44 protein-coding genes and 1 pseudogene (1 of these 45 running past the window's edge) are annotated in these 57671 nt (G+C 42.0%); 21 read left to right on the top strand and 24 right to left on the bottom strand.

Annotated elements, in window-relative coordinates; all coding sequences use genetic code 11:
• Positions 1-2294 carry the 5' portion of a translocation and assembly module lipoprotein TamL gene (tamL, locus tag MUN53_RS10695; RefSeq protein ID WP_243325410.1) on the bottom strand. 25 nt of this gene lie to the left of the window's left edge, so only the first 2294 of its 2319 coding nucleotides appear in the window; it begins with the start codon at positions 2292-2294; its stop codon lies beyond the left edge, outside the window.
• On the bottom strand, positions 2284-6930 hold the full coding sequence (locus tag MUN53_RS10690; RefSeq protein WP_243325409.1) for a translocation/assembly module TamB domain-containing protein: 4647 nt from the start codon (positions 6928-6930) through the stop codon (positions 2284-2286). Before MUN53_RS10690 ends, tamL begins: the two co-directional genes overlap by 11 nt.
• Before the next feature lie 96 nt (positions 6931-7026).
• Between MUN53_RS10690 and nudC the strand changes: the two genes are divergently transcribed.
• A complete protein-coding gene (gene nudC / locus MUN53_RS10685; RefSeq protein WP_243325408.1) occupies positions 7027-7821 on the top strand; it encodes an NAD(+) diphosphatase in 795 nt (264 codons plus the stop codon).
• Here nudC and MUN53_RS10680 read toward each other — a convergent pair.
• On the bottom strand, positions 7818-8465 hold the full coding sequence (locus MUN53_RS10680; RefSeq protein WP_243325407.1) for a hypothetical protein: 648 nt from the start codon (positions 8463-8465) through the stop codon (positions 7818-7820). The two genes, nudC and MUN53_RS10680, sit on opposite strands and share 4 nt — an antisense overlap.
• Before the next feature lie 233 nt (positions 8466-8698).
• Between MUN53_RS10680 and MUN53_RS10675 the strand changes: the two genes are divergently transcribed.
• The 5 genes from MUN53_RS10675 (at position 8699) to MUN53_RS10655 (ending at position 12785) form a co-directional block, all read left to right on the top strand.
• The gene (locus MUN53_RS10675; protein WP_243325406.1) at positions 8699-8875 is read left to right on the top strand and encodes a hypothetical protein; all 177 of its coding nucleotides are present in this window, start codon (positions 8699-8701) and stop codon (positions 8873-8875) included.
• A gap of 5 nt (positions 8876-8880) precedes the next feature.
• Positions 8881-9396 (top strand): GNAT family N-acetyltransferase, encoded by a 516-nt coding sequence (locus MUN53_RS10670; protein WP_243325405.1) that lies wholly within the window; start codon positions 8881-8883, stop codon positions 9394-9396.
• A gap of 79 nt (positions 9397-9475) precedes the next feature.
• Positions 9476-10138: a tRNA (5-methylaminomethyl-2-thiouridine)(34)-methyltransferase MnmD gene (mnmD, locus tag MUN53_RS10665; RefSeq protein WP_243325416.1), complete on the top strand. Its 663-nt coding sequence runs from the start codon at positions 9476-9478 to the stop codon at positions 10136-10138.
• 265 nt (positions 10139-10403) lie between these two features.
• Positions 10404-10571, top strand: a complete 168-nt coding sequence (locus MUN53_RS10660; RefSeq protein WP_243325404.1) for a hypothetical protein — start codon at positions 10404-10406, stop codon at positions 10569-10571.
• A 156-nt stretch (positions 10572-10727) separates the two neighbouring features.
• Positions 10728-12785 carry a hypothetical protein gene (locus MUN53_RS10655; RefSeq protein WP_243325403.1) on the top strand — a complete coding sequence of 686 codons (2058 nt, stop codon included), beginning with the start codon at positions 10728-10730 and terminating at the stop codon, positions 12783-12785.
• A 95-nt stretch (positions 12786-12880) separates the two neighbouring features.
• Here the strand turns inward: MUN53_RS10655 and trxA are convergent, their stop codons facing one another.
• From trxA to MUN53_RS10640, 3 genes are all read right to left on the bottom strand, one after another.
• Positions 12881-13195 carry a thioredoxin gene (gene trxA, locus MUN53_RS10650; protein WP_022456728.1) on the bottom strand — a complete coding sequence of 105 codons (315 nt, stop codon included), beginning with the start codon at positions 13193-13195 and terminating at the stop codon, positions 12881-12883.
• A 78-nt stretch (positions 13196-13273) separates the two neighbouring features.
• A complete protein-coding gene (gene dnaE / locus MUN53_RS10645) occupies positions 13274-17074 on the bottom strand; it encodes a DNA polymerase III subunit alpha (protein ID WP_243325402.1) in 3801 nt (1266 codons plus the stop codon).
• A 197-nt stretch (positions 17075-17271) separates the two neighbouring features.
• Positions 17272-18060, bottom strand: coding sequence for a DUF6261 family protein (locus MUN53_RS10640; protein ID WP_243325401.1), 789 nt, complete (start codon positions 18058-18060; stop codon positions 17272-17274).
• Between the two features lie 576 nt (positions 18061-18636).
• Here MUN53_RS10640 and MUN53_RS10635 point away from each other — a divergent pair.
• Positions 18637-19053: a hypothetical protein gene (locus tag MUN53_RS10635; RefSeq protein WP_243325400.1), complete on the top strand. Its 417-nt coding sequence runs from the start codon at positions 18637-18639 to the stop codon at positions 19051-19053.
• Positions 19054-19254: 201 nt separating this feature from the next.
• Complete coding sequence (locus MUN53_RS10630) at positions 19255-20439, top strand: MFS transporter (protein ID WP_243325399.1); 1185 nt, start codon at positions 19255-19257, stop codon at positions 20437-20439.
• Positions 20440-20522: 83 nt separating this feature from the next.
• Here the strand turns inward: MUN53_RS10630 and MUN53_RS10625 are convergent, their stop codons facing one another.
• From MUN53_RS10625 to secDF, 9 genes are all read right to left on the bottom strand, one after another.
• Complete coding sequence (locus MUN53_RS10625; protein ID WP_243325398.1) at positions 20523-21260, bottom strand: hypothetical protein; 738 nt, start codon at positions 21258-21260, stop codon at positions 20523-20525.
• Positions 21261-21421: 161 nt separating this feature from the next.
• Positions 21422-22015, bottom strand: coding sequence for a GTP cyclohydrolase I FolE (gene folE, locus MUN53_RS10620; protein WP_243325397.1), 594 nt, complete (start codon positions 22013-22015; stop codon positions 21422-21424).
• A gap of 2 nt (positions 22016-22017) precedes the next feature.
• The gene (locus MUN53_RS10615; RefSeq protein WP_243325396.1) at positions 22018-22518 is read right to left on the bottom strand and encodes an SPOR domain-containing protein; all 501 of its coding nucleotides are present in this window, start codon (positions 22516-22518) and stop codon (positions 22018-22020) included.
• 126 nt (positions 22519-22644) lie between these two features.
• A complete protein-coding gene (gene tpiA, locus MUN53_RS10610) occupies positions 22645-23406 on the bottom strand; it encodes a triose-phosphate isomerase (RefSeq protein WP_243325395.1) in 762 nt (253 codons plus the stop codon).
• A gap of 35 nt (positions 23407-23441) precedes the next feature.
• Positions 23442-24725: a BT_3928 family protein gene (locus MUN53_RS10605; protein WP_243325394.1), complete on the bottom strand. Its 1284-nt coding sequence runs from the start codon at positions 24723-24725 to the stop codon at positions 23442-23444.
• Positions 24726-24740: 15 nt separating this feature from the next.
• Complete coding sequence (locus tag MUN53_RS10600) at positions 24741-25283, bottom strand: DUF1599 domain-containing protein (RefSeq protein ID WP_243325393.1); 543 nt, start codon at positions 25281-25283, stop codon at positions 24741-24743.
• Positions 25284-25498: 215 nt separating this feature from the next.
• Positions 25499-26722 carry a LysM peptidoglycan-binding domain-containing protein gene (locus tag MUN53_RS10595; protein WP_243325392.1) on the bottom strand — a complete coding sequence of 408 codons (1224 nt, stop codon included), beginning with the start codon at positions 26720-26722 and terminating at the stop codon, positions 25499-25501.
• 206 nt (positions 26723-26928) lie between these two features.
• Positions 26929-29028 carry an ATP-dependent DNA helicase RecG gene (recG, locus tag MUN53_RS10590; protein ID WP_243325415.1) on the bottom strand — a complete coding sequence of 700 codons (2100 nt, stop codon included), beginning with the start codon at positions 29026-29028 and terminating at the stop codon, positions 26929-26931.
• Between the two features lie 114 nt (positions 29029-29142).
• The gene (gene secDF, locus MUN53_RS10585) at positions 29143-32157 is read right to left on the bottom strand and encodes a protein translocase subunit SecDF (RefSeq protein WP_243325391.1); all 3015 of its coding nucleotides are present in this window, start codon (positions 32155-32157) and stop codon (positions 29143-29145) included.
• A gap of 167 nt (positions 32158-32324) precedes the next feature.
• Between secDF and MUN53_RS10580 the strand changes: the two genes are divergently transcribed.
• Together MUN53_RS10580 and MUN53_RS10575 are read left to right on the top strand one after the other, a co-directional pair.
• On the top strand, positions 32325-33332 hold the full coding sequence (locus tag MUN53_RS10580; RefSeq protein ID WP_243325390.1) for a DUF4468 domain-containing protein: 1008 nt from the start codon (positions 32325-32327) through the stop codon (positions 33330-33332).
• Positions 33333-33343: 11 nt separating this feature from the next.
• Entirely contained in the window at positions 33344-33895 is a 552-nt protein-coding gene (locus MUN53_RS10575) for a DUF4468 domain-containing protein (protein ID WP_243325389.1), read from the top strand.
• 16 nt (positions 33896-33911) lie between these two features.
• On the opposite strand, the gene MUN53_RS10570 is transcribed toward MUN53_RS10575, so the two are convergent.
• The 3 genes from MUN53_RS10570 to MUN53_RS10560 are packed head-to-tail and all read right to left on the bottom strand — an operon-like array spanning position 33912 to position 36600.
• Positions 33912-35012: an endonuclease/exonuclease/phosphatase family protein gene (locus tag MUN53_RS10570; RefSeq protein WP_243325388.1), complete on the bottom strand. Its 1101-nt coding sequence runs from the start codon at positions 35010-35012 to the stop codon at positions 33912-33914.
• Positions 35013-35018: 6 nt separating this feature from the next.
• A complete protein-coding gene (locus MUN53_RS10565; RefSeq protein WP_022456500.1) occupies positions 35019-35897 on the bottom strand; it encodes a rhomboid family intramembrane serine protease in 879 nt (292 codons plus the stop codon).
• Positions 35878-36600 (bottom strand): rhomboid family intramembrane serine protease, encoded by a 723-nt coding sequence (locus tag MUN53_RS10560; protein WP_243325387.1) that lies wholly within the window; start codon positions 36598-36600, stop codon positions 35878-35880. The genes MUN53_RS10565 and MUN53_RS10560 overlap by 20 nt, the downstream gene beginning before the upstream one ends.
• Positions 36601-36812: 212 nt before the next feature.
• Here MUN53_RS10560 and MUN53_RS10555 point away from each other — a divergent pair, with 212 nt between their 5' ends.
• The 9 genes and pseudogenes from MUN53_RS10555 to MUN53_RS10515 all read left to right on the top strand — a co-directional run bounded on the left by MUN53_RS10555 (position 36813) and on the right by MUN53_RS10515 (position 47256).
• Positions 36813-37085: an HU family DNA-binding protein gene (locus MUN53_RS10555; RefSeq protein WP_022456498.1), complete on the top strand. Its 273-nt coding sequence runs from the start codon at positions 36813-36815 to the stop codon at positions 37083-37085.
• A gap of 216 nt (positions 37086-37301) precedes the next feature.
• Positions 37302-37676: a hypothetical protein gene (locus MUN53_RS10550; RefSeq protein ID WP_243325386.1), complete on the top strand. Its 375-nt coding sequence runs from the start codon at positions 37302-37304 to the stop codon at positions 37674-37676.
• A 140-nt stretch (positions 37677-37816) separates the two neighbouring features.
• Positions 37817-39610: an arginine--tRNA ligase gene (argS, locus tag MUN53_RS10545; RefSeq protein WP_243325385.1), complete on the top strand. Its 1794-nt coding sequence runs from the start codon at positions 37817-37819 to the stop codon at positions 39608-39610.
• 498 nt (positions 39611-40108) lie between these two features.
• Positions 40109-40792 carry an ABC transporter ATP-binding protein gene (locus MUN53_RS10540; protein ID WP_022456496.1) on the top strand — a complete coding sequence of 228 codons (684 nt, stop codon included), beginning with the start codon at positions 40109-40111 and terminating at the stop codon, positions 40790-40792.
• The gene (locus MUN53_RS10535; RefSeq protein ID WP_243325384.1) at positions 40785-42047 is read left to right on the top strand and encodes an ABC transporter permease; all 1263 of its coding nucleotides are present in this window, start codon (positions 40785-40787) and stop codon (positions 42045-42047) included. The genes MUN53_RS10540 and MUN53_RS10535 overlap by 8 nt, the downstream gene beginning before the upstream one ends.
• 14 nt (positions 42048-42061) lie before the next feature.
• Positions 42062-43324, top strand: coding sequence for an ABC transporter permease (locus MUN53_RS10530; RefSeq protein ID WP_243325383.1), 1263 nt, complete (start codon positions 42062-42064; stop codon positions 43322-43324).
• Between the two features lie 20 nt (positions 43325-43344).
• A complete protein-coding gene (locus MUN53_RS10525; RefSeq protein ID WP_243325382.1) occupies positions 43345-44463 on the top strand; it encodes an efflux RND transporter periplasmic adaptor subunit in 1119 nt (372 codons plus the stop codon).
• A 19-nt stretch (positions 44464-44482) separates the two neighbouring features.
• Positions 44483-45832, top strand: coding sequence for a TolC family protein (locus MUN53_RS10520; RefSeq protein ID WP_243325381.1), 1350 nt, complete (start codon positions 44483-44485; stop codon positions 45830-45832).
• A gap of 82 nt (positions 45833-45914) precedes the next feature.
• Positions 45915-47256, top strand: a pseudogene (locus MUN53_RS10515) (MATE family efflux transporter).
• 26 nt (positions 47257-47282) lie between these two features.
• Here the strand turns inward: MUN53_RS10515 and MUN53_RS10510 are convergent.
• From MUN53_RS10510 to MUN53_RS10485, 6 genes are all read right to left on the bottom strand, one after another.
• Positions 47283-47879, bottom strand: a complete 597-nt coding sequence (locus tag MUN53_RS10510) for an HU family DNA-binding protein (protein WP_243325380.1) — start codon at positions 47877-47879, stop codon at positions 47283-47285.
• Between the two features lie 455 nt (positions 47880-48334).
• Positions 48335-49519 carry a porin gene (locus tag MUN53_RS10505; protein ID WP_243325379.1) on the bottom strand — a complete coding sequence of 395 codons (1185 nt, stop codon included), beginning with the start codon at positions 49517-49519 and terminating at the stop codon, positions 48335-48337.
• 143 nt (positions 49520-49662) lie between these two features.
• Complete coding sequence (gene nagB / locus MUN53_RS10500; protein ID WP_022456486.1) at positions 49663-50475, bottom strand: glucosamine-6-phosphate deaminase; 813 nt, start codon at positions 50473-50475, stop codon at positions 49663-49665.
• An 82-nt stretch (positions 50476-50557) separates the two neighbouring features.
• The gene (locus MUN53_RS10495) at positions 50558-51742 is read right to left on the bottom strand and encodes an FprA family A-type flavoprotein (protein ID WP_243325378.1); all 1185 of its coding nucleotides are present in this window, start codon (positions 51740-51742) and stop codon (positions 50558-50560) included.
• An 18-nt stretch (positions 51743-51760) separates the two neighbouring features.
• Positions 51761-52591, bottom strand: coding sequence for a prolipoprotein diacylglyceryl transferase (gene lgt / locus MUN53_RS10490; protein WP_243325377.1), 831 nt, complete (start codon positions 52589-52591; stop codon positions 51761-51763).
• Between the two features lie 91 nt (positions 52592-52682).
• Positions 52683-53579 (bottom strand): diaminopimelate dehydrogenase, encoded by an 897-nt coding sequence (locus MUN53_RS10485; protein WP_022456483.1) that lies wholly within the window; start codon positions 53577-53579, stop codon positions 52683-52685.
• A gap of 760 nt (positions 53580-54339) precedes the next feature.
• On the opposite strand from MUN53_RS10485, the gene MUN53_RS10480 reads away from it, so the two are divergent.
• Positions 54340-56664 (top strand): outer membrane beta-barrel protein, encoded by a 2325-nt coding sequence (locus MUN53_RS10480; protein ID WP_243325376.1) that lies wholly within the window; start codon positions 54340-54342, stop codon positions 56662-56664.
• A 22-nt stretch (positions 56665-56686) separates the two neighbouring features.
• The gene (locus MUN53_RS10475) at positions 56687-57403 is read left to right on the top strand and encodes an MBL fold metallo-hydrolase (protein ID WP_243325375.1); all 717 of its coding nucleotides are present in this window, start codon (positions 56687-56689) and stop codon (positions 57401-57403) included.
• Positions 57404-57671: the final 268 nt, after the last annotated feature.

Below are 57671 nucleotides of genomic sequence, written 5' to 3'. Positions count from 1 at the left end.
TGTAAACCGAGTCCGTCTTTAAACTTAGGAATGTTGTAATAACCTTTCTTTCCAGTATCGTAAGGGACATGCAAACCAATACCACAATCAACGCGGACGACAATAAAATCAAGATCATAACGAACACCTACTCCAGTTCCCAAGGCCAGATCTTTGATGAAGCTTCCCCATTTCAATTGTGCGCCAGGACGGTTAGGATCTTCATGGATCAACCAAATATTACCGGCATCCAAGAAAGCAGCTCCGTGTAAATCACCAAAGATCGGGAAACGGTATTCCAAATTTGCCTCTAACTTAAGATCTCCTGTCTGGTCGATATATCCATATTTATTGTCGGGATTCGGAACAAAACGTCCCGGACCAATACTACGAATCGTAAATGCACGAATACTGTTTGCTCCACCAATATAAAATTGTTCACTATATGGCGTTGAGTGATTCTCGGCATTACCATAACCATAAATGGCACCAACCAACAAACGACCAACCAGATGATGATTCTTTTTCAGCAGATAGTCATAACGAATTTCCGAACTGACTTTTACAAACTGAGAAAAGACATTACCCAAGAAATTCTTGTTTTCCTCTTTAAAGCTTTTCCCTGCCAAAGCATAAAAGCCACTCAATATATTTCCGGACTGGGTAACTGACGATTGCCACCACAAATGATGCTTCTTCTCTTGAAGCGGAGAGTCATCATATGTATATGTATAACTCATCGCCGGAATAAACTGATCCTTTAAACTCAGATAAAGAGCCTTGTTGGCATTCGTAATCGAATCGAAAGTTGCAGTTGTATGTTGCAATTTATTATATGTCAACTTAAATGGCGTTACTGAATGATGACTGGTAGCCGAGCTTTGAAAGTCAAGTGTAGCACTTCCTCCAAAAGAAAGCATCTTGAAGAACTTGGCCCGATTCATTTGATCCGTATAGATACGGAATGTAGTACTTGACGGATACTTCAAATTACGTTCCAAATAACCCGGGAAAAGCAGATGAGGCAAAGTCAAAGTACTGCTCAATCCCATTTCATAACTATTCATCAGAGAAGAGGCGCCATCTACTCGATTACCGGTCTGCCATTCGTACGAACCCTTCAATTGAACACCCCAAGATTCACCTCCACCAAATACATTCCGTTTGGTCATACTAAAGATAGCTCCCGGACCCGTCTGATCATTACTTTTGGTCGTAACATTAAATTCCAACTCTCCATCCAATGGCAAATCATACGCTGTATTAATTCGCAGATCGAGGGTTTTACAACGACGAGTTGTGTCTTGTGGCATATATTGCATCTCCGCATACTTAAAAATACCCAAGCGAGAAAGAGCCGTTTGAGTTTCCATCTGCTTGGTATTAGAATAACGTTCACCGGGTTTAAACGTCAGTTTCCGGTAAAGCACAGCCGGACGAACCCGTAACTTTTCCTCATACAGAATCGTCAAATCTTTATAAAGCAGCGTATCCGTTGGCAGCTCGTTATTATAACCATTCAGTGCCACGGTTATGTTACCAATGTTCCAAGGGCGTAAAGCTTCCCTCGGTACGTTATTAGAAGAAACGACCTTCAAGGATACTTTTCCAGGAGTTCGTACCGTATCGGCTTGATAAGTGATATATTCCGGACGGAAATAATAATATCCGTTATCACGCAATAAAGTACTGATACGCTGACGCTCGGCTTCCAATACTGTAACACTAAAGTTATCTCCTTTCTTCAACAGCGAACGGGTTGCATTTGCCATAACAATTGTATCCGTCCGATGACGACGTTGTGCATATTGGATACTATCATACGTATAAGGATCTTTCATACTTATCTGATAATCGATCTTCGCCTGCTTCGGATCCTTCGGATTTGGAACAAGTGTATAAGAAGTCTTTCCATTGAAATATCCATATTCTTTCAATAAGTTGTCCGCCACCTTGATTCGTACATCCGGATTGACATTCGTAATATAAACAGGCTTGGCTGCCAGTTTACGGAAAAGCCATTGCCCAACTTTCCCTTTCTTATTAACCAATGCATTATACATCCACAAACCAAAAGGGAAAGGAATACGGACAGACGAACTTCCCAGCAACGCATTGTTGGGAGGATAACTCAAAGCAGCCTCGACTTCCTCAAGTGTAACGTCACCTTCAGGAGTCGAATCCCGATCCATGATCTCGATCTTTCGAATACCCGTATAGAGAACTTCATCTTCCGGCAGATGCTTCGTAACCGAGCATGAAACCAAAGATAGAAAGATCAGGCCGATATATATTATCCACAAGTTAGTTTTCATCTTCTTTTGTTTTCTCCTTGTTGTTTTCCTCTTTCTGAGGTTTTGTCTTGTTTCTCTTGAAAATAAACAGTTCCCGCATATATTGCATCTTCTTATGCAAAACAATACCGGCACCCGTCTCCGTTAATTCGCCTTCCAACAAACTCTCATAGTCTTTATTATGGAAAAGTTTGACATAACGTGTTCCACTCGGATCAAGGCGGTATTCGATAGATACATTATCGATAAACGGCTGAGCCTGTCCCTGATTAATGTCCTCTCCGGTAGAAATTCGTCCACCCAACACAATCCGAATCCGGTCGTTATAGAAACGTTTGGCAAAGCGGAAAGAATAATCAGTCCGTTTGGTTCCATCACCATTGGTATCATAACTTTCCATACCGAAGTTAATATCTAATGACTTGGCAGCACTTCCGACAATATTATTGATTTCACTCTGCAAGAAACTATTCAATGCTGCACCCATATTCAGATTTGCTTTCCCTGTAGTTGAACTACCCGCCAAATACATACCTGTTACCAACATACTAACAGCCTGTTTAGCCTTCTCTTCTTCACCCATCCGTGCTAACTGTTCCTGTATGGCCGCATCTTCAGGAGCATCCAAGATAAACTTTAATCCTAGATTCTCTAATCGTTGTGTCAATTGGATTCCTACATCAAAGTTTACCATCCGAGAACTACCATCATCCAAGGCTGCTGAAGTCCGAATCCTCTCCGTTGCCGTTATATTCATACTAGGATCCATAGGATCACCACTCCATTGAATATAACTTCCGTTCTGCACATTAAACTCTTTCAACGGAATGACAGGAAGCGAGTACTTGATCGTTCCACTACTTAATGTATAACGCCCATTCAGAATCATATCACCCATCGGTGTATACTGAAAAGAAAGATCGCCTCCTCCTTCCAGATTCACATGACTGGATTGATCGGGAGTTAAATCAGCATTAATCTGTACTGCCTGATCAATATGGATTGTCATCAACATATCCATTCCACCCAATGGCAATGCCGAAACCCGCGGTCTCTTTCCTAAAATAGTATCTTCTTCAAACGAAGTGAATGTTACCAAACCCGATAACCGGTCTTGTACCGTCAATGGAGAATCTTTCAATACATACGTCACATTTGTTCCACCCAACAAATGCAAATCACCTCGCATGATCAAAGAGTTCAGCGGTCCTTTTATCGTTGAATTCAAGTTGACATACATTTTACCGTACACCAGACTTTCTTTATTCCGCTTTGTATTGAGCAACTGCATATTTTGGGCAGTCATTGTCATATCGGCAATCATATTCGAAGGATCGGAGAAATTAACAGTTCCATCTATGACAAACGGATTCTGTCCGGTCGCCAGAATCTGATACTTATTAAAATGGATACGATTATCACCCACAACGATCTGACGCGGATCAAACTTCAATGTCGTATTGGCTGCCGTAACAAACATACTTGCCGAATCCAATTGCATAAATCCCCGAATATCGGGAGCCTGACTTGTTCCGGATATATTCATTTCACCCAACAACTTACCTTTCAAAGAAGCCATATCATCCGGAATAAAAGGATTCAGCATGACTAACGGCAAATCTGTAATCTGCATTGTTCCTTCAATACTATCATTAATGCCGCTTTGATAGTAAACGAAGGAATTCATAAACTCTTCTGTATCTCGGAAGGCATGAATATCAACTTGATGTTCTTTATCCGAAACAGGCAGATACACGGCACTCAACAATAAATCACCTACCCGCTTCTTTTCATAATGAAGAGAATCAATACTTATACCTCCAGTCATCGTATAAGAACTGTCAGACGGCATATATTGGAAATCCGCATTCAGCAAACCTTCCAACTCCGGCATATATGCAGAAAATCCCTTCGATATTTCATGCAGGTCCACTTGTCCTAAAGCTGCATGTATTTCATTCAGTCCACTATCCACCGGATGTGTATCAATTTGCAAGAATGCATTTTGCCGGCCTTTCAGCAAGAAGTCTGCTGAAATATCCTTCTCATTGCGAATCAGAATATAATTATCCTCATTTAAAGTAAATGGATTGAAGGCTAAAATAGGTTCATAAGGGAAGAAATGTAATCTTACTCCACCTTCGTCTTCTTTCTGGACACTACCACCCAACAAAATTCCTGTTTTTCCTTTTTCGTTAGTAAACTTCAACAAGGCATCTGCATATCCTGTCAATAATTTACCACTCAACATCGCAGAGAACGGAGCCTGTTTCTTGAACTTGTTCTTTACCACACCGGCTTCATAGAAAATACCCACGGTATCTTGCCATAAACGCATCTTGATTGTATCCAACAAGAAAGTATCCCGCAGCAGTTTATACACACCTCCATCTACTTGTATTCCCTTTTCCGGCGAAGTATTCATATTTAATTCCAACTGTTGGAAATTGAGGGAATACATATTCATAAAGTTATAAATCGGATTATCTTTCTGAGCTGTTACTTTCAGCTGCAGTTCAGGTAACATCGGGCGCAACAATGCCAAACGAACTATTGAGTCCTGTGCCATCTGCCTGTCTATTTCTTTAGAGATCACTCCAAAGTTTTCACTCAACCCATTTAATCCTTTATTTCCCTGCAAACGGATCGCTAAATCGCCGGCATGGAAGGAAACAAATGTAGAATCGGTTTCCGTACGGGCTTTCAAGATGAGAGTTTTCGGCTTAACTTTTGTCGTTTCGGTAACGATTTCCCAGTTTCCCAACGTTAAATCAGCCTGATGATGATCTTTCATATCCGTCTCAGCCTCAGCAAACAGTTGAAATGATGTTGAGAAAGGTTTATCCATCAGATGAAAACCATACAAATCCAAATGTTGCATATCTGCAATCAACATGGCCTGAATCCAATTCTTCTTCAAGGTCGCATTCAAAGTCACATCCATTTCAGCTAACGGATAACGACTATTCAGATCCAAGATGGCAAAGTTGTCTTTCAAGGATCCTTTTATCGTAATATCAGAAATGGAAGAACTTCCATAACGAAGGTCTCCGATCTTTCCATCCAGATTCACCCATGTCAATGAATCAAATGCATTGGTTCCTTGTCCTTCTGCTTGAATAGAAGCAGTCATCCAATAAAGTGAATCATTGGGCATAAAGTGATTCGGCTCCAGACTGTCTATCTCAAAGGAAGCCTTAAAACGATTCTCGTGGGCATCAAATAAGGATTTCAGTTGGATCTTTCCTTGTCCTTCCCGCAATAGCAGACTCCCGGCATACTTTTGTCCTGCAAGCCGTACGTTACCACTCAGCATCATCCGTTTAGGAATACGATAGTTACTCCGGCTTTCTTCAGGCAGGAAATCCAACAGAAAATCCAAGTTGTCGGTAAAAAGTTTCAATTCCACCTCACCATCTCTTTGCTTCTCGTTTTGCAGAGACGAGCCTTTCCCTTGTGTCCGGATAGAAAATGCTCCCGGAAGCTGAGCATCCAACTTATTTAATTCCAAAGCGGCTAAATTTCCCTTTGCCTCTGCCTGGATTCGCAGACTTGTATCCGGATAAGCCCGTATGACTTCTTCGGGCAACTCACCAGCCAACGTCACGATATCCTGTTTTCCCAAATCTGCCCAGAATGTTACATCCATCCGGTCTTTAGGCTTTTTTGCGAAGGCTGCATACGGTATATTTCCTTTCAGCTCGGCTTCCGAATGTAATGTTTCCAGAACCAGTTTCGGAATTTCCAAGGATGCTTGATTTCCTTTTATTTGTCCTTCAAAACGTTTGATCTCTAATCCGGAACGTTCTTTGGCAACCAACTTGTTAATATCCGCCCGAACAGTCTGACCAGCATAGAGCAGTGAACTTAAATCTATTTCTATATCTGATAAAGCAATGTGCGAAGGATCTAATCCTTTTAACGGAGCAGCTTCGCCAGTATCATAATTCAAAGCCGAACCGACGTATGTAAATTTATCGGCCAAGTAACTGGCATTCTTTAGATCTATTTCTCCGCCTCTTAAACGGGCTTCCGTGATAAAGCCAGACATACGCAGTGAATCTCCGGGCATTTGTAAAGCCAAGGCTACACGGGTGAGATCTATTTTCTCTAATTTCAAAAGCCAATTGACCGGAGCAGACGCTGTTGTATCAGGAGGAGTTGTCGGTTCTGTCATAAAGACGGTAACCGTTGCATCCGATAAAGCCAAGTTATTCAATGTTCCTTTCTCCGTAGCCAGACTGATCCGATCCGCCCGTGCCAGGAAATCTCCGATAAAGCCTTTTACTTCAATTCCATCTATCAAGTTTCCGGTATTGACCCGAAGGTTCTTTAATCCGACAGATTCCACCAGTAGTTCTTTACTGAGTAAGGGTATCGGACGAATACTGATATTCAAGTCTTCCAACATGAATAACGTATCAGCCGGAACAGAATCTTGGATAACTTCTATTCCGTGAATATTCAGTTGGATCGGGAATGAAAGACGAATACGTTCAATGCCTATATGCATTCCGGTACTTTTGCTGGCGTAATAAGTGGCCTGTCTCACTGCAAAGTTTTGAAATGCCGGAATGTATAATAATATCGAAAGTATGATGGCCAATATAATTGGTATCAAACAGAAGATACAGATTCTTTTTACCCAAACATTCATCTATTAAGGATTACTTTTATGCAAATATATAAATAAACAAGTCGAGAGACGAATAAGTTTTCTTTAATTTGCAACTTCATTTTAGGATAGAAAGATATGGAAAAGCAAAATAAGGCTTGTTACTGGTTCTTGTTCTTCCAAGACAAGCTATTACTGAAAAAGAACAATGGCAGTTATCAGATTCCTTATCAGGAAAATGCTCCTTTCGGTACAGACAACTCCTTTGAAGTTGTGCTGGATTCTTCGTTATCGGCACGGGCCGCATCACTCTCGCATGAGATAACTGAAGATGAACAATGGATCATGATCGGCTTGCGTGCCAGCTGGAATTATTTACCGCTCGATTGGTACAAACGAGCAGGAAAGGCGCATCAGCTGGTACATTGGGATCGCAACAGTCGTTTTTGTCCGGCTTGCGGAAAACCTTTGGCATGGCATACGGTCATCTCTAAATACTGCGATTCCTGCCATCAGGAATTTTATCCGGTTATTTCTCCGGCCATGATCGTATTGATCCGTCGGGGTGAGGAAGTTTTGTTGGTACATGCCCGCAATTTCCGAGGAAGTTTTCACGGACTGGTGGCCGGTTTTCTGGAAGTGGGAGAAACACTGGAGCAATGTGTCCGACGGGAAGTAATGGAAGAAACCGGACTCACGATCAAGAATATCACCTATTTTGGCAGTCAGCCTTGGCCTTATCCAAGCGGTATTATGATTGGGTTCTTCGCCGATTATGAAAGTGGAACCATCAAGCTTCAAGATGATGAATTAAGCGCCGGTTCTTTTTTCAGTAAAGAGAATCTACCCGAACTTCCGGCCAAACTAAGTATTGCCCGCCGTATGATTGACTGGTGGCTTGCCGGCGAACCAGCGGAAAAGCCAGCTTTCTAATGTAATCCGGGCACCGGACCTATCAAAGCCTTCTTCTTGGGCTTTGTAACTTGGCTGTCGGGTTTTAGGATCAGCTCAGGATGTTCTTCCCGAAACTTCTTTTGCTTTTGATAAATCTGCAAAGCCGGGATATCGTTATAAATCTTATACGTATTCCGGCTGGCATTCTTCTTAAACTGCCGGTATTTCGGACTTAACAAATAGGAAAGAAAATCATTGAAATCATGCCCGGTAGGTTTAACGGCCGTCTGTTTGACTTGTCCGGGAATCGTATATACCAACGGATTGACTTTCAAATCAGGTTCTTTGACTTCTATCGGCTCACGCATGGCCGCCTGTGGTGGCATGTCTTTCCAACTCTTCTTTCCTTCTACCAGCACACTTTTATCCAATTTGATATATTCGGAGAAATCCTTCGTAAAAGGAACTTTCGACGAAGCACTTTTCATCTTCCCTACCGGATTGAGATTAATGAACGTCCCATTCTGAATAGAACGTTGAAACTCCGGATTCAGTCTCAATGTATCCTTACCCGACAAGATATTAGCCAGGCGAATAGAATCTTCCTTACTCCAAGTCTGCGCATAAACGGTATGAACATATTGAGCACATACCACCATTCCTATCAACCAACACCTCCTCATAATCTGCTATCAACAATGCGCAAAAGTAGAGATATAACCTTTTCTGCCTCATCTTTTTCTATTAAATAGTTTTACCGGATTGTGAAATTAACAAAATCAATTACCCAAAATACCACAATAAAAATTGAATCTACCTCAAAGAGGACAAACATTCTTTGAAAGAATCTATTGGAAGTAAAATACTAAAACCCTATCTTTGTATCCATTCATAAACCTTGTAAACAACAATAACTATGAAAGCAAAGTATCCATTTAAAGAGACACCTATCTTATACGGCAAATCCGCAGAACGTTTTGACCGTTTAATGGAGGAAGTTGATAACATGAGTCAAGAAGAGCGTCGGAAAAATTGGGAAGAACTGGAGAAAGAGTACAAAGAGATTTGTAAAGAAATAGAAATTTGTATTTGATGTCTATGAAAGTAGTTCAACTCACCTCCGACTATGAAATGAAGCCATTCGATTGCGGAGATACCGAATTGAATGGTTTTTTATTAAATGAAGCAAAAGCCTTTTCTAAAAACCGTTTAGCCAATACATTCCTCATATGTGATGGGGATGTTATTATTGGTTATTTTAGCCTATTCAATGACAAGATTTCTAAACAAGAGGTATCGAAAGCTGTTTGGAGAAAAATCAAGAAACTTTTTCCTCATTCAAAACATTTTGGAAGTTACCCAGCGGTAAAGATTGGACGTTTTGCTATTGCATTACAATACAGAAACTGTGGTATGGGACGTAAAATGATGGTGGTTCTTCAATATCGCTTAAAAAAAGAAATTAGTAGTTCTACTTTCCGATTCCTGACAGTCGATGCCTATCTCGAAGCTATTCCGTTTTATGAACGTAATGGTTTCAAACGGTTGGACCCGGAAGAAATAGCAGGGAACACTCGCACTATGTTTTTCGACATGATGCAACTCGACTTTTAAAGGAATTGTATTTCCTTGTCTATGAATATTCCGTTACCTTTGCCCAATAATAGATTGCAGGAAGATGGAACAGAAAAATATGGAAAGAGTCTTGCAGGTAACGGCCGACGGCAGTCATACCTTGTTTATTCCGGAGATGAACGAGCATTATCATTCGGTCAACGGAGCCTGGCAGGAATCCAAATATATCTTTATCGAAGCGGGACTTCATGCGGTGGATAAATCGGTTATTCATTTACTGGAGATAGGCTTCGGTACAGGTTTGAATGCCTTGCTGACATGGAAGGAACTGGAAGAAGTTCTGACCGACAAGCAGGTAATTTATCATAGCATTGAATTGTATCCGTTGTCGGAAAACTTGGTCTCTTCTCTGAACTATGGAGAGCTTGTCTGGCCCGAACAGAAAGACCGCTTTCAAGAACTTCACCAAGCACCTTGGAACCAGGAAGTAGCATTGTCGGACCGATTCACCTTGCATAAAATAGAAGGCGACAGCAATCAATGTGCCTTCCCTAGCGACATCGACTTGATTTATATGGATGCTTTTGCACCGGAAAAGCAACCGGAAATGTGGAGCCAACCTTTCTACGACAAACTCTATGCTCATGCTGCCAACGGGGCCGTGTTAGTTACCTACTGTGCCAAAGGCGATGTCCGCCGCGGCATGCAGGCTGCCGGATTTCAGATGGAACGTTTACCGGGTCCTCCGGGGAAACGTCATATCTTACGCGGTCGGAAATAAAACGGATATCATTTTGTCAGTTTTGTCAAAATGTCAAAAGAAGTCATCTATTTTTGCGTTCTACGGATACAAGTACAGGAATGATTCCGTACAGGCGATTCTCAGCGAGTTAAGGATTGACGTTTTGGCTTGTTAAAAACCTTATTTACTTGCAGGATGAATTTCAAGAAAGAAATTGATGCTTGCCTTTGGGGGATGTGTTTATTTTTTCGTCTATTTTAATAGAGATTTGTCAACGAAAAACAGCACTGATTTGAGATCATTTTTGGGAAGAATAGAGGATGAAAAAGGCACGCTAAAGGCAATTTTCAGAATTTATGCCGGGAAAAAACAAAAACACGCCGGCTTTTTAGGAAAAGATAGTAGGAAACGTTTCCGTTTCTGCCTACCTTTTTCTTCAAAAACAACGACTTTCAAGTCTATTTTCCCGTAAAAAATCGCCTTTTCTTCGTATTTTTAGGCAGGAAATGGCTCCTCTAACGGGAAAAACAGTTCTTTTTCTTAAAAAGACGTGTTACGGAAAATCCTGTTTTTCTGACAAAAAGTTTCAAACCAAGTATATAAACAACCTAAATAACAGATAGCTATTATGTGGAAAAAAGTAATGACGTGGGTCCTTGGCCTCTGCACCAGCTGGACCGTAAACGGACAAAAAGCCGGACAAGCCGACTTGAAAGTCACTCAAACAGCCAACCAGACGTATGCCGTTGCCTTTACGCTTAGTGGAGAAAACGTACTGCAATCTCCCGCCGAAGGCTTATGGTCGGTTGCTACGGATTGGCAAAACGACTGGATGAGTGCCTGGGTTCACGGCTCGCCTACGCAAAAAGAAAACGTAAACGGTTGGACAATCCTAACCGGGAAATTGCCAATCGGGCAAGGAGAAATGCTTGTCCGGGATGCTTACCGATTAGAAGAAAACGGACTGATCCATGGAATTCGCCGATATCAGTGGGCAGGAAAAGACACACTTCGCAAAGCTTCCTTATCCGTTCGTTTCCAATGGCGAGATGGAGGATTAAAGCCCTTCATGCCAGGTATCTTATACTATGGCAATCCGGCCGGAGCCAAGGTAAACGACAAGATTATACCGGTTTATACCAGTCAACCGGGGGAATTTGCCATTTTCGAGGACCATCGTTACCCGATGCCGTTTTGTATGCTCGAACAAGCCGGGAAGTTAAAAGCAGCCGCTCTGCATACTGTTCCCAGTCCGGTACGAGGAGCCCGTTTGGCCGACCAATGGTGGTCGATGGGAGTTGAAACCTATGCCGACCGAACCGAGTTTGTTCTTTATTCCGGTCCTATTGGATACAACCGGCAGCATAGCGTGGCCAAAGCGTTACAACACCAGCCTATGAAATATACGGATACGTATCTGGACATGGAACCCGGACGTATTGTAGAGAAGGAATTTTATATCCAAGTATATCCTATCGGGCAAGAAGGAAGCGGATTTGAACAACCGCTCTACACGGCGCTGGAAATGTACCAGCCTTTCGATGCCGATGCCTTTACTTCTTTTGACGAAATTATCCGGGCCAAGTATCATTTCGCCCAAACCCGTTGGTTGGATGAAGGTGATGTGAAAGGATTCGGAATGTATGAAAAGAGTTATCGGAAAGATATCGTCATGGGCTGGTGCGGACAAGCCGGATCGTTGGGATATGCGCTTCAATGCCTGGATAAAGAATTAAATGATCCGAAGATTACCGACTATGTACAACAGTCTCTCGATTTTCTTGCCACCTATCCGGTGAAGGAAGACGGAATGTTTCCGGTAGGTTATTTCCTCGACAAGAAAGAATACCACGGTGGCGATCCGGTATCGTGCGGACAAGCCATGTATAATATTGCCAAAGCCATCGAAGTTGCCCGTAAAAGTGGGAAATACAATACAAGCCAATGGGAAACATTCCTGAAAAAGGCTTGCGACGGACAAGCAAACCGTATCCTGAAAGCCGACTGGCGTCCTTACTCGACGGCAGAAGGATTCCTGATCGCTCCATTAATCCTATCTCACCAGTTATTCGGAAAAGAAGCGTATAAAGAGGCAGCTGTTAAAGCAGCTTCCGTTTTTGCGGAAAGACATTTAACCATGCGCGAACCGTATTGGGGAGGAACACTCGACGCTACTTGTGAGGATAAAGAAGGAGCCTGGGCAGCTTTCCAAGGATTTGCTTCCCTTTACGAAGTATTGAAGGAGGAAAAGTATCTGGCTTGGGCGAAACATGCCATGGATGTATGCCTGAGTTATACCGTTGTCTGGGACATTCCGTTGCCACCGGGACGAATGGCGGATCATCATTTCCGCACAACCGGCTGGACAGTCGTTTCACCTCAGAACCAACATATTGATATTTATGGAGTCATGTTCACACCCGAAGTGTATAAAATGGGCATTTGGCTGAACAATGAATCCCTTAAAAAGCTGGCGAAAGTTATGTATCGCAGTTGCTTCCAACTGACGAATCCTTACGGAAGTCAGGGAGAACAGTTACAACAGACCAACTTTGCCCAGCATGGAGATATGTCGAACGTCCATAAATTACGTGGTGGCTATTCGGAAAGCTGGACCGTATTCTGGATCACAGCCCACTTCCTGAATGCCGGAGCCCGTTTCGCTGAAATGAATGTCCGACCTTAAAAGATAAAACAGAAAAGCGGGACTGATACGACAACCGGAATTTTCATCCGAATCTTGTATCAGTCCCGCTTTTTATACTTTGTACCTTATGAAACTTATAATAAAGCTTCTATCTTCTGAACGAATTTGTCTTTGCTGGTAGCACCTACAATCTTATCCACCACTTCTCCGTTCTTGAAGAACAAAACTGTAGGGATGTTACGGATACCGAATTGACCAACTACATCGTCGTTGTTATCAACGTCCATCTTACCAATAGTAACTCGTCCTTCATATTCCTGAGCCAACTCGTCGATAATCGGCGCAACCATGCGGCAAGGACCACACCATTCTGCCCAGAAATCAAGAACCATAGGTTTACCTGCGTTCAGGTACTCTTCGAAATTGCTGTCTGTAATTTGTAAAGCCATATTATAAAATGATTTAAATTCAAATTCCTTTGTCAAAGCGAAGGCAAAAATACGAATTTTTATTTGCCTGCACTAACTTTATCCATTTATTTTAAAGTCGATGGTTTCACTCTCACTCAGGTAATCAATCAACTCTTTCGTGATCTTCAACCGTACATTTTGAGAGAACAGATTTAATGCAATATTATTGCTTCCATCCACTACCCGGAAATATAACAAACTATTTCCCGGATTGTTCTTGATCAAAGTTGACAATTCATTAATCATCGGCTCATCCAAATCATGGATAGGTACCGTAATCCGAATATTCTCAATCAGTTTATCTTTCTCGTTCGGCAATAATTTAATAGACGAAATCCGGAAATCAAAGATCTTGTCGTTGTACTTGCGGGCTTCCATCTTTCCGCTAATCAACAAATACATGCCCGGCTTTCCATATTTACTGTATTCGATATAGTCTTGACCAAACAAAGCAATTTCCCCGCTTCCGGTAAAATCTTCCACCTTCAGAATACCAAAAGGATTACCGGTCTTGGTTGTTCCCTCACGGAAACCCGTAACGATACCGCCAGCCAGCACTTCCCTTCCTACCAGCGTTTCCTTATCGTTCAGCTCAACCATACCCGTATTGCATACATACTGCAAAATGATACGGTATTCGTCCAACGGATGCGCCGATAAATAAATACCTACCAAATCCTTCTCTTTGTTCAGACGTTCCAGATCGCTCCATCGCTCGGCATGAGGAATTTCCGGTTTAGCGATAGCGACAAAGTTTTCATCTCCAAACAAAGAGTTCGCCGCCGTTGCCTTGTCTGTCTGGTATTTATTTCCATAACGAACCAGCACATCCAGGAATGTCTCTCCTTTTCCATTATCCACAAAGAAAGATTCCCGTTGTACATGGAAGTTATCGAATGCACCCGCCAAAGCCAACGATTCGATATTCTTCTTGTTACAAGCTGAGAGATTAACTCGTTCTACGAAATCAAACAGATCTTTATACGGACCATTTTTCTTTCGTTCCTCAATAATATTCTGAACAGCCGATTCGCCAACGCCCTTGATTGCGCCCATTCCAAAACGGATATTCTTTTGCTTATCTACGCTAAACTTCAGAATAGACTCATTGACATCCGGACCTAACACTTGTATTCCCATTGCCTTACATTCGTCCATGAACTTGGTAATATCGGCAATGTTCGACAAGCTTCGGCTCAACACGGCAGCCATGTATTCCGACGGATAGTTGGCTTTCAGATAAGCTGTCTGATAAGCCACCCACGAATAACAAGTAGCGTGACTCTTATTGAAAGCATACGAAGCAAACTTTTCCCAGTCTGCCCAAATCTTGTTCAACGTCGCCTCTTCATACCCATTGGCTTTTCCACCCGACAAGAATTTGGTCTTCAAGGTATTCATCTTCTCGATCAGTTTCTTTCCCATCGCCTTTCGGAGGGCATCACTTTCACCACGGGTAAAGTTTGCAAGCAGACGGGAGAGCAACATGACCTGCTCCTGATATACGGTAATACCATACGTATCCTTCAAATAACGCTCCATGACCGGTATATCGTACTTGATTTCTTCCTTTCCTTGCTTACGGGCAATAAAAGAAGGAATATAATCCATTGGTCCCGGACGATACAAGGCATTCATGGCAATCAAGTCTTCGAACTTAGAAGGTTGCAGTTCCTTCAGGTATTTCTGCATACCGGCCGATTCAAACTGGAAGGTTCCGGTTGTTTTTCCTTCGCAATACAGTTTATAAGTAGCCGGATCTTCCAGACTGATATGATCGATATCCAAGTCATGTCCTGTCGTTAACCGGACATTCTCAATAGCATCTTTGATGATGGAAAGTGTCTTTAGTCCCAAGAAGTCCATCTTGATCAGACCCGTTTCCTCAATCACCGAACCTTCATACTGCGTTACCAGCATTTCTTCGCCCGTATCTTTATCTTTTGCTGTACTTACCGGCACAACATCCGATATATCATATCGGCCGATGATCACACCACAAGCATGAACGCCGGTATTACGAACGTTACCTTCCAGCATTTGAGCATATTTCAAGGTATCCCGAACCAACGGATCCGTTCCATTGGCAGCTTCTTTCAGCTCCGGTACATATTCGATGGCATCCTTGAGCTTGAATTTCTTCATATCCGGGATTTTATCGGGTATCAGTTTAGCCAATCGGTTGGATTCGGCCAACGGAACTTTCTCAACTCGTGCCACATCCTTGATAGCCGACTTCGTAGCCATCGTACCATACGTAATAATATGTGCCACACGTTCCGCACCATATTTCTCCGTTACCCAGCGAAGCACTTCACCACGTCCGTCATCATCAAAGTCGGTATCAATATCAGGCAAAGAGATACGGTCCGGATTCAGGAAACGCTCAAACAGCAAATCGTATTTAATCGGGTCGATTTTGGTAATTCCCAAACAATAAGCTACAGCTGAACCGGCAGCAGAACCACGGCCCGGTCCTACTGAAACACCCAATTCTTCTCGGGCAGCCCGGATGAAATCCTGTACAATCAAGAAGTAACCCGGGAAACCCATCGTCTTCATGATATGCAACTCAAAGTTCAAACGTTCCTTGACTTCATCCGACAAAGGATCACCATAACGAGGCTTGGCTCCTTCATACGTCAACTTAGCTAAATAATCGGCTTCGAGTTTGATACGATACAACTTGTCGTATCCGCCCAATTTCTTGATCTTCGCTTCCGCATCTGCCTGACTTAAGACAACATTCCCGTTTTCATCCCTCGTGAACTCGTCAAACAGATCTTGCTCTGTCAGCTTCTGCCGATAACCTTCTTCCGTTCCAAAGTCTTCCGGAATATTAAAGGTTGGCATAATCGGTCCGCTGTCAATACTATAGAATTCAACCTTATCTGCTATTTCCAGCGTATTACGCAAAGCATCCGGAATATCGCCGAAAATCTGATTCATCTCGGCAGTTGTCTTCATCCACTCCTGTTTCGTATAACGCATACGATTCGGATCATTCAGATCCTTTCCCGTACTCAAGCAGATCAGGCGATCGTGTGCATCAGCATCCTCTTCGTTGACGAAATGAACATCATTGGTAGCAATAATCTTGACTCCATGTTTATGAGCCAGTTCAATCAAGACCTTATTGACTTCTACCTGATGTTTATATACAGTCTGGTCGGCATCCGCCCGATGTGTCTCATGACGTTGTAGCTCCAGATAATAATCTTCTCCAAACAATTGCTTGAACCACAGCACGGCTTCTTCGGCAGCATGGATATTTCCGTGCATGATCTTCTGCGGGATCTCTCCACCAAGACAAGCAGAGCAGACAATCAACCCTTCCCGATGTTGTTCCAACAATTCCTTATCAATACGCGGACGTCCGTAGAAACCTTCCGTCCATGATTGGGAAACAATCTTGATCAGGTTCTTATATCCCGTCATATTCTTGGCAAGAACAATCAAGTGCCATCCGCTTCGGTCTTCCTTTTCCGTCTTCTGCAACCGATGGTTCCGGGCACAATAACATTCACATCCGATAATCGGCTTAAACAGATCACCTTTAGCCTTTTCCAACAAGCCGGGGATTTCTGCCAACCGGGCGTTTTCCTCATCGGTCCGTTCCTCTTTGACACCCAACGTCTTCAGTTCCTTTTGTAAATCCTTGATCGTGCCTTGTACCTTTCCATTCTTCTTATTTACCTTATTGAAGAATTCTTTTATACCAAACATATTACCATGATCGGTAACGGCAATAGCACGCATGCCATCATCATACGCTTTATTAATCAGCGCATCAATAGAGGCTTGTCCGTCGAGCAACGAATATTGGGTATGAACATGCAAATGTATAAAGGGTTCCATGCTGTGATTTGTGTTTTGATAAGACAGCGTAAAATTACGGTTTATTTAGGCTTCGGCAAATATACGGCGGATTAAACTTTCCAAAATTCGATCAACAGACATTACGCCGTTCCGTTCACATAAACAAGGCATGGAAAAAGACCCTACAACTCATCTTCTTCCATGCCTTTGATCTATAATCAGATAATAAATGTTTCTTAGGCCTCCGTATCTGTACCGGCTTTCTCCTCCACCTTTTTATTGGCACTTTTGGTGGAACGGGATTTCACAATGGCCTTTTTGTCGGCAATCTGGACGTTCACAAAGTCGATAAACTCGGCATACGGCGTCTCACCATTCACCAAGACAAGCGCATTCACCACATCCACCAGTTCGCGGTAAGCCTGGTTGGCTTCTGTCTGTGCGGTCTTGATAGCCCCCGTTTCCTTGGCCATTTTCTCTTCGGTACGCTGCTTGTCGGCTGCCAGAAACTCGTTTTGGCAATCTTTCAAATAGGCATACCATTCGGTGAAGTGAATACTTTCCAATACACCTTCTTCGAGCGCGTCCAAATCCTGCATGAGGTTATACAAGCTGCTGCTTTCCTCGTCTTGCGACTTATTGGTCGGATCGCCATATTTATCATACAAGAACAAAACGGTTTTGGCCGTAATTGCTAAATCCGGATTCGGATGATCCGCCATAGCCATCACGAACTTTCGCCCATCGCGGTAAGCCTTGTCGCGTTTGGCATCTGCCTGTGCCGCCAAGGTGGAAGCCGGAATACTGTCCGCAATCTTCAAGACCGCATCAAAAGCATTCGTCTTTGCCTGCAGCTTGTCTAACGATGTTGTCAAAAGGGTTGTTGTGCTCTCCGGAAGGTCGGCCGCGCTCAAATCTCCCGTAGTTGGCAGACAGGCATCTCCCTTTTCACAAACCTTACGCAAGAATTCAAAATTTTCGTGCAGATGGATACTTTTTAAATCAAAAGCTACAATTTTCTTCATCCCAGTATCATTTTACAAGGTAAAACTTAGATTCGATTTGCCCAAAGATAGAATTTCTTCCTTATATATCCTAATTTATTTCTCTTTTTTTGAGATCGATTCTACTTTTCCAAAAGAAGCCCCAACCTGACCCCGGACAGCACTCCTTTTCCAAAAGAAGCTCTGACCCGACCCCGGACAACACTCCTTTTCAAAAAGAAGCTCTGACCCGACCCCGGACAACACTCCTTTTCAAAAAGAAGCCCCGACCTGACCCCGGACAACACTACTTTTCAAAAAGAAGCCCTGACCTGACCCCGGACAACACTGCTTTCAGAGAAGAAGTATAAAATATATCATTGGCAAGATTGTTTATTTAATATATTTAGTACTTTTGTAAAAGTTCAAAGTTCAATATTTTATAGGAGCAAATAAAAGATAAACAATTCACACACATATTCATTTTAAAACTACAAGATTACGAAACAGACAAGATTTATGGTATTTTTAGGAAATTGGCGGTAAGATCTGTCATTTCCACAGAAATTAACACGGAGTAATAAACTAATTAAGAAATTTCAGATAATATAATTTGCTATGAAACAATTAATAAATCTATTTTTATTTTCATTATTAGCCATCACCCTGCCTAGTTGTGATGATGACAACGTAGGGATAGTTACTCAGATAGAACCCGAAGTAACTGAAGTAACCATAGGATCGGAGGCTGCTTCTTTTTCAATCAAGACGAAAAGAAGTGGGTGGTTTTTAGACGAGTTGCAATATTTTTCAAAAGATGGTTCAAAAACGATTGTGAATGAAACGAAGAACATCAACGGAGTAGACGTACCGTTAGACACGATGGCGGGTAGCTGGTATCAAGTCGTCAAAAGTGCTCCTAACGAAATTGCTTTTCAGATAGCAGAAAACGAAACAGGGAAAGAACGCAAACTAATCGTCACCATAACCGGTATCGGCATGAGTTATGACGACCTGACGGTTATCCAACAATAATGTATGTTTTTCCCAAACTCAATCATAAAATGGCTATCAATATCCTTAATTTATATATGAGTAAGTATATATTTTCGTAAATCATCCCCATAACATGATGTAGTGAATTTCCATCATGTTATGGGGATAGCTTTATAGCCTATACCCCATTTTTATCCCCCGAAACCGTTTGCATTCAAGTCTGCTTTGTATCTTTGCGGCATGAAACAGACATTAATTGAAAACAAAGGGCTGCCCGCCTCCTTACTTTGGGCGTTGGCGATCATCGCCGGTATTACCGTGGCCAATCTCTATTATAACCAGCCGTTGCTATACAACATCAGTCAAGACCTACAGGTTTCGGAATTTAAAACCAACCTGATAGCCATGGTGACGCAGATAGGTTATGCGCTGGGATTATTATTCATCATTCCGCTGGGCGATCTTTTCCCCCGCAGGAAAATCATCCTTGTCAATTTCAGTATCCTGATCCTATCCTTGTTGAGCATCGCTCTTTCGCCCAACCTGGAATTTATCTTGCTGGCATCTTTCTTTACCGGGCTTTGTTCCATCATGCCACAGATATTTATCCCGATAGCCGCGCAATTTTCAACGCCCGAAACGAAAGGGAAGAATGTAGGTATCATCGTATCCGGCCTATTGACGGGTATTTTAGGTTCGCGCGTCGTAAGCGGTATCGTCGGAGAAATCATGGGATGGCGTTTCATGTTCTTTGCAGCCGCTGTGCTGATGATTCTCTCCTGTGTGTTTCTGCTACGTGTCATGCCGGATATACAGAGCAATTTCGAGGGGAAGTACAAGGACTTGATGAAATCGCTGCTCCAACTGGTCAAAGATTATCCCGTATTGCGAGTATCAGCCCTGCGTGCCGGACTGGCGTTCGGTTCTTTCCTGGCCCTTTGGAGTTGCCTGGCATTCCGGATGGAACAGGCGCCTTTTTATGCCGGCAGTCACGTCACCGGCTTGTTAGGATTATGCGGAGTAGCCGGAGCCATGACAGCCTCGTTCGTCGGACGCTATGTCCAGAAAGTCGGCGTCAAGCGGTTCAACTACATCGGTTGCGGACTTATTCTTCTAGCCTGGATATGCCTAAGCTACTGGGGAGACACGTATGCCGGCATCATCAGCGGAATTCTGTTGTTCGACGTCGGGATGCAATGTATTCAGCTCAGCAACCAGACAACGATCTTCTCGCTGAATCCCAAAGCATCCAACCGCATCAATACCATCTTCATGACCACCTATTTTGCCGGAGGCTCGTTAGGAACATTTCTGGCCGGAAGTTTCTGGTCGTTATACGGTTGGGATGGAGTTGTCGGAGCCGGACTCATATTGATAGGCTGCTCATTCCTGTTGAATCTTTTTTTCCGGAAAGAAATTGCGTGATAGGTTTATAAAAAAACTTCTTTCATCAGATTCCATAAAGAATAAAATGAAAGAAGTTTCTTCTATACAAGAATCAATTCAGATCAGAATATACGTCCTGTCAAGGTAAACTTCAAAACCGGATAGACCTTCAGTTTATCAATTACTTTTGTAAAAGTATCATCCGTATCAATAGTCGCCTCATCCATCGTTCCCGAATTAGAATAAACATCAGGTGTTCCATGGAATTGTACACCCATTTCTACCATAAATCCCAAACGCTTACGCGGTACTGCGCGACCAAAACCTAATCCCAAATAAGGACGGAAAGGAGAGACCTTCAAACCTCCAGATACATCACCATTCTTATCTACCGGCAAAACACAATCGCCAATGCTGATTCCCACCTTGTTTCCCTCTGAAACCTGTTGGCCCAACTCATCGTTATGACCGTCAATCTTTATCAATTTGTCTCCAGCAAAAGCAGCACCTGCAGTAAGAAAGAAATCTGCCGAACGGAACGGATAGTAATTCAATAACAATTCTCCTGAAATTCTACTTAAATCGCCATCCACTTGCATTGTAGAAATAGTAGATGTTCCGGCATGTGTTGTTTCGACATCCACGTCGGTAGAAAGTTTGATTCCCGGCATAAATAATGCACCGGCACGCAAATCAAAATGATTTCCTAAAGGAGAAGCCAAGTTCACACCTATTCCAGAAAGTCCAACACTCACTCCCGCTGCTAACGAATTAAAATAGCCATACTCATTTTGAGCAGATACAGTGGTACTCATCAGCATAATAGTACCAGAAAGAATTGTCAATAAGAACTTTTTCATATACATAATATTTTTGTTAAAGTGTTTTTACTCGTACAAAGATAGGAAAATCTTATTATGGACAAATTAAACTAACCATAGTCACTTTTTAAAGATAAAAAAAAACCGCATCATCTATAATTTGATGATACGGATAGCAATAATTCTCTCAAGAAAGCGTATTATCGATTATTCTTTATCAGATTCATAAATTCTTCGCGAGTTTTGGCTTGCTGGAAGAATCCAGTAAAATCAGAAGTGGTAGTCAGGGAGTTTTGTTTTTCCACACCACGCATTTGCATACACATATGCTGTGCTTCGATAACGACCATTACGCCCAACGGATCCAACGTTTGCTGAATACAGTCCTTAATCTGCATAGTCAGACGTTCCTGGATTTGCAGACGGCGGGCAAAAATATCAACTACCCGTGGAATTTTACTCAACCCTGTGATATATTTCTTTGGGATATAAGCAACGTGTGCCTTACCAAAAAAAGGAAGCATATGATGTTCACACAACGAAAAGAAATCAATATCCTTGACAATAACCATTTGTTTGTAGTCTTCTTCCTCAAACATAGCTGAACGAAGTACTGCCGCCGGATCTTCACGATACCCTTTTGTCAGGTATTGCATAGCCTTGGCTACGCGCATCGGTGTTTTAATAAGACCTTCGCGGTTTACATCTTCTCCCAGCAAACCAAGTATTTCCTGATAATGGGTTGCCAAAGCATCCCGATTTTGCAACAACTGCTCGTCGTTTAATTTCTCCATTTTTAGTTCAAAGGAATTTTAACTTCTTCTTTTACGATATACATTTCTTTCGCATAAGCAGGGAAAGCTGTCATCAGCATACGCATCATTTGATAAGCTTCTTCATGAGAACGAAAATCACCCACACGCAATTTCCAGAAAGGCGCATTATACGTTACATATGTCGGCACATCCGGGAAAAGTTCCTTGATTTCCTTTTCTTTCCGAAATGCCTCATCCTTCGATTTACGCTGGTTATTTCCAGAAAATACCTGGGCTCTATATCCTTGTATCTTCAAATAAGTAGCTTCACCTTCCTGCTCTACATTTGTTCCATATTTATGAGCTCCAACCAATGCCCGAATAGCATCCGATTGGTGTACCGTCACAACGCCTTTACCGGCTTCTTGCTTCGCCATCTTATCAAAGATAGTTACAACATGAACCGTGGTATCAGCCCCTTGCCCCCAGCTTGTAACTGATAGCAGGCAATAAAAACAAACAAGATTCAGGATTCGTCTCATACAGCAAAAAATGATGTTATTCACGTGTAGCGAACTTAATTTATAAATAGTCAAAGCAGTTATCAGGAAATATTCCTGATAGCTACCTTGACCTTCCAACTTCTGGTAAACAGATTATTTCTTTAATTATTTATCAAAAGCTTCGATGATCGGCATGAATTTCTCTACAGAAAGAGATGCACCACCAATTAAGCCACCATCTACATTCGGTTTAGCAAACAGTTCTTTTGCATTACCACCGTTACAGCTACCACCGTACAGGATTGTGCAGTTGTCTGCTATTTCATTTCCATATTTAGCAGCTAAAGTAGCACGGATATGTGCGTGGATTTCTTCTGCCTGGTCAGCTGTAGCAGTCTTACCTGTACCAATTGCCCATACCGGTTCGTAAGCCAAGATGATCTTACCGAAGTCTTCAGCAGACAAGCCAAACAAAGAACCTTCAATCTGAGCATCTACTACTTCAAAGTGCTTTCCAGCTTCTCTTTCTTCCAATACTTCACCAATACAGAAGATCGGAGTCAGACCGTTAGCCAAAGCTAATTCTACTTTTGTCTTCAAGATTTCCGGAGTTTCATGATAGTAAGCACGACGTTCAGAGTGACCCAGAATGACATACTTAGCGCCAGTAGAAGCTACCATAGCAGCAGAAACTTCACCAGTGAAAGCACCTTTTTCCTTATCAGCACAATTTTCAGCAGCTACACCGATCTTATTTGTATCAATAGCAGCAGCTACACTTGCCAAATGAGTAAACGGAGTACCGATGATCACATCGCAATTAGTTGTTTTGTTCTTCAATGCTTCGTTCAAACCCTTTGCCAATTCCAAACCTTCAGCAAGAGTGGTGTTCATTTTCCAGTTTCCTGCAACAATGTTCTTTCTCATATTTATTCTATTTTAAATTGTGATACAATAATTCTTTATTGATTGGTCTCAGCCGAATCTTTTTGTTTCTTCCGGTTACGCCGGTAGTCATACAACCAAACCAGCAGCAAAGGTACGGCAAAAGTCAATAGGTTGGTTATTAACCGTACATCTTTCTCATCTTTCATCGGTTTCAACAGGGCAGATTCGACAAACTTATCCAGATTTTCTTCCTTTGGGAAGTCATTATAGTGCCATTTTCCCATGATAGTTCCTCCTTTCAAGATCATCAATCCTGGATTGGAACGGATCATCGTCTTTAGGGTAACGTCATCTACAAACAGGAAAGGATATTCAGCACCTGTATAATCAATCCATTTACTCACGGCCGATTCATCCGAACCTGTCAGACAATAGAACTGCAGTTTATTCTCTACCGCATAGTCATACAAATTGTTGATTTCATCGATACGTTCTTCGTTGGCATATTCCAACCGCGGAGCTATCAACAAAAAAACACCTGCTGTATCCGACAGCAATTGTTCTGTCCGATCCTCTCCATCAAAAGTCGTTATTATAAAATCGGTAATGGGCGGAACATAACCTTTCTTGATGAGTTTCGTTTCAGTATCGACAAAAGTCCAAGTCGAATCATCAGCCGGCACATTGTCGAGGTTAAATTTCTTCTGCACACCATCTTTCTCATAAATGAAAGTATATTCGTATTCGTCCTGTGACGCTCCTTCAGGAATATTCATTTGATCCGGTATGTTAACACCTACTTGATAAGGACGGAAGTCGATAATGGGCAAGTGCCAGTAATTCCGCAAAGAGAATCCTACACAATAGACATAGGCAAAAGTGGCAACAAACCAATAAACTTTAAAGGTATAACCAGCCATCGTCCGTTGGTTATAGATAAAGGCAATCACAGCAGCTGTCAGCAATACAACATTTTTATAGAATGTCTGCCAGTTGGTAATAATCAAGGCCTCACCGAAACACCCGCAATCAGCTACCGGATTATATAATGCCAGATAGAGTGTAAGCGGCGTCATGAAGAGCATCATCAGAAGAGTAAGGAAAGAGGCATACCGACGATAAACGCCCAAAAACATACACGCGCCCAAGGTAAACTCAACCGCTGCCAAGTTGATTGCGAAAGGTAAGGAGAAAGATTGTAAGGAGTCCAAACCAAACGAAGACAAATATTCGCTGATCTTTATCGTTCCTCCTACGGGATCAACAGCTTTTGAGGCTCCCGAGAAGAGGAATACCAATCCCAACAACAAACGACTGGTCTCTGCCAATATCTTTATCCAAAGGTCTTTTCCCTTCATACCCTTTATTTCTGGTTATTCTCCATATTCCAGCTTAATCAAACCAAACAGGGCATAATTAACCATATCCATATAGTTCGCATCCACACCTTCTGAAACCAATGTCTCGCCTCCGTGACTTTCGATCTGCTTCGTCCGGTAAAGTTTCATCAGAATCAGATCCGTATACGAACTGATCCTCATGCTACGCCATGCTTCATCATAATCATGATTTTTGGCATACATCAGTTCTTTCGTCTGTGTCATATACTTATCATACAAAGACAAGGCTTCTTCGTCTGTAATATCTGTCGTATCGGCATAGCCCAATGCCAGCTGAATGAGTCCAATAATACCATAATTAACAATGGCTATAAACTCCGGACGGATCCCTTCATCAACCATCCGTATACCTTTTGTTTCCAAACTGCGGATGCGATTGGCCTTGATGAATATCTGGTCGGTTACCGACATCGGACGCATAATTCGCCACGATGGTCCGTAATCTTTTAGCTTCTTAGCATATAACTCCCGGCAAATGGAGATGACTTTCTCAAATTGTTCTTTCGTATCTGGCATATTCTCTGGAATTAGCAATGCAAAGATAACTTTTTAAATGAAATATTGAAAATAAAGAATTGACCTTCGAAGTATGAAACTAATTTTAAGGATATATTTATAATCAAAGAAACGATAAAAAGTACCAACTAAGAAAAAAAAGCCGCTCATGATTCACATCACAAGCGGCTCGCACACCGAAAAAAATTTATGTATTTTTCAAATTTTATATCGACTTATGAACACCGCAACGTACGTCCTAAACGAAGAATGGTAGTACGAGTAATGCCATTTAATTCACATAACTTGGAAACTGTCGTTCCATACTTTTGCGCAATGGCACCTAAAGTATCTCCCGACTGGATCTTGTGATAAACCGGTTCTGCTTCTGATTGGCTTTGCTCGGCAGAAACAGCTGCCAGCGGTTCACTCTGAGCTTCGACTGTTACCGCCTTTTTAGCTTCAGTTTGCTTTTTCTTGGTCTTAGCTACATAATTGGCACCCGCATTACAGCGCAACGACTGTCCGATACGTAACATCGTTGTTGGTTTAATACCATTCAGACGGCATAATTCACTTACCGAAGTACCATAAATACGAGCAATCTTACCTAATGTATCTCCCGACTTTACCCGGTGATAAACCATCTGATCGTCTGAAGAAGTATAGATATTACTTTTCCGTCCATTGATTTTCACATTGCGGAATACAAACATATCATGAATGGGAACACCATTTTCAAAATCAATAATCTCAGCCGGATTGATAGCCTGTCCTAAAAAGCGAGTTTCGAAATGAAGATGAGAACCGGTTGAACGTCCGGTATTTCCGCCTAATCCAATCGGATCTCCAGCATGAACAATGTCGTTAACTTGTACTAATTGTTTAGATAAGTGGCCGTAAATGGTTTCCAGTCCGTTTGGGTGTCGAATAACGAGGTAATATCCATATCCGCGGCGTTCGTAATTGCGGATTCTGACTTTGCCGTCGAAAGCGGCACGGATCGTGTCTCCTTTTTGTACTTTCAAATCAATTCCCCGATGCATCCGGCGACGACGAGGACCATACTTGGAAGTAACACGGGCTATAGAATCAATCGGATAAACGAAGGAAGCGCAATTAATCGCGCAAGAATCAGGGAAGTTTGCTTTCTCCGCCTCCCCGCGGAAAGGATCGACCCAACGAGTATTCCAATTCGAACCGTAAAGGTCTTCAGCTGGGAACATCAACGATTCACGTGCGACTTCAGCGTTGAAAGTAGCTTCAGCCAACTTCTCCATGGCAATGTCTTTCTTAAACCCAACGCGTTCAGCCATCAGTTCAGAAACGTGTTGCTCCATGACCATATTTGCTTGATTTACGACGTCGTTGGTTACTGCCTTTTTCTCCGGTTCTTCTGCTTTCATCGCTGGAAGCATCAAGAAGCCCAAACAAACGGATAATATCGATTTTACTGTCATTTTCTTAGAAGAATTCAAAACTTATAGACCCATTTTAGAAGTGTTAAACACTGTCAATCAGCATTCAACAAGTCAAAGTTCGGGATTTTGAATTACACCTCAAAAGAAATTATGGAAAAATTTCCTCAAACTTCGTCAAGAATCACAAATCGATCTTATAAATAAAAGGGAAACAAACACTTACATAGAATATGTTCTACAACACATCAACTAATCAAACGCCAACTAATCGTCCGGGAGAAAAGAATTTTAAGCCTTTCGTTCAAGATCCGATAGGGTTCGCTCAGTAATTGCGGGTCTTCGTTCAAAATCGACAAAGCCCAATCACGCGCATACTGAAGGATTTGACCGTCGGACGCCAAGTTAGCGATTTTCAGTTCCAAACCTTCTCCACTTTGCCGCGTTCCTTCCAAATCGCCTTGTCCTCGCAAGCGCAAATCGGCCTCGGCTATCTCGAAACCGTTATTGCTATTCACCATAATTTCAAGCCGCTTACGGGTTTCGTTGCTCAGTTTATAGGAAGAAACCAGGATACAATACGACTGCTCAGCCCCACGTCCTACTCGTCCGCGCAACTGATGTAACTGAGAAAGCCCAAAACGTTCGGCACTCTCAATCACCATAACCGATGCATTCGGTACATTTACGCCGACTTCTATCACCGTTGTTGCCAGAAGAATCTGCGCTTTCCCCGAAATAAACTTCTGCATCTCTTCTTCTTTATCGGCAGCCTTCATCTTGCCGTGCACCATGCAGACCGTATATTCCTTAAAGACTTCTTTGAAGACTTCAAAACCTTCTTCCAAGCTCTTATAATCCAACTTCTCATTACCTTCAATCAACGGATAAACGACATAAACCTGACGGCCTTTTTGAATTTCTTTCCGTAAGAAGTCAAATAATTCCGCCTTCTTATTGTCATAACGATGTAAAGTCCGGATTGGCTTTCGTCCCGGTGGCAGTTCGTCGATAACCGAAACATCCAGATCTCCATACAACGTCATAGCCAATGTACGTGGAATTGGTGTAGCGGTCATAACCAACACATGTGGAACAGTCTGAGAATTCTTTTTCCAAAGCCGAGAACGTTGCTCTACACCGAAGCGATGCTGTTCGTCAATAATCGCCAAGCCCAATGACGAAAAGACCACTGTTTCTTCTATCAAGGCATGCGTTCCAACCACAATCTGAATCTCTCCGCTGGCTATTGCCGGCAAGATTCGATCGCGTTCCTTCTTCTTTGTCGATCCAGTCAGCAAAGCCACCTTCACATCCATATCTTTCAGGAAAGCCTTGATCGTTGCATAATGCTGGTTGGCCAGTATCTCTGTAGGAGCCATCATACAGGCCTGGCAGTGATTGTCTAATGCTAAGAGCATGGACAACAAACCCACTAAGGTTTTTCCACTCCCGACATCACCTTGCAGCAAACGGTTCATCTGCCGTCCGCTTCCCATATCGGCACGGATTTCGCGAACGACCCGCTTTTGGGCATTCGTCAATTCAAAAGGCAGATAATCTTTATAAAAGGTATTGAAATAATCGCCCACAGACGAAAAAAGAATACCCCGAAGTGACTGTTTCCGCATCTGCGATGTCTTGAGCATATTCAATTGGATATAGAACAACTCTTCAAACTTCAGGCGAAGTTGGGCTGCTTTCAATAACGAGATGGAAGCCGGGAAATGGATATTCCGCATTGCCTCCGACAAGGATAGCATTCCGGTCTTTTCCAAAAGAGTCTGAGGTAAGGTTTCTGCCAGTTGCCAATTCAGTCCAGACAATAAAGTATATTGCAGGTTCTGTATAGCGCGAGAATTCAGAAACGACTTCTTCATCTTTTCCGTTGTATTATAAAACGGAGTCAGTCCGGAAGCCACCTGACCGGCCTGCTCAACAGGATCTACATCCGGATGTACCAGATTAAAGGTATGTCCAAACTCTGAAGGTTTCCCGAAAATGATGTATTCCTTGTCAATCTTGATTTTGTCGAGGACATAATGAATCCCCTTAAACCAGACCAGATCAATCACTCCCGAGCCATCCGTAAATTTCCCGACCAACCGCTTAGCTTTTCCTTCGCCCAGTTGTTCATAATGAGTAATCCTTCCTTTCAACTGGATATACGGCATATCAGAAGTTACCTCATCCACCCGGTAAAACCGGCTTCGGTCCACATACTTGTAAGGGAAATAATGTAGCAAATCCTCGTAAGAAACAATATGAGCTTCTTTCTGTAATATCTCTGCCTTCTTAGGACCAACACCAGGCAAATAGGTAATCGCACGTTTATCCAGATCCAATATCATAGGTTATTCTTTGGTTTGTTCACAAAGATAAGAACTGTTGGCGAGAATAAAAAAAAGCCATCCCGGAAAAACCGGAATGGCTCTTATTTATAAACCTCACAATTTCGTCTATTAAGCCTCAGCTTTTTCAGCTAAACCCTGTTTCTTGATCTTGCGTCTCTGCAATTCGTAAGCAATCGGAGTAGCGACGAACAAGGTTGAATATGTACCGATCACGATACCCAACAAGATTGCGAAAGTAAAGCTTCTGATTGTACTACCACCCAAGATAAAGATACAGATCACTACAACCAAAGTTGTCAATGAAGTATTGAATGTACGACACAAAGTTGAATTCAAGGCATCATTGATTACCTGGTAACGGTCACGCTTCGGATAAATACTGATCGTCTCACGGATACGGTCGAATACAACCACGGTATCGTTGATAGAGTAACCGATGATTGTCAAGATAGCCGCAATGAATGTCTGGTCAACTTCCATAGAGAACGGCAACAGTTTCCATAACAACGTATAGAAAGAGATGATACATAAAGTAGTTGTTGCTACAGAAGCAAACGCACCTACCGAGAATGAGACATCACGGAAACGCAACAGGATATAAGCGGCCATACAGATCATAGAGAAGATAACCGCCAAGATAGCGCTGTTCTTAATATCATCAGCCATAGACGGACCTACTTTCTGTGAACTCTGGATATAATCAGAAACGAACTGATCCAAAGTCGTACCGTCTTTCAATAACGGTTTCAAACCTTCGTACAGTTTTGATTCGATTTCCTGGTCGATATTCGGATCTTGTACATCAATCTTATAGTTGGTAGAGATACGAACCTGATCTTGTGTACCGATAGTAATAACACTTACGGCACCATCCAACTGAGCATCCAACAACTTACGAACTTCGTCGGTCTTCACATTCTGATCAAAACGAACGATATAGTTACGACCACCGGTAAAGTCAATACCCTTGTTCAATCCAATTGTCATCATTGAGATAGCTCCCAATACTACAATTGCCAACGGAATCAAATAACCCACCTTACGAGCACCCAAGAAGTTCACCTTCGGATTCTTCAACAAATCTTTTGTCAGGTTTGTAACGAAAGTCACATTCTTCAGTTTGTCTTTTGCCAACAGTGATTCATAAACAATACGAGTCAAGAATACAGCTGTCAAGAATGATGCGAACAAACCAATAATCATTGTAGTGGCAAAACCACGGATAGGACCTGTACCGAAGTAGAACAATACGATACCTGTAATGATTGAAGTCAAGTTAGAGTCAAAGATCGCAGAGAAAGCGTTGCTATAACCATCGGCAATTGCTTTAGCCAATGTCTTTCCGGCACGAAGTTCTTCTTTCGTACGTTCATAAATCAACACGTTTGCATCGACAGCCATACCCAGCGTCAACACCATACCGGCAATACCCGGCAATGTCAATACAGCTTGGAAGGATGCCAAAATACCCATCGTAAAGAAAATGTTTACTACCAAAGCACCATCAGCAATCAAACCAGGGATGACACCGTAGAAAGCACACATGTAAAGCATCAACAATACCAAAGCCAATACGAATGAAATCACACCGGCGTTGATAGCTTCCTGACCCAGTGACGGACCAACTACATCTTCCTGTACGATGTGAACAGAAGCGGCCATCTTACCAGACTTCAACACGTTTGCCAAGTCTTTTGCTTCTTCTGGAGTAAAGTTACCTGTAATACGAGATTGACCTCCAGGAATTTCACCTTCTACATTCGGTGCAGAATAAACAACTCCATCCAATACAATGGCAATGGAACGACCTGTATTCTCTTTAGTCAAACGAGCCCAAGCTTTTGCTCCTTCTGCATTCATTTTCATACTAACTTCTTGACCAGAAATACCCGGTTGCTGTACGAAGTCTGAACTTGCATCTGTAATTACATCACCACCTAAAGCTGGAGAACCGTCGCGGTTAGTTACCTTCAAAGCATATAACTCGAAGAACAAACCTTTTTCATCCATGGCTTTCACACCCCATTTTAGTGCTAAGTTACGAGGCAGCGCATCTTTCACTTGCTTCATGTTCAGATACTCGTTGATCTTTTCCATGTCTTTAGCCTGAGCGTAACCAACCACAGCACTCGGAGCCAACTGTCCGTTATATTGATTCAACTGCAATAAAGCGAACAACGGATGCTGTTTAGCAAATTCTTCAGCAGACTGATTCTGTTCAGCCTCCGGAGAATCCTGAATCTTTGCCAGCAAAGAGTCTGTTTCGCTTGTAGTAGCTGCTTGATTTGTAGAATCAGCTTTTGCTACATTATCTGCTTCGGCAGAAGCTACAGCTGTAGAGTCAGCTTCACTGCTTGCAGCCAATACAGAAGCCAAAGCGTTATCAGCTGCTACCAGTTGCTGATAGATTTCCGGCAATTTGTATGTTTCCCAAAACTCCAGATTTGCACTACCCTGTAACAATTTACGTACACGTTCCGGTTCTTTCACACCTGGAAGTTCGACCAAGATACGTCCTGCTGTTTCCAGACGCTGAATGTTTGGCGAAACAACACCGAAACGGTCAATACGAGTACGCAATACATTGAATGAATTATCGATAGCACTCTGTAATTCTTCACGTAATACGGCAATTACCTGATCATCCGAACTCTGCGGTGTAATCTTTTCTTTCAACTCGAAAGTACTGAAGATGGTAGCCAAGCGAGCATTGCTATCCAAAGCCTTGTATTCGTCGGCAAACAAACTGATGAAATCTTTCTGGCTGGAAGCTTGTTTGGCATAAGCCAAATCCAACGCCTTGTTGAAGTTTTCATCCGGGTTGTTGTTTGACAAAGAACGAATCACATCAGGTACACTTAACTCAAGAATGACGTTCATACCGCCCTTCAAGTCAAGACCTAAGCTAATTTCCATCTCACGGCATTCCTTAAGCGTATAGCCTAACCATACCTTCTCCGTAGATAATGAGTCTAAGTACAGACTCTCTTTCACAGGGTCACCTCCTGCATACTCAACCGCCTTTTTATTGTATCTATTTGTCACAAACGAGAAGGACAAATAGAACAAACAAACAAGCGTCAGCAGCACAGCAAAGACCTTTACAAATCCTTTGTTTTGCATTTTGAACTTATTATTTTTGTTATTACATTATTATATCCAATTTTTCACAGGGTGCAAATATAGAGTTTTTTTTCCTGATTAAGAGGAATTATAATAATTATTTACTTTTTTGATACCTAATAAATGAAGCAAATATCTATCTTTGGAGAAAAAATAGCTTTATTCTTATGAAACATTTATTTTTATTGTTGGCATTTCTGCCTTTCTTCTTATCCGCTCAAGAAGATGCTAAATATCTGGAAGGTGCGGTTCCTGTAGAAAACGGAAAAGTAGTTTTCACTAAAGAGATTCAAATTCCTTCTCTCTCCCAAAATGAAGTTTATGAAACAGCCTTAAAATGGGCAGAAGAAAGATTTAATAACGAGGATTGCCGCGTGGTATATCAGAACCGCGACAAAGGCGAAATGGCTGCCACCGGAAAAGAGTATATCATCTTTTCCAGTACAGCGTTGTCACTCGACCGCTCGAAAATGAGTTATCAGGTACTTATCTATTGCCAGGACCAGCTTTGTACGATCAAGCTGACCAATATTCGTTATGATTATGATGTTGCTTATCAGAGAGAGCCTGAAAAATACATCGCGGAAGAATGGATTACAGACGAAAACAGCATCCGCAAAGGGAAATTAAACCGTATCAGCGGTAAATTCCGTCGTAAAACCATTGATTTCGCCGATGAATTGTTTACCGGTGCCATGAATGCATTCGGACAACAAGCCATGCAGACACAGGCTGTAACCCCGACACCATCGAAGGAAGCTGAAACAGCTCCTGTCAAAGAGACTAAACCGGCAGCTCAATCAGGTGCAATTCTAAATGCTCCGGAGGGATTTACGCGGATGGATGCCGGTAATATTCCGAATACATTAAAACAACTTTTGCCGGATAGCGACATGCGCATCAAGATGGCCGACAACAACCTCAACGAAAGTAAGGCTGAATGGAAAGGTATCAGTACACTCTTCGGTAAAGAAATCGCTTCTTTCTCAGCGGATGCCAACTCTGCTTTCTGCAAGGGTGTAAAAGAAGGTGAAATATATACCATCCAGTTCTCTAAGAAGCCGTTCTCACAAGATGCAGTCTGGATGATATTGGAATGTAAAATGCAAGGTCTGACTCCGGATGGAAATAACCAGACGGTTATCGGAGAAATTGTAAATGTATGGATAAAATAAACATGGATAATATGAAGAGAATTATCATAGCATTGTTGCTCTTGTTCCCTGTGCTTGTTTCTGCACAGGGACACAAAGGCTCTGTGGAGGCTTGTTCCCCGATGAAAAACGGGAAAATATATTATGAAGACCAAGTGGATATGGATGGCATGAGCCAAAAGACCATATTCAACGGTATCAGCAAATGGGCCAAAAAGAATTATGGGAAAGATGTTTTCCTCTCGAATGTAGTTACAAACAAGAAGAAGCATACGATTCTGGTCAGCTCGACGGTTGAACTGTTGCTGAATGATACGGATAAAACCTTGGTTACCTACCGGATGTTCATCGAATGTTTCGAAGGAAAATATACAGCCAGCATGACGGATATCAAATATGAATATGATCCGAAGAACGAAAAGAAGCATAAAGATATTCCGGCTGAAGATGTCATTGCCAACGGCGGCAAAGGCAACAAGGTTTCTTATATCAAGAATCCGAAGCTATTCTGTGATGCCACTTATTTCTTTGCTGAAAACTTATTCGGCGACGTCTTCAATTCATTAGACGAAAATATGGAATAAATATTACCTCAGACCATTATTCCAATTGCAGGTAACACCACATGGGATAATGGTCTGAATAATCCACATGTTCTACCGTACAATTATAAGGTTTTATATTGGGTGAACAGAGAATATGGTCGATCCTGAACCAAAAGAAATTCTCATTATACGAAATTCCCATTCCTCTTCCGGATGCCGAAAAAGCATCAGTCAGTCCTTTTCCTATCGTATGATGTGCATACGAAATCGGCGTATCATTAAAATCTCCGCAGACAATAGTATATTCGTTGGACGAATCAGCAATCGCCTTAGCTACACTTCTTGCCTGTGCCGCACGGATCTTAAAGGCTGCGCCTAATTTCTGTTGGATAGTTCCCTTCAAATTTCCAAAGCTTTCTGAATCCATTTCCTTAATAAAAGAAGCATACTTGGAACGGTCTTCCGAAGTCAGCTTGAAAGATTCCAGATGATTGTTTATCAAAGTAATCTTTTTATCCTTGATGCGTATGGTATGTACTGCCGAACCATTATACCGACTGTCGTACTTGATCCGCCGACTCTTTTCTATCGGATACTTGGAAAAGACGGCTATTCCATAACGCAGTCGTCCGGCGCGGTTCAAATAGACGATCGAACGATAGGGATACATATCCAGTTCTTTGTAGATCTTCTTCTTGGTCAGAAACTTACTTTGCGTATCTTCGGCATATTCCTGCAAGCAGACGATATCGGCTCCTGAACGGGCAATATAGTCGATCGTCGGATTCGGATTCTCTTTGGTATGAGGTTTGTAACCGAATGCCATTATATTATAGGTAAGAAGCTTGATGGTATTTTCCTGCGGAATGTCATCAACCTGCGAATGAAAAGGGAAATAAAGTTTTACTTGCCCCCAACACAACAGGAAAGAAAGCAGACCAATCCAAATAAAACGCCATTCCTGCGTAAAAAGCCAGTAACCGGTCAGGCATAAATTCAAGATACAGAATACCGGGAAACCCAATCCCAAATAAGCTCCCAGGGTAAATGTCTCCGGAGAAATCCGATCGGACAACGCAGCCAAAAGAAACAGAATGACAATCACGACATGAATTGTCAGAAAAAATGACTGAAATATGATCCGAAAGAATTTCATATACCTTTATTTTTTACTGGCATCAAACAACTGTTTCTTCTCGTCGGAAGTAAGACTCTGGTAACCCGATCGCTTCAGCTTGTCCAGAATAGCATCCAGATCAGCAGCTTCGCGTTGCTTGCGGGCATTGTATTCATAATCGGTTTCAGGACGTTTGTATGTCACTTTCATACGCGGCTTGCGGGAAAAGAGGTTGGCTAGTTTGTCAAGCAAACGGTTCAACGGACGGGTTATATCTTTTCCGGCTCGCATTCGCGAAGCAAACAGGATACCAAACAAGGCACCGCCGATATGAGCCAAATGACCGCCGGCATTGCCGGATGTAATAGAAAGCAAATCGAGTAATAATGTCAGAATAGCCAGATAATAGATTTTGATTCGTCCGATCAGGAAGAGCATAACTTCTTCTTCGCGGGCATAAAACGAAACACCGAAAACAATCGCCATGACCGAAGCCGAAGCGCCTAACAGAAAACTATAAGGCGCCGAATCGGCATAATAAGGAAAAATATTATAAGCCAGCATAAAAAGGAAGGCGCCAAAGATACCTCCCGACAAATAGACGCCCAACAGTTTCCGCTGGTCAAAATGATTCAGGAACATCCGTCCGAACCAATACAACCACAACAGGTTAAACAGAACATGCAATACTTCGTAATGCGTAAACATATAAGTCAAAACCGACCACGGCTGACGCAGGAATACTTCAAAAGAAGAAGGGAATTCCAGATAACGCAGGTAATATGTCCCGTCGAGATTGAATAACAACAAGAAGATATCCGCCAGACGTATCAGCAAAAAGAGGGCAATGTTCACATAAATAATGCGAAGCAAGATATCGCCTTCCCGAAAACGGGTTTGTATGTTAGATAAAAAACTGTCCATTACTCAAATCTTTCTTCTTCCAATATCTAATCAACAAATAACCAAAAAGCATACCTCCCAGATGGGCAAAGTGAGCAACGCTGTCTCCACGGAAATTGGCTACACCCATAGTCAGTTCGGCCAATCCGTAAAAGATAACGAAATACTTAGCCTTAATAGGGATCGGCACAAACATCAGATACAGGGGAACATTCGGAAACAGCATACCAAATGCCAGCAAGATACCGAAAACGGCTCCGGAAGCACCGACGGTTACAAACAAATTATAGAAATCAGCTTTGTCCAATATCTGTCCGCCTCCGATGTTCACCAGTTCTTGCGGAGCATTGATCACGTCTCTCAAATCAAAATACCAGGTCAATTCCTGTACCAGTCCGGCACCTATACCCGTCACCATGTAAAAGATCAGGAAACGCTTCGGTCCCCAAACATTTTCAAGGACACGACCGAACATATACACAGCAAACATATTGAAAAATACATGCGCAAACGAATGCGTATCATGCATGAACATATAGGAAATCAACTGAAAAGGATAAAAATCGGTGGCTCCCGGAAAATGCAATCCCAATAAACTGATCAGATCGATTCCGGCTTTCGGCAAACTCAGGCTTGCCACCCAAAATAAAAGATTAATGATAATAAGATTCTTTGTCACTACCGGGATTCTATCTAAGAATCCTCCGCCATTTTGATTCATCATACTTTATTTTCTTGCGCAATAACTTTGGTTTATATCTCGCAAAGGTAAATATATTTTGCTTTTAACCTCAAAAATGAAGATAAAACATCATTCACGTGTAAAAAAAACAGCATTTATTTTGCTCGCTCACAAAATAAAAGTACTTTTGGAACGGTTTATCGTTCTAATTTTCAAAACGAAAACATACTATTAATTACATAATTATTTTCATTATGAACAAAACAGAATTTATCAATTCAATTGCAGAAAAATCTGGATTGAGTAAAGTAGATGCCAAAAAGGCATTAGACGCTTTCGTGGATACAGTAGCTTCCGAATTAAAAGCAGGTAATAAAGTAGCCATTCTAGGTTTCGGTACTTTTAGTGTAAATGAAAAAGCCGCTCGTACGGGTTTGAACCCAAGAACCAAAGAATCAATCGTTATTCCGGCTCACAACGTGGCTAAGTTCAAACCGAGTAACGAACTGAACGATTCGCTGAATTGATTCTATTTTTTCACGGAATAATAAACAAAGGTGCAAACTTATCGGTTGCGCCTTTTTTCTTTTTCCGAAATATCATTTTGATTACCTAATACACTTATCCGTATCTTTTTATCAATTTTATAGCCGTTTTATAAACGCTTCTTTTTCGCATTCAGGCATTTTTCAGCGACATTTTGGCTCTTTTTTCAACAAAACAAACCAAAAACAGGCTTTTTCATGCCTGAAAACGAAGAAATTCATGCCTATGAATTTCAAAAAAGACCTTACTTTTTCACGATTTCCTGCCTATATTTTCCGAAAAAGCCCGGCAGAAACGGAAATAAAAGTCCCGAATTTCGGATTCCGGGCCTTTTCCATCCACAAAAAGCTCATTTTTTATTCGCCAACCATACTCAAATCCAACTATCAATCTGCTTGTGTTTTCACGATCTGAAAAACAGAAGAATTAAAAACACGCCTTCCATGCCTATTCATTTTTCTCCTTGTCAATTGATTGGCTTTATTTCCAGCCATTTTGTCAAACCTAAAGTCCAAATACAGCGCATAAAACCGAACTATCCCGTATTCATTCCCGTACAGCGCAAGGATTAAAGGGGTATTTTGACAAAATGACAAAATGCTCATTTAGTAAAAAAGTAAGTCAACGGATTCATTTCCGTACGGATAGAAGCAGTAAATATCAGCGAAAAGACGTACCTTTGCCGAAAATTAGCTAATAGAAGACGATAGATATGGTTATTGAACAGCAAATTACCGGTTCTGTCATTGCCGGTATCAAAGAATTGTATGGTGCAGATGTAGCAGAGGCACAAGTACAGTTGCAGAAAACAAAGAAAGAATTCAAAGGACATCTTACTTTGGTTGTCTTTCCTTTCCTGCGTATGTCCAAGAAATCTCCGGAGCAGACTGCTCAAGAATTGGGCGAATACCTGGTAAAAAACGAACCGGCTGTAGCGGAGTTCAATGTCATCAAAGGTTTCTTAAACCTGACCGTTGCCAGTGGTTGCTGGATTGATTTGTTGAACGAAATCAATGCGGCACCGGAATATGGCTTTACGAAAGCGACTGAAAACTCGCCGCTGGTTATGATTGAATATTCTTCTCCTAACACAAATAAGCCTTTACATTTAGGTCACGTTCGTAATAACCTGTTAGGATATAGCTTGTCGAAGATCATGGAAGCCAACGGTAATAAGGTAGTTAAAACCAACATCGTGAACGACCGTGGTATCCATATCTGCAAATCCATGTTGGCTTGGCAGAAATGGGGCAATGGTATTACACCCGAAAAGGCAGGCAAGAAAGGCGATCACCTCATCGGTGATTTCTATGTCTTGTTCAGCAATAAACTGAAAGAAGAAACATCGGCACTCGAAGCACAGGGTATGACAAAAGAAGAAGCCGAAGCAGCTTCTCCTTTGATGCAGGAAGCCCGCGAAATGCTCCGTAAGTGGGAAGCCGGAGATCCGGAAATTCGTTCGTTGTGGAAAATGATGAACGACTGGGTATATGCCGGATTCGATGAAACCTACAAAATGATGGGTGTCAATTTCGACAAGATCTATTATGAATCTGAAACCTATTTGGAAGGTAAAAGCAAAGTACTGGAAGGATTGGAAAAAGGTATTTTCTATCGCCGGGAAGACGGTTCGGTATGGGCTAACTTAACAGCCGAAGGACTGGACGAAAAGCTTTTGCTCCGTGCTGACGGTACTTCTGTTTACATGACACAGGATATCGGTACAGCAAAATTGCGCTTCGACGATTACCCCATCAACAAGATGATCTATGTGGTAGGTAACGAACAGAACTATCACTTCCAGGTATTGTCAATCCTGTTGGACAAACTCGGATTCGAATTCGGTAAGGGTCTGGTACATTTCTCTTACGGTATGGTTGAATTGCCGGAAGGAAAGATGAAGAGCCGCGAAGGAACCGTAGTTGATGCCGACGACCTGATGGAAGAAATGATCAATACAGCCCGCGAAATCTCTCAGGAATTAGGAAAACTGGATGGTCTGACTCCGGAAGAAGCCGAAGATATTGCCCGGATGGTTGGTTTGGGTTCACTGAAATACTTCATCCTGAAAGTAGATCCGCGCAAGAATATGACATTCAACCCGAAAGAATCTATTGACTTCAATGGTAATACCGGTCCTTTCATTCAATATACACATGCACGTATCTGCTCCGTATTGCGTAAAGCAGCAGAACAGGGAATCGTTTTACCGGCTGCCTTACCAACGAACTTCGAGCTTTCGGAAAAAGAAGAAGGATTGATCCAAATGTTGGCCAACTTCAAAGCAGTCGTAAAAGAAGCTGGCGAAACTTATAGTCCGGCGCTGATAGCCAACTATACATACGATTTGGTAAAAGAATACAATCAGTTCTACCATGACTTCTCAATCTTACACGAAGCTGACGAACAACTGAAAGTATTCCGTCTGGTTCTTTCAGCCAACGTTGCCAAGATCGTGAAGGAAGGCATGGGCTTATTGGGTATTGAAGTTCCGGAACGGATGTAAAATCCCGCCGGAAACTTATTCCATCCAAAACGGAATAAATAATCATTTTGATACATTTCAGTCAACGGATTATAGGGAATATTGACGAAAAAGACCAAACAGTCTTCGGTTCTCCCTATAATCCGTTACTTTTTCACATAACAATTCTTCTCTAAATTAGATTAATTTATCATTAGTTCTTATCTTAAACCTCTTTATTTACGCCCTATTTTCTCCAATTTGTTTTCTATTTCTTAATTCTTTCCGTTAAATATCCCTAATATTAAGTATCATGTGATACAAGGTACTTATTATATTCATACATTTGTTTCGCTAACAGATAGAACAATGCGAAAGCATAATGGAACACAAGGCTTCGAGTATCAGCCCAGATCAGAGAAGTGGATCAGGAAAAGAGAGCGTGAATCTGATGAAAAGTTGGTACAATACCGAAAATTATCGATGCAAATTTGTAACAAAAACAATCCGCATTGCGTCTAATACATAAACATTAAAGCAATGATCGAACTACGAGACATCAACAAGACGTATTTTAATGGAGCACCACTCCATGTCTTGAAAGGAATCAACCTGGATATCGAAAAAGGAGAAATGGTTTCTATCATGGGAGCTTCGGGTTCCGGGAAATCGACTTTACTGAATATCCTCGGTATTCTCGACACATACGACACGGGAACCTATACTTTGAACGGGCAACTGATCAAAGACTTAAGTGAAAGCCGGGCAGCCGAATTAAGAAACCGGATGATCGGATTCATCTTTCAATCGTTTAATCTGATTTCGTTTAAGAATGCTATGGAAAACGTCGCGCTTCCTCTTTACTACCAGGGTATTTCCCGAAAGAAGCGAAATGCCATGGCGTTGGATTATCTGGATATGGTCGGATTAAAGGACTGGGCTGAACACATGCCCAACGAAATGTCTGGAGGACAAAAGCAGCGTGTGGCCATTGCCCGTGCCCTGATTGCCAAACCTCAGATTATTTTGGCAGACGAACCTACCGGAGCGTTGGATAGTAAGACGACAGTTGAAGTCATGGAATTGCTGCGTAACGTCAACAAAGAAGGAATGACAATGATCATTGTCACGCATGAACAATCAGTAGCCGATGCGACTGATCGTATCATTCGCCTGAAGGACGGATTGATTTCGAATATAGAAAAAGGGAAAGGTCATGTTTGAATTTGATGATTTTAGAGAGATTTGGAGTACCATCAAGCAGAACAAGCTCCGTACGTTCTTGACCGGCTTCTCCGTTTCATGGGGAATCTTTATGCTGATCATTATGTTGGCTGCCGGAAACGGACTGAGGAACGGCGTGATGCATAACTTCCGGAACATGTCGATGAACAAAGTTCAAGTCTGGAATGGTTACACCAATAAGCCATGGAAAGGTATGCAATCCGGTCGGGTCATTCATTTCAAGGAAACAGACCTGCCGATCTTGAAGAACCGGTTCAAGGAAATTGATCTGCTCTCAGCCAACGTTTGGCACAACGATACACTCTATGTCAATAAAGAATTTATCAGAGGAGAAATGCAAGGCGTCTTCCCCGACCATGCAAAGATCAATTATGTAAATGTAAAATCAGAGAACGGACGTTTCATCAACGATCTGGATATGCGGGAAGAGCGCAAAGTCATCGTATTAAGTCCACGTATGGCTGAAGTCCTTTTTCCCGGACAGAATGCGTTGGGACAATACATCAAAGCAGGGAAACTGATGTGGCAGGTCGTGGGTATATACAACGACGATGAGAAAAGCAACAATGCGCCCGCCTATATTCCCTTCACCACAGCTCGCAGTCTGTATAATAAAGGATATGGATTCAGCAGCTTTTCCTTCACCTTAAACGGTGTCGTCACTAAGGAAGCCAACGAGAAATTCGAGAAAGACTTCCGGGCATTGATGGCTCAGCTACATCAATTCGATCCGACTGATACCAATGCTATCGGTATGTGGAACACGGCTGAGAGCTTCCGCATGATGAATAATATCATGAACGGTATTGCTTTGTTTATATGGGTTGTCGGTATCGGAACCTTAATTGCTGGAATCGTAGGCGTAAGTAATATCATGTTGATTACAGTTCGTGAACGAACGAAGGAGTTTGGTATCCGAAAAGCAATCGGAGCCAAGCCGTCTTCTATCCTACGCCTGATCATTACGGAATCTATTTTGGTAACAGCAGTCTTCGGATATATCGGTATGCTGGGAGGAATCGGACTGACAGAGCTGATCAATAGCGGGATGGAAGCAGCCGGAGTCGGTGAAAATCCGGGACAAGGTGGTACGATCTTCCTCAACCCGACAGTTAATTTAAGTATCGCTTTAGCTTCAACACTATTGATTGTCATAGCAGGCGTGCTGGCAGGTTACTTTCCTGCCCGGAAAGCTGTTAGTATCAGTGCCATCGAAGCCATGAGAACTGAATAAAGAAAGGAGCGAGTATGTTTTTAATCGATAGAGACAGATGGATTGAAATATGGGTAACCATCACCCGAAATAAAACAAGAAGCCTGCTGACTTGCTTTGGTGTCTTTTGGGGAATCTTAATGTTGGTCTTACTTTTAGGAGCAGGAACAGGACTAAAGAATGCGGTTTTGGGCGAGACGGAAGGTGTTGCCACCAACTCTGTCTTCTTTTATGCAGACAAGACTAGCATACCTTATAAAGGATTTAATAAAGGAAGAAGCTGGGATTTGCGTAATCGGGATGTCGCAACTATCCAACGGGAAGTAGAAGGTGTTGATCAGATCGCACCAATGATCTTTGGAAGCAGTAACGATAAGAATGTAGTATACGGACAAAACAGTGGTACATACCATGTAAAAGGTGTTACTCCTGCCTACTTCTTCATTGAGACGCAAGATATGTTGTTCGGTCGTCCGCTCAACACGATCGATGAGAAAGAGAAACGAAAAGTATGTACCATCGGAATGGATGTTAATAAAGCTCTTTTCCAGAATGGGAATCCGTGCGGGAAATACATTCGGGTAAACGGATTGTATTATCAGGTTGTCGGTGTAACAAAAGCCAAATCAACCAACATGAATATCAATGGGCGCTCTGATGAAAGTGTATTTATTCCGTTCAGCACTTTGCAACAGAGTATGAATCTTGGCGATAAGATTTTCCTGGTTGCCATCAGTATTCTGCCAAACTATGATGTGGAAGCGATTATCCAGCAAGCCAAGCAAATCATCTTTCAGCAGAATGAAATTGCGCCGGAAGATCCGCAGGCTTTGGGAACCATTAACATTGCTGAGATGTTTCGCACCTTTTATCTGTTGTTTATGGGAATCGATATTCTGATTTGGATTGTAGGCTTAGGAACTTTATTAGCAGGTATTATCGGAGTTAGTAATATCATGATGGTAACGGTTAAGGAACGGACTAAGGAAATTGGTGTACGCCGCGCATTGGGTGCCAAGCCTTTCGATATCATTTCGCAGGTAATGAGTGAAAGTCTTATGCTGACAGCCATGGCTGGCTTACTGGGATTAAGTACAGGCGTATTCTTATTAGACTTCGTCAATCGTATCCTGACAGCTACACCCAGCGATGATATTGTGATTAAAGATCCGAGTGTCAATATACAAACAGCGGTTGCCGCCACCATTATTCTATTAATCAGTGGACTGTTGGCAGGACTGATTCCGGCATGGCGTGCTATGCAAATCAAGGCAATCGATGCATTAAGAGATGAATAATATAAAAAAGCTCAATGAATATGAAGAACAGAATCGTGAAGAAGATTATGAGAACGCTGTTGCTTGTCATTATCTTCGCTGCCGTAGGAGGAACTTTCTATTTCCTTTGGCAGAAGGCACAACCGGTAATTACGGTGTATGAGATCGTAACACCAACTATCGGTAACGTAGAAACAAAAGCCGTAGCGACAGGAAATGTAGAACCTCGTTACGAAGTTGCTATCAAACCTCAAATCTCCGGTATTATTGCTGAACTGAAGAAAGAAGCCGGTCAGATGGTAAAGCAAGGAGAAATCATTGCAACCATTAAGGTAATTCCGGAAATGGTACAATTAAACAGTGCCGAATCTCGGGTTAATCTGGCGGAAATCTCCCTCAAACAGGTAGAAGAAGTCTATAAACGAGACGAACAACTCTACCAGCAGGGTGTTATTGCCCAAGAAGAGTTCGAAGCCAGCAAGGCGAATTATCAAAAGGCTGTAGAAGAACGTAACACAGCCCAAAGCGAATTAGAGATTGTACGTGACGGTATTTCCAAAAACTCCAACGTAAGCAGTACGACCCAAATCCGCAGTACGATAACGGGAATGATTCTGGATATTCCTGTTAAGGTAGGTAACTCAGTGATCCAGGCAAATAACTTCAACGACGGAACAACGATTGCGACGGTGGCTGATATGAACGATATGATCTTTAAAGGCAAAGTAGATGAAACCGAAATCGGTCGTATTCACGAAGGAATGCCTATCAAACTGACTATTGGAGCGATGGAAAGCCGCAAGCTGGATGCACAATTGGAATACGTTTCTCCGAAAGGTGTCGAAGAGAACGGTGCCATTCAGTTCGAGATTAAGGCGGCTTTGCAAGTACCGGAAGATGCTTTTATCCGTGCCGGTTACAGTGCCAACGCCGAGATTGTTCTTAAACGGGCTGACAGTGTATTGACTATCCCTGAAAGTACGGTCGAATTTAATGGTGATTCTACCTTCGTCTATCTGTTGAAACAGGAGAAACCGGAACAGGTGTTCGAAAAGAAACAAATCGAAATCGGTCTTTCCGACGGTATCAATATTGAAGTTAAAAGCGGACTGGATAAGGATACGAAGATTCGTGGCGCAGCTATTCAACCGGAAAAATAACCCTTAAGCAGCAGATGTTATGAAACGATTGATTCTATTAACAGGTATTTCCGCCTGCTTGCTTTCGTCTCCAGCCTGGAGTAACGAGCCAGTCAAGACGTGGTCGCTCGAAGAATGTATCCGCTATGCGATAGAACATAATATAGATCTGAAGCAACGGCAGCTCGATCATGACAATAAGAAGGTGGAATTGCATACTAGTAAGTATAGTTGGCTGCCTGACTTGAATGCGAATATCGGACAGAACTTCGACTTTGGCCGTTCTCCTTCGAAGACGGGTGTGATTGTAGACCAGAACTCAGCCAACAGTTCGGCTTCTATTTCCTTGTCGATGCCGATCTTCGACGGTTTTAAGATTCCAAACGACATTGCAGCCAAACGATTGAACCTGCAAGCGGCCGTAGAAAACCTGAATAAAGCGAAAGAAGATCTCTCTATCAACATTGCTTCGTATTATTTGCAGGTTTTATACAACAAAGAGATGGCAAAAATTGCCGAACTACAACTGGCCTTGAGTCAAGAGCAAATCACCAAGACGGAAGCCATGGTAAAAGCGGGAAAAGTTCCTTTGTCACAACTCTATGATATCAAGGCGCAGGCTGCCAACGATGAAGTATCGCTGACTGAAGCCCGCAATAATGTCAAGCTGGCTTTGCTGGATTTGGCACAGAGTCTGGAGCTGGAACGGAGTGGAACGGAATTTGATATCGTCACACCGGCAACGGATAACGCAGTCAATACCTATATGAGCAGTATTATTCCGCCGGATGATATTTATCAACAGGCAGTAACATTCAAGCCTCAAATCAAGGAACAAGAGTATCTGTTGGAAAGTATGAAAAAGCAATTGAAAGTAGCTCAGTCGTATTATTATCCGAAGATTAACTTCGGAGCCAGCTATTCCAATGGTTATTATCATTACTATACCGGAGATGTTGAAATGCCCGCTTTCTCGGATCAGTTGGCACAGAACGGACGAAAGACCATCGGTTTCTCGTTAAGTATTCCACTTTTCAACCGTTTCCAGGTACGGAACAGTGTACGTCAAGCACGTATTGGTATTCACAATCAGGAACTGATGATGGAGAATACCAAGAAAACGCTCTATAAAGAGATACAACAGGCTTATTATAATGCAACGGCTGCACAAGAAAAGTACTTGGCATCCGACAAATCCGTCCAGGCAAGCGAGGAAGCTTTCAAGTATGCCGAAGACCGGTACAACGCAGGAAAGAGTACGGTATTCGAATTCAACGAAGCAAAAACCAAGTATGCAAAAAGCTTAGCCGAACAGGCACAATCCAAATATGAATTCATTTTCCGGACCAAGATTCTGGACTTCTACAACGGCACACCGCTGAAGTTATAAACATTCCCGGAAAAGAAATAAGAAAAAGGAGCCAAGGAATAGAAAACTATCTATACCTTTGGCTCCTTAAAACTTTTCAGGCATGAATCATCTGTATAAAAGAGATCTGACCAATGGCCCCATTGCTGGCAGTATGCTTCGCTTTGCCTTACCGCTTATGCTGGGGAACCTGTTGCAGCAATGTTATAATATTGCCGACACACTTATCGTTGGTCAGGTACTGGGTGCAGAGGCTTTGGCAGCAGTCGGCTCTTCTTACGCCCTGATTGTCTTTATTACTTCCATCTTTATCGGCTTATGTATGGGATGTAGTGCCGTCCTTTCCATTCAATACGGAGCCAAAGACATCCGACAGATGAAACAAAGTATTTTCTCTTCCCTGCTGATCGTAGGAGGAACAACGCTACTACTCAATATCTTGTCGCTGGCTTTCCTTTCACCCATCATCAAGATACTGCAAACGCCACCCGAACTTGAAGCAATGACTTACCGGTATCTTTTTCTCATCTTCTTGGGCATGATACCGATGGCTGTCTATAACTTCTATGCCTTTCTGCTTCGTTCGGTGGGTAATTCCTCCAGTCCGTTGTATTTTCTGCTTATATCAGTTACCTTTAATATCGTATTGGATGTACTGTTCATGGTAGGACTGAAAATGGGTGTGGAAGGAGCTTGCCTTGGCAACCGTTATCTCTCAAATCGTTTCTGCCGCAGGTATCTATCTATATACCTGGAAGCAATTCCCGGAATTACGTTTATCGCGCGATGACCGACAGATAGATTTTTCCTCTATTCGGAAGATTGCTTCCTTTTCTTACCTGACTTGTATGCAACAGTCGGTCATGAATCTGGGCATTCTAATGGTACAAGGACTTGTAAACAGCTTTGGAACAACCGTAATGGCCGCATTTGCCGCCGCCGTTAAAATCGATTCCTTTGCCTATATGCCGGTACAAGATTTCGGAAATGCCTTTTCAACCTTCATCGCCCAAAACTTCGGAGCCCGACGACAAGACCGGATTCGCCGGGGAATCCGTTGTGCCTGGCTGACAACTACGTTGTTTGCCGGTATCGTATCTATACTGGTTTTCTTCTTTGCCGCCGAACTGATGAGTATATTCATTCCAGCATCCGAACAAGAAATCATATCAATCGGTGTCGCCTATCTGCAAATCGAAGGAAGCTTCTACATCGGAATCGGTTATTTATTCCTGTTCTACGGATATTTCCGAGCAGTATCCCGTCCTTCCGTTTCCCTTATTCTGACCATTATTTCACTAGGAACAAGAGTCATCCTCGCCTATTCGCTGGCCGCTATCCCGAGTTTAAGTTACAACGGCATTTGGTGGTCTGTTCCCATCGGTTGGATCTTAGCAGATATTGCCGGTGTTTTATTCTATAGAAGGCAGTATATCAGTGGATAGAAATAAGGCTACCAATTTTCCCCCCCTCAATTTCCTTTCCGATACAACGGATGCTTTAAGGAAGCTATATTGACAATCTTCTTTTCGTCCCGCAAACGTTTCAAATGACGGACAGCTGTTGAATACGTTAGTCCGCAATATTCCTGGAATTGACTACGGGTCAATGTTTCCTTCTCTTCAAAGTAAGCAGCCACCATCTCATCGATTTGTGTGTCCGTATAAGTCTTTGAATGCGATTTATCCTTCTGACGAACAAAATCAGTCCGTTGCAACAGATGTTTCATCCGTGCTGCCGGACGAAAGGCAACCGACTTAAATTGAATCGATTCCGCACGTACTTCTTTCGGAGATTTAACAGGCGGACATTTCAATGTCATCTGCAAATATCCGATTCCATCCAAATGAACGCTATAACCATCCCGTAACTTTTCTGCCATAATATCGGCTAAAGCTACTAATGCAGCCTTTACATCTGCCGTCGATAAACTACACCGATTCTGGATTTCTTCTGCAAGTTTTTCCGTGCTTATTGTGCCACTCGGAACAATCCGAGCATGGTATCGTGCTTTTTTCTTGCTTCCCGGCAGCTTGGGATTCTGATAGAAGTCGTAATTCGCTGACATTTTTTATTCCGTTTTTACCGTCAATTCGTCTTTTATATCCGAGAAACTAATTAAATCACCTTTATGAATTGATCAAATCACATTTGTGACTCAATCAATTCACCCAGGTAATGCAATTAATTCACTCATATGATACAAAAAGTTTCTCGGCACAAATGTACGAATAATTAAGCGATTTACAACAAATTTCAACGGATTAATATTTGTTAATAAGGAGCTGTAAATAGTTGGAAAACGAAGGGTTGCACGTAATCAAAAGTAATTTTTAGACAAGAAAAGCAAGAGGATCGAAAGTAGGTGGTTAAAAATGCGTTCGAATGTAAAGTACATCAAAACGATTGATTGAAAGAAAAGGCTTGCCATAAAGGCAAAATAAAGGCCCTTGAGTAGCCCATTAAAAATGAAGCTACCCAAATAACATTTATAATCTGATGTATCTGAATAAAATAGAAAGGTTAAATCACCGGAATGGTATAAAGCATTCCCAACATGATTTGCTGGGTAGAGAAATCTTTTCCCCCGATTTGTCTGGCAAGTTCAGGAAAATGAATTTTCTGCATCGAGAAGTGCAAGAAGACTTGTAGGTCTTTTCGCTTCAAAGGATAATACTCTACGCAAAACTGTGTATTCCAAGTCTGACGATATGTTCCTTTCTTATAGATCCAATTATCCTTATAAACACTGCCGGTTTCATAGACTCCTTTGACATACATATTCCATTTCGGATGCAAACGATAATCAAAATTGGCTATCCAGGTCAGATATTGAACATATTGCGCCGTTAAAGGAGATTCTTTCTCCAAGGTTTGAATAGACGAAACCAATCCTTTAGAATCAACTTCTTCCCGGGAATACAAACAATCTAGGTAAGCAAGAATCGGACCTCTTTCCCAAACATTTCCAAAAGTCAGGTAATATATATTCCGGTTACGCAGAATTTGTCCGGCAGCTGCCGAATAATAAAACTGCAAAGCCTGATCATCATAGAATTTTCCTACCCAATTCAGCGCACCCATCAACGGAACTTTAGGCATGGAAGAAGCCTCTTCGCCAACATGTATCTCTGCTTCTGTTTCCACTCGGTTATTCGCTACTTCAAGCGTAAGCGACTGATGCGGCTTTAAGTGGTAAGTTCCCGAAACGCCAGTCAGATAAGCTGGTGTATAATTATTAAAGTCCGAGAATTCCCGCACCAGAATCGAATTGACATAGTATTCATATCCACCCAACATAAAGAACTGTTTACCGGCTGTCAAGGTAAAACGATCCGTTATGTCCCAACCCATGTTTGCCAACTCGACATGCGTTGACAATTCATCTACGGTATTTGGATTCGTATATTTATTATAAGTATAGCGGAAATGATAGGAAAACTTATCAAAGAAACGCCCCAGAACTTCCATTCGCAAACGATTCAACTTGAATCGAGCCTGATCTAATGCAAAATCCTGGAAACTGGTTGTAAGTGAAGTACAGAACTGAAAATTCAGATGCGAAGTAAAAGAACGCGCATCATCTTTCTTTAACTGCTCATAAAGCGACTTCTGCTGTTCAAGTGAGTCGACCAAAGCCAAATCCTGGGCCCATAAAGAACAAACTCCCAACGAAAAGAATAAAAATGACAGAAGTTTCCGTTTCATGAGTATTCAGATTTAATATTTCCCGAAGATACATATTTTTATCAAGTTCCACAAAATATATCGGGATTGACGACAAACATAAAAAAGCGTCGTCTCAGAATTTCCGAAACGACGCCATCTTTATGAATATCTAATTAAACTATTTATTTCAACAGAGAATCCGGACACAGATGATCTTTTTCGATATCCTTGAAGTAATTGTATGTACCGACCTTCAATTCAGCACAAGCAGCATCATCACAAACGATGATTCCTTTCGGATGCAACTGCAAAGCTGTAATTGTCCACATCTGGTTAACGGCACCTTCTACAGCTTGTTGCAAAGCACGTGCTTTGTTATGACCATTTACCATAATCAAAACTTCCTTTGCATCCAGAACAGTTCCAACACCTACGGTTACAGCAGTCTTCGGAACCTTATTTACATCGTTATCGAAGAAACGGGAATTGGCAATAATCGTATCAGTAGTTAATGTTTTCATACGAGTACGAGAAGCCAATGATGAGCCCGGTTCATTAAATGCTATATGACCGTCAGGTCCGATACCTCCCAAGAACAGATCAACACCACCAGCAGCTTTCATCTTTGCTTCGTATGCAGCACATTCTGCTTCGATATCTTCAGCATTACCATTCAGGATATTTACATTTTCCGGTTTGATATCGATATGACTGAAGAAGTTATTCCACATAAAAGAATGATAACTTTCAGGATGATCTTTCGGAAGTCCAACATATTCATCCATATTGAAAGTAATTACATTCTGGAAAGAGATAACTCCTTTCTTATTCAACTCGATCAAGTTCTTATACATGCCTAACGGAGACGATCCGGTTGGCAAACCTAATACAAATGGTTTTTCCGGCGTCGGATTTGCCTGTTTAATCTTGGCGGCAACATAATTAGCTGCCCATTTTGACAACTGCTCGTAATTCTGTTCAATAATAAGTCTCATAATATTATATTTTAAATGTGCGAATGTTCAAAAACAAAACATTCACAAATGTACACATTTAATTCATTTAATCCGAAAAAAATCAGATTCTTTCTGCCATGGCTTTACCAAGTTCCCAACAAGCTTCATACTTATCAGGTTTCAAGCCTTGCTTTTGTTCAACTGGCGCACCAACAACTTCCCAGTTCATCTTTTCTCCAAAAGCTGCCAGACGCTTTACGGCTGCTCCAGCCCATGAGAAAGAACCGAAATAACCGAACAAACGGTTCTTAACTTCGCGTACTTCGATCTTCTGCAACAGAGAATCGATTTCCGGATAAAGTTGGTTACTATATGTCGGACAACCAATAATAACAGCTTTATATTTGAAGATATCTTTCAAGATATAAGAAGCATGGCTCTTGCTTACATTATGCATAACGATGTTTTTCACTCCATGTTCTGCCAATGATGAAGCAATCGCTTCGGCCATCTGCTCGGTATTACCATACATACTGCCATAAACGATAACCACTCCGTCTTGTCCTTCATAACGACTCAGCTGATCATAGATTTTGATTACGTCTGGAATATATTTTGTCCATACCGGTCCGTGGGTTGAACAAATGGTTTTAATTTCCAAACCCGACAGCTTCTGCAAGGCTTTTTGTACCGGATTACCGTATTTACCTACAATGTTGGCATAATAACGACGCATTTCATCCCAATAGTGATCCAGATTCATGTCTACATCCAGGACAGCTCCGTCTAATGCTCCGTATGTTCCAAAAGCATCAGCAGAGAAAAGAATCTTATCTGTAGCATCGTATGTTACCATCACTTCCGGCCAGTGTACCATTGGTGCCAGATGGAATGAAAGCTGATGCCGACCAACGTTCAAAGTTTCTCCGTCTTTTACTTCCAACAGTCCGGTATTAATTCCGTGAAAACCTTCCAACATGTCGAAAGTACGTTTGTTTCCTACTATCTGAACATTCGGATAAAGCTGACGAAGCAGGCGGATACTTCCGGAATGATCCGGTTCCATGTGATTAACGATCAGATAATCCAGTGTACGGCCCCCCAGTGCATCTTCGATTTTCTTCAAGAAAACATCCGAATAACAAACATCCACCGTATCTACCAATACAGTCTTTTCATCAATGATCAGATACGAATTATAAGAAACGCCATAAGGCAAAGGCCACATATTTTCAAACAAGACCTTCTGGCGATCATTTACGCCAACATAATAAACTTTATCAGCAATTTCCTTCAGCTTATACATATATATTATAGATTTATTTTAATGATTGGGTTTTGCCTGAGCACGACAAGCTCTCACAACAAACCAAATTCCTGCCAATACAAACGGAATGCTCAGCAGTTGTCCCATATTCAACAGCATATCTGCTTCAAAAGCTTCCTGGTCGTTCTTCAGGAATTCGATGAAGAAACGGGAAGTAAAGATACAGATCATGAATACTCCGAAAATAAGTCCCTCGCGTTTCCAGGCTTCTTTGCGGAAATACAACCACATACACAGGAAGAACGTCAGGAGATAACAAAGTGCTTCGTATAATTGTGTCGGATGACTCGGCGCAGAAAATATCGGTTCAGCACCGGCTTTCCAGGCATGTAAGTTCTCGATAAAGCGGAAAGCCCAGGGAAGATCCGTCGGATGACCATAGATCTCGTGGTTCATCAGGTTACCCAAACGAATCATGGCTGCGACCAATCCCGTCGGAACAACCAGCTTGTCGAACGTCCACGACATACTTTTATGGGTAATCCGCTTGGAATAAAAGTAAATAGCGATAATGATACCTAATGTTCCACCATGGCTGGCTAATCCTCCTTCCCAGATTTTCAAGATTTCTATCGGGTTGGCTAAATAATAATCCGGGGCATAGAACAGACAATGCCCTAAGCGAGCGCCAATGACAGTACCAAAAATGGTGTACATCAACAAGGAATCGATCCATTCCGGCTTAAGATTCTCTTGCTTCCACATCTTCTGAACGATTATATATCCAATCCAGAAACCAACAGCAAAAGCCAAGCCATACCATCGAATCTCTCTTGAACCGATTGAGAAGATGGCCGGATCGGCTGTCCATGTGATAAAATCCAACATAAGTATTCGATTGAAAATAAAAAACTGAAAGTTGAAAAGAGAAGAATGCCTTCCGCACTCTCCGGTTTTCAACTTTCAATCTTCTATGAAATTAAACAAGTCTTCTGATCAAGGCTTCGCGATCGCCATACAACATATCGATGATTGGTAATTCGATCATCGTATAAGCTCCCGGTTTCTGCTTCAAGCTTGCACGGGCAACTGATACCAGAATCTGAGCTGTCAAAGCCGGATTATTGATCTTCATGTCGAATTCGATCAACTGATTCTGTGTTTTACCCGATACACCTTTTCGTACCAAGTTTACACCGTGTCCCATATCCAACAGGTTATCTACGCTTTCAACTTGCATCACGTGTGTTTCATCATGAGCAAAGTAATCGTCGGCTTTGATTGCGGCAGCTACATCCTTGAAATCGTATCCGTCTTTCACTTCGATATAAACCATACGACGATGAACGCCGGTTCCCAATGGGATTGTCATACTCAACGCAGCCTTTACACCTTCAATTGCCTTAACAGCTACGGTATGTCCCATACTCATACCCGGACCAAAGTTCGTATATGTAATACCTTTCGGTACCATCGCTTCCAACAAAGCACGAACAACTGAATCGCTTCCCGGATCCCAACCGGCTGAAATAACAGAAACCCGGTTGTGAGCCTTCGCTACTTCGTCCAACGAACGGCGAAGGTCGGCGATTCCACCATGAATATCAAAGCTATCTACTGTATTAATGCCTAAAGCCAAGATTTCTTTTGCATAATGTTCAACCTGACGGGTCGGAGTTGCCAAGATAGCCACATCTACTTTTTCCAGTTTCGAGATATGATCTACAACCGGATAAGCCTGCAACTCGGCCGGAATATCATTAGGATTACGACGTACAACGCCTGCAACTTCAAAATCAGGAGCGGCTTGCAAAGCCTCCAGAACATACTTTCCAATGTTGCCATAACCAACGATGGCTGCTCTAATCTTTTCCATAAACTTATAAATGTTCTATTTGTCGCAAAGGTAGAAATAAATCAGTATTTATAGTCAGTTATACAACAAAAAATAAACAAAATTGGTTGACAAAAATCAGAATGAAAGCTTATTAAAAAATCTTATTAAGTTTTGTCTTATCCATAATGAACCGACAAAATCCTTAGGAATAAGAAAGAGATATAGCCAGCTTTTCTTTCAAACATGGGTATATTATCACCTATTCTCTTTAGAAAGAAAGGCGTTTCTGCCTAAAAACAGATCGTTTCACCTCTGTGGTACGATCGTTTCACCTGGGTGGAACGATCTCTTCACACTTGTGGAACGATCATTTCACACGGGTGAAACGATATAAATAAAAAGATTTTACATCTATATCCAGTATCTCTTCTTTTTATGTATTTTTGAAGAAATAATATTCTCTCAAGAGCGTTGCATTGGAAAAAAACGTATATTTGCGATACAAGCGGGAGAAATCCGCTGACGTAAACTAAGCGTTTTTGCTTTATCCTGAAAAACGAAATCGCCAATTTCAGAGGAAGGATAGAGACAATGTAACGCTCATTCTGTGTTTGTCTGTATGCAATTTGGTATGGTCCTTGGTGGCTATATCCTATTCGTCATACACAATACGGCGTGAGAATATTGTTTCTTCGTCCATTTCCTCAAGGTGTTTGGCGATACCTGTTTTTCAATGGACAGAACAAGTCTCACGCTTCTTATTTATAATACAGGATGTCAAACTTAAAAAGCAAACCAGATGATTAAAAACATCATTACCTGTTTCCTATTAGCAGGAAGCATACCTCTTTCAGCACAAACGATCCATGGAAAACTTGTCGATGAAAAAGATCAGCCTTTACCCTATGCCAATATCGTATTGTTATCGCTTCCGGATTCATCGTTCGTAACGGGTACGATGAGTGATGAAAACGGTTCTTTCGCCTTGGAAGCAACAGCCTCCAACCAGCTCGTCCGCATTTCGTCTATTGGCTTTGAGACCATCTATAAATCCATCAATCCGCCAGATTTAGGCATCATACGTTTGGCCTCGGATGTACAGCAATTAGGCGAAGTCGTAGTAAAGGGTTCATTACCCATTACCCGCATGAAAGGAAATGCCATGGTAACAAGCGTAAGCGGAACCGTACTGGAAAAAGCTGGAACTACCGAACAATTACTTGACAAAATCCCGAATGTAACCGCTCAAGACGGAGAAATAAACGTATTCGGAAGGGGAACACCGGAAATCTATATCAACGGACGTAAAGTACGAGACCTGACAGAACTGGATCAGATATCGGCAGAAAACATCAAGTCGGTAGAAGTCATCAACAATCCGGGTGCCCGATACGGAGCTGAAGTGACAGCAGTTATACGAATTGCTACCAAGAAGGTTGAAGGCGAAGGCTTTGGATTCGACAATCGCGCCATGTTTCAATACAACCGCGACTGGAGCGCCTTGGAACAGTTTAACTTCAACTATCGTAAAGGGAGTTTTGACTTGTCGGGCATGATCTACGGTTCTCGTTCTTACGGATGGTCCTCCAAAGATTTTTACCAAGATACCTATCTCCAGCAATATTGGAGACAGGAATCAACCGTCTTCACCGATGGAACTGACAAAAGATTAGGCGCACAGCTTGCCTTGAACTACACTTTCGACGAGAATAACGCCATCGGTATTCGCTACGGATATGATAAAACGCCGGAAAATACCATGAACATGATCCTGAATACAGAAGTATTTCAAGACCATGAACCAACAGAAAGCACTTACAGTCCGAATCTCGAAACCGATGAAGATGACACCCATCAGCTGAATGCCTACTACACGGGAAAAATCAATAACTGGAACGTTGACTTAAACCTGGATGGTTACTGGAGTGATATCCATAAAGAAAACAACATCGATGAAGTTACCCGCATACCCAATCAAGCAGAAGAAACCCGGACAGTTTCCTCATTCAATGACGTAAGCAATTCGTTATATGCTACCAAACTGATACTTTCCAAACCCGTATGGGACGGCGAGTTAGCTTTGGGTGGTGAATATACATATACAAACCGGGGGAATCTCTTCATCAATCCGGAAGGAATTCTCAATGATGACGACAGTCGTATCCGTGAAAACATGGGAGCCATCTTCGCCGAATACGGAAAGAATTTCGGAAAAGTTCAAACCCAGATAGGGCTGCGCTATGAATATACCTCATCCGACTATTACGTAGAAGGCAAACGGATAGACGAACAAAGCAAGACATACAATAATCTGTTCCCGACGTTTTCCTTGTCATTTCCTATCCAACGGATAAACATCCAACTGGCTTACCGGACAGATATTGCTCGTCCGTCCTATTGGGATCTGCGTAACAATGTATTATATGCTAACAAATATACATACGAAACCGGAAATCCTCTATTGAAACCGACATTGACTCAAAACGTAACATTGGGAGCAACATACCGATGGCTACAAGTAAGTACCGGTTATAACCGTATCAAAGACAAGGTCATCAACGTAACAAGCTTATACGACGAAGAAAATCCGACCATTATGCTCATATCACTGGCTAATGCTCCGACGTACGACAAGGTATTTGCCGGACTGACCATTGCTCCTACCATCGGATTCTGGCGTCCGCAATGGAGATTTCAGGTAACAAAACAATGGTACACAACCCAAACGCCTCAAGGGCCGTTGAAACTGAATAACCCGATGGGAACCATCACCTGGAATAACAACCTTCAGTTGCCTTGGGGAATATTACTGGATGTTGATTTCCTATACAAGACGAAAGGAGATATTCAAAACGGTCGTTTCTTAAAACCCTCATGGAGAGCAGATCTTTCCCTACAAAAGAGCTTCCTCAACGACAACCTGACCCTTCAGCTCGACGCATGGAATGTATTGGATAGTTATAAACGTAGTTTTATCATGTATGTCAGCGACCGGCAAACCATGCAAATGGACGAGCATTCCACACATTGCCAAGCTAGACTGACAATACGCTATAAATTCAATGCCAGCAAAAGCAAATATAAAGGAACAGGAGCCGGACAAGAACAAAAGAGCCGTATGTAGTGTTCTTTATAAAAAGCTTTTTATGAAACTGACATATATTTATCACAGTTGTTTTGCTCTGGAGACTCCGGCTTATTCTATTCTATTCGATTACTATAAAGATACGAAGGGAAAGCAAGGTTATGTACACGACATCTTGCTCCAAAAGCCGGAACCTCTTTATATCTTGTCGTCACATTTTCATCCGGATCACTTCAGCCGGGAAATCTTTTCCTGGAAAGAACAAAAGGAGAATATTCATTACTTATTAAGTAAAGATATCCTGAAACACAAAAAGGCAATGGCCAGTGAAGCGACATTCCTGACCAAAGGAGATATTTACGAAGATGCTCTGATCCGGATTCAGGCTTTCGGCTCGACAGATGTAGGCGTATCCTTTCTTTTGACATGCGAACACAAGCATATCTTCCATGCAGGAGACCTCAACAACTGGCATTGGAAAGACGAATCGACCGAACAGGAAGTAAAAGAAGCCGAAGGAAACTTCCTGCATGAAATAAAGATTTTGAAAGCAACATGCAACAACATCGACATTGCCCTGTTTCCGGTCGATCCGCGAATCGGAAGTGAATTTGCCCGAGGTGCCGAACAATTCATTCAGCAAATACATGTAAAACAATTCATTCCGATGCATTTTTGGGAAAAGCCGGAACTTACGCTTCCGTTTGGAACATACGCCCAAGAAAAAGGCGTTTCGTTCAATCTGCTCCAACAGCCCGGAGAAAGTCTTGATATATAGGTTTTATCTGCACCTGTGGATAAAACATTTCCTAAAACATATTTTTAAGACAGAGATTTATTTGAGATGAAATAAAATAGACATGAATATGTAATTTTTTTCCCGAAATTCATGGTTACTTTTCATAAAGAACTTATATTTGCCTACAATTAATTAGTCCTTAATTCCGCAACACTATAATTTAACTTTATTTATAAGTTCCTGAGCAACAAAAAGTTGCCCAGGATTTTGCCATGTCAGAATTTTCACTTATCTTAGTGTTGCAAAA

Source organism: Parabacteroides faecalis, assembly GCF_022809355.1.
GTDB lineage: Bacteria > Bacteroidota > Bacteroidia > Bacteroidales > Tannerellaceae > Parabacteroides > Parabacteroides faecalis.
Note: the sequence above shows the minus strand (reverse complement) of the source record. Positions and strands in the feature narration are given on the sequence as shown.

Coding starts and splice junctions, on each gene's coding strand:
- MUN53_RS10690 (WP_243325409.1), bottom strand. CDS start 6,930: ATGAATGTTTGGGTAAAAAGAATCTGTATCTTCTGTTTGATACCAATT.
- nudC (WP_243325408.1), top strand. CDS start 7,027: ATGGAAAAGCAAAATAAGGCTTGTTACTGGTTCTTGTTCTTCCAAGAC.
- MUN53_RS10680 (WP_243325407.1), bottom strand. CDS start 8,465: ATGAGGAGGTGTTGGTTGATAGGAATGGTGGTATGTGCTCAATATGTT.
- MUN53_RS10675 (WP_243325406.1), top strand. CDS start 8,699: ATGAAAGCAAAGTATCCATTTAAAGAGACACCTATCTTATACGGCAAA.
- MUN53_RS10670 (WP_243325405.1), top strand. CDS start 8,881: ATGAAAGTAGTTCAACTCACCTCCGACTATGAAATGAAGCCATTCGAT.
- mnmD (WP_243325416.1), top strand. CDS start 9,476: ATGGAAAGAGTCTTGCAGGTAACGGCCGACGGCAGTCATACCTTGTTT.
- MUN53_RS10655 (WP_243325403.1), top strand. CDS start 10,728: ATGTGGAAAAAAGTAATGACGTGGGTCCTTGGCCTCTGCACCAGCTGG.
- trxA (WP_022456728.1), bottom strand. CDS start 13,195: ATGGCTTTACAAATTACAGACAGCAATTTCGAAGAGTACCTGAACGCA.
- dnaE (WP_243325402.1), bottom strand. CDS start 17,074: ATGGAACCCTTTATACATTTGCATGTTCATACCCAATATTCGTTGCTC.
- MUN53_RS10640 (WP_243325401.1), bottom strand. CDS start 18,060: ATGAAGAAAATTGTAGCTTTTGATTTAAAAAGTATCCATCTGCACGAA.
- MUN53_RS10635 (WP_243325400.1), top strand. CDS start 18,637: ATGAAACAATTAATAAATCTATTTTTATTTTCATTATTAGCCATCACC.
- MUN53_RS10630 (WP_243325399.1), top strand. CDS start 19,255: ATGAAACAGACATTAATTGAAAACAAAGGGCTGCCCGCCTCCTTACTT.
- MUN53_RS10625 (WP_243325398.1), bottom strand. CDS start 21,260: ATGAAAAAGTTCTTATTGACAATTCTTTCTGGTACTATTATGCTGATG.
- folE (WP_243325397.1), bottom strand. CDS start 22,015: ATGGAGAAATTAAACGACGAGCAGTTGTTGCAAAATCGGGATGCTTTG.
- MUN53_RS10615 (WP_243325396.1), bottom strand. CDS start 22,518: ATGAGACGAATCCTGAATCTTGTTTGTTTTTATTGCCTGCTATCAGTT.
- tpiA (WP_243325395.1), bottom strand. CDS start 23,406: ATGAGAAAGAACATTGTTGCAGGAAACTGGAAAATGAACACCACTCTT.
- MUN53_RS10605 (WP_243325394.1), bottom strand. CDS start 24,725: ATGAAGGGAAAAGACCTTTGGATAAAGATATTGGCAGAGACCAGTCGT.
- MUN53_RS10600 (WP_243325393.1), bottom strand. CDS start 25,283: ATGCCAGATACGAAAGAACAATTTGAGAAAGTCATCTCCATTTGCCGG.
- MUN53_RS10595 (WP_243325392.1), bottom strand. CDS start 26,722: ATGACAGTAAAATCGATATTATCCGTTTGTTTGGGCTTCTTGATGCTT.
- secDF (WP_243325391.1), bottom strand. CDS start 32,157: ATGCAAAACAAAGGATTTGTAAAGGTCTTTGCTGTGCTGCTGACGCTT.
- MUN53_RS10580 (WP_243325390.1), top strand. CDS start 32,325: ATGAAACATTTATTTTTATTGTTGGCATTTCTGCCTTTCTTCTTATCC.
- MUN53_RS10575 (WP_243325389.1), top strand. CDS start 33,344: ATGAAGAGAATTATCATAGCATTGTTGCTCTTGTTCCCTGTGCTTGTT.
- MUN53_RS10570 (WP_243325388.1), bottom strand. CDS start 35,012: ATGAAATTCTTTCGGATCATATTTCAGTCATTTTTTCTGACAATTCAT.
- MUN53_RS10565 (WP_022456500.1), bottom strand. CDS start 35,897: ATGGACAGTTTTTTATCTAACATACAAACCCGTTTTCGGGAAGGCGAT.
- MUN53_RS10560 (WP_243325387.1), bottom strand. CDS start 36,600: ATGATGAATCAAAATGGCGGAGGATTCTTAGATAGAATCCCGGTAGTG.
- MUN53_RS10555 (WP_022456498.1), top strand. CDS start 36,813: ATGAACAAAACAGAATTTATCAATTCAATTGCAGAAAAATCTGGATTG.
- MUN53_RS10550 (WP_243325386.1), top strand. CDS start 37,302: ATGCCTGAAAACGAAGAAATTCATGCCTATGAATTTCAAAAAAGACCT.
- argS (WP_243325385.1), top strand. CDS start 37,817: ATGGTTATTGAACAGCAAATTACCGGTTCTGTCATTGCCGGTATCAAA.
- MUN53_RS10540 (WP_022456496.1), top strand. CDS start 40,109: ATGATCGAACTACGAGACATCAACAAGACGTATTTTAATGGAGCACCA.
- MUN53_RS10535 (WP_243325384.1), top strand. CDS start 40,785: ATGTTTGAATTTGATGATTTTAGAGAGATTTGGAGTACCATCAAGCAG.
- MUN53_RS10530 (WP_243325383.1), top strand. CDS start 42,062: ATGTTTTTAATCGATAGAGACAGATGGATTGAAATATGGGTAACCATC.
- MUN53_RS10525 (WP_243325382.1), top strand. CDS start 43,345: ATGAAGAACAGAATCGTGAAGAAGATTATGAGAACGCTGTTGCTTGTC.
- MUN53_RS10520 (WP_243325381.1), top strand. CDS start 44,483: ATGAAACGATTGATTCTATTAACAGGTATTTCCGCCTGCTTGCTTTCG.
- MUN53_RS10510 (WP_243325380.1), bottom strand. CDS start 47,879: ATGTCAGCGAATTACGACTTCTATCAGAATCCCAAGCTGCCGGGAAGC.
- MUN53_RS10505 (WP_243325379.1), bottom strand. CDS start 49,519: ATGAAACGGAAACTTCTGTCATTTTTATTCTTTTCGTTGGGAGTTTGT.
- nagB (WP_022456486.1), bottom strand. CDS start 50,475: ATGAGACTTATTATTGAACAGAATTACGAGCAGTTGTCAAAATGGGCA.
- MUN53_RS10495 (WP_243325378.1), bottom strand. CDS start 51,742: ATGTATAAGCTGAAGGAAATTGCTGATAAAGTTTATTATGTTGGCGTA.
- lgt (WP_243325377.1), bottom strand. CDS start 52,591: ATGTTGGATTTTATCACATGGACAGCCGATCCGGCCATCTTCTCAATC.
- MUN53_RS10485 (WP_022456483.1), bottom strand. CDS start 53,579: ATGGAAAAGATTAGAGCAGCCATCGTTGGTTATGGCAACATTGGAAAG.
- MUN53_RS10480 (WP_243325376.1), top strand. CDS start 54,340: ATGATTAAAAACATCATTACCTGTTTCCTATTAGCAGGAAGCATACCT.
- MUN53_RS10475 (WP_243325375.1), top strand. CDS start 56,687: ATGAAACTGACATATATTTATCACAGTTGTTTTGCTCTGGAGACTCCG.